Below are 45,138 nucleotides of genomic sequence, written 5' to 3'. Positions count from 1 at the left end.
CGGTTCTTCGGCGCGGCGACCGGCGCGCTCGACCGCGCGGGCGTGCCGTGGCGCGTCGCGTTCACGACGCCGAGTCTCGCCGGGCTATGGGCGGCGGCGGCGGCCGGTCTCGGGCTGACGGTGCGCTCGCACTACGGGCTGCCCGCGTCAGTGCGCGTGCTCGATGCGGCTTCGTGCGGGCTGCCGGCACTGCCGAGCCTGCCGCTGATCCTGCTGCGGCGCACGTCGTCGGCGACGCCGACCGTCGATCGGCTCGTGCGGATCGTGAAGCAGGCGGTGCGGGATGCGACGGAGGGGGCAGGGGCGGCGCTGGCGGCTTGATATCGATCGACACGCATGCGGTCGGCTGGACATTCGGCCTATTGGAGAAACGGAGCGAATGTCGTGACAATGGTCGGCCACTCAATGGAGCCCTTCATGCAAGTTGTCACCGTCCCCGAAGCCACACTCGATCTTCAGCGGCTGCTCGATGCCGCGATCGGCGGTGAACGCGTCGTGATCATGCAGGACGGCAAGCAGTCGGTCCGGCTCGTGCCGCTTGAACCCATCCATCGGTTCGGCGCCCTCAAGGGGCAGATATGGATTGCAGACGACTTCGATGCACCCCTTTCCGCCGAAGATCTGGCCGAGTTCGAAGGGAAGTAATGCGGTTGCTGGTCGATACGCACATCTTTCTCTGGATGTGGGGCGATGATCCGAAACTGAGCGTTCGCGCGCGTAGGCTGATCGCCAGCGCCGATGCCGTGTTCGTCAGCAGCGCGAGCATCTGGGAGATGGCGATCAAAGCCGGGAAGGGAAAGCTGGACGTCGACGTGGATCTGCTAGTCGATGAGATCAAGACGAGCAAGTACCGCGAGCTACCGGTCAGGGCTACGCACGGCGCTGCCGTGCGTCATCAGCCACCTCATCATGGTGACCCGTTCGACCGGTTGCTCGTTGCGCAAGCGTGGTGTGAACCGCTGTTGCTCGTCACGGCCGACAGCCACCTCGCGCAGTATGGCGCGTCCCGAATCCTGACAGTCTGAAACAGTTTCGGGTGCAAAATCCTATGCGGCTGCGGCAGCTTGCCCGGACGTTTCCAGTTCCGCACAGATGGCTGCCAGCCGCTCCCGCAACCCTTCACTCGCCGGCACGAACGGCAGCCTCAACCCGTCCTCGCACCACCCTTGCGCGGCCAGCACGGCCTTCACCGGCGCCGGGTTCGGCTCCGCGAACAGCGCCGCGACGAGCGGCTGCAGCGCGACCGACAGACGCCGCGCATCGGCGAGCCGCCCGTCGCGCAGCAGCGCATGGATGCGCACATGCCATTCGGGCAGCACGTGCGCGCTGCTTGCGATCGCGCCGTGCGCACCGGCGCACATGGCCGCGAAGTTCTGGTTGTCGTCGCCGGACAGGATCGCGAGCGGCGTGTCGTGCACGAGCCGGCTCATCCGGTCGAGCGTGCCGCCGCATTCCTTGATGCCCGCGACGCGCGGGTCGCGCGCGAGCGCCTGCAGCGTCTCCAGTTCGACGTTCACGCCGGTGCGGTACGGGATGTTGTAGACGAGCACAGGCAGGTCGGCCGCGTCGACGATCGCCTCCACGTGGCGGCGGATGCCGTCCTGCGTCGGCCGCACGTAGACGGGTGGCGTGACGAGCAGCCCGTCGGGCCGCAACGCCGCGAGTTCGCGCGCGCGGGCGGCCGCGAAATGCGTCGCGCTCGCGGTCAGCCCGACGACGATCGGCAGCCCGGGCGCCGCGTCGCGCAGCGTCGCGAACACCGCGTCCTGTTCGCGCGCGTCGAGCAGCACGCCTTCACCGGTCGTCGCACCCGCGACGAAGCCCGCGATGCCTGCGGCTGCATAGTGGCGCGCGAGTCGCGCGAGCGCGGCATGGTCGACTTCGCCGTGGTGGAACGGCGTGATGATCGGCAGCCAGATACCTTCGAAACGTGTGTTCATGCAAAGCCTCATGGTGGAAACGGAGTGGGAAGGAACCGTTCCGCCGGCGGAGTGCCGGAGCGAGGCGTGCGAGCAAGGAGAAAGAAACGACCTGCGGGCATCCCGTCCGGCATTCGCCTGACGGGACGCGACGTCCCCGTCAGTCGAGGAGTCGTTTTTTCAGTTTCAGCCCGGCCGCGCGCGCACCTGCCGCGACGGCGGCGAGGATCGGAAGCGAGCGCAGGGCAGCGGACATGGAGGAACCGTGAAATGGGCTGAGCGGCGATCTTAACACCGGATCGACGGCGCGCGCGAGCGTCCGCCGCCTTTTAGCAGGATTCGAGATTTGCTTTCCACGACTGATTGGAAAGCACGCCGCGCCCGGCCGCTAGAATGCCCGCTTACGTTTCGATGACAGCGCGTACGCGTGCCGTCACGCACATTCACCACCACTGGAAACGGGGCATATCACGATGGCAAGCATGAAGGGGATCGGCCGCTGGCTGCACACGGGCGCGGCGGCGGCGCTGGTCGTGGCGGCGACGGCCGCGCACGCGGATACGTCGATCCTGAACGTGTCGTACGACGTGACGCGCGAGCTGTACAAGGACATCGACACGGGCTTTGCCGCCGCCTACAAGCAGAAGACCGGCGAGACGGTCTCGATCAAGCAGTCGCACGGCGCGTCGAGCGCGCAGGCGCTGTCGGTGCTGCAGGGGCTGCAGGCCGACGTCGTGACGATGAACCAGCCGAACGACATCGACCTGCTCGCCGAGCGCGGCCAACTGCTGCCGAAGGACTGGCGCGCGCGCTTCCCGGACAACAGCTCGCCTTACTCGACCACGATGGTGTTCCTGGTGCGCAAGGGCAACCCGAAGGCGATCAAGGACTGGGGCGATCTCGCGAAGCCGGGTGTCCAGGTGGTCATCGCGAACCCGAAGACGTCGGGCAACGGCCGCTACGCGTATCTCGCCGCGTGGGGCTTCCAGAAACAGAAGGGCGCGACCGACCAGCAGGCGATCGACTTCGAGAAGGCGATCTTCCGCAACGTGCCGGTGCTCGACTCCGGCGGCCGGGGCGCGACGACGACGTTCACGCAGCGCGGCATCGGCGACGTGCTGGTCACGTTCGAGAACGAAGTCGCGCTGATGGACACCGGTGCATCGGGCGCGCAGTTCGACGCCGTGTATCCGTCGGCGAGCATCCTCGCGGAGCCGCCCGTCGCCGTCGTCGACAAGGTCGTCGACAAGAAGGGCACGCGCAAGGTCGCGCAGGCGTATCTCGACTACCTGTACACGCCGGACGCGCAGGAGATCATCGCGCAGCACCATCTGCGCCCGCGCGACGCGAACGTGCTGAAGAAGCATGCGGCCGAATTCAAGCCGCTGAAGACGTTCAGCGTCGAGCAGGTCTTCGGCAGCTGGGCGAACGCGCAGAAGACGCACTTCGCGGACGGCGGCACGTTCGACCAGGTGATCGTCGACCGGAAGTGAGTGCGGCACGCACTGCGTGCTCGCCCGCACGCTGACGACGCAGCCGGCCGCTTCCGCGGCCGTTTTTTGGCGCCGCGCGGCCGGCGGCGCGGCGGATTTCCCTTCCGAACCGGCACCCATACCCGGCCGCCGCCGCGCGTGCTACGCTCATCGCCTTCCCGCTTCCGGCACTGCGCGATGAACGTCGATTCGTCCTCCCCAGCTTCCCGCGGCCGTGGCCGCAAGATCTGGTCGGGCACGCGCCCGGTCATCGCATACGGGATGCCGCCGCTCGGCTGGCGCGACCTCTATCACCGCGCGCTGACGGTGAGCTGGCCCGTATTCTTCCTGTCGCTCGCGGTGCTGTTCCTGCTGCTCAACGGCGGCTTTGCGGCGCTCTACCTGCTTGGCCACGCGCCGATCGCGAACCAGTCGCCGCCCGGGTTCGGCGGCGCGTTCTTCTTCAGCGTCGAGACGCTCGCGACCGTCGGCTACGGCGACATGCATCCGCAGACCGTCTATGCGCACGTGGTCTCGACGTTCGAGATCTTCATCGGGATGTCGGGCATCGCGCTGGCTACAGGGCTCGTGTTCGCGCGATTTTCCCGTCCGCAGGCGAAGATCCTGTTCGCGCGCTACGCGGTCGTCCGGCCGCTGAACGGCAGGATGACGCTGATGGTGCGTGCCGCGAATGCGCGCCAGAACGTGATTGCCGAGGCGCAGGCGAAATTGCGGCTGATGCGCGTCGAAGGCACGCACGAGGGCTATACGCTGCGCAAGATCCACGACCTGCCGCTCGTGCGCAGCGAGCATCCGATCTTCCTGCTCGGCTGGAACCTGATGCACGTGATCGACGAATCGAGCGCGCTGTTCGGCGAGACGCCCGAATCGCTCGCCGCACGCGACGCGTCGTTGCTGATCACGATCGAGGGCTCGGACGAGACGACCGCGCAGGTCATGCAGGCGCGTCACTCGTGGGCGCATGGCGAGATCCGCTGGCGTCACCGCTATGTCGATCTGATGCACGACGAAGGCGGCATCACGCACATCGACTACACGCATTTTCATGAGGTGGTGCCGGTCGACGTCGACACGGACGAGCGCGGCACGCCGGGCGCGGTGATCGATGCCGGCGCCGCGGCGTCGGGCCCGGCCGCGTAGGTGCGCTCGCGGGCGGCTGGCGGCGGCGCCCACGCGCGACACGGTCTACGCGTCTACACGTCTACACGTCACGCGTGCAGCAGGCGCGCCGCTTCGCGCTGTTCGATCGAGACCGCGCGGTGGAATGCGTCGCGGTCCTCGGCGCGCGCAACGTAGTCGCCGAGCACGCCTTCGTGCGGCAGCAGATGCGCGTCGAATGCGATCTTCAGCGTGCTGGCGAGCAGCAGGTCGGCCGCGGTGAAGCGGTCGCCGACGAGCCACGGACTATGGGCGAGCGCTTGCGCGAGTGCGCGCTGCACGCGCGTGATGTTGCCCCAGCCGAATGCGACCGGATTGCCCGACGCGCCGGTGAATTTTTCGGCCATCGCCGGTTCGAGGCAGGTCGGCGTGAAGAACATCCATTGGAGGAAACGGCCGCGCAGCGGATCGTCGGGTGCGATGCCGAGCCCGGCACCCGGGCAGCGGTCGGCAAGATAGAGCAGCACGGCGCCCGATTCGGCGAACGGCACGCTGCCGTCGTCGAGCGCAGGCAGCTTGGCCATCGGATTGACCTGCACGAACGCGTCGCTGCCCTGTTCGTGCGAGCGCAGGTCGATCGGCACGAGTTCGTACACCACGCCGAGCTCCTCGAGCATCCACAATGCCCGGAATGCCCGGGTCTTCGGCCAGTAGTAGAGCTTCATCGTGCCTCCGCGTTTGGGTGCCGCTGTCGGTCCGGTGGATGCTCAAGCGTACCTGAGCGCGGGAGGTTCGGACAGGGGCGCCCTGCCAGGGGCGCCCGGCTAGGGGCGCGCGACCGGGCCGCCCATCTGCGAGTGAAGGCCGGATGCATTATGTGTTGAGCGTGAAGCGGGCACAAAACCGGGCAAAGCCTGATGCAATAAGAGTGTTGGTGAATAACTAGTCATATTAAGACTAGTTATAAATTAGGTGAGAAACGTCGGCGTAAGCCAGCCTGACGCGCACGGCATCGCGGAGCCCGCAGCGCCCGCGCGCACCGCGACACTGGTATCCGGCCGCGATCGCCGATGCATCGCGAAACAGGGAAATCATGGGAGACAACTCACGCATGGCACACGACGATCGCACCACGATCATTCCGGGAAGAACGCCGGAATCGGCGGCGATGGTGGCCGAGGTCAGGCGGGCGATGGCGATCGCCGCACGGATCAACCGCCTGACATTCGACGATGCGGCCGAGGTTCGCGCATTGTTCGGAGAACTGATCGGTGTGCCGATGGACGACGGCTTCGTGCTGATCCCGCCGTTCCATGCGACGGGCGGCACCGGCATGAAGCTCGGGCGCAACGTGTTCGTCAACCAGAACTGCACGTTCTACGATCTTGGCGGGCTCGAGATCGGCGACGACGTGATGATCGGGCCGAACGTCAGCCTCATCACGTCGGGCCATCCCGTCGAACCTTCGCGGCGGCGCGGCTTCGTCGTCGCGAAGCCGATCGTGATCGAGCGGAACGTATGGATCGGCGCCGGCGCGACGATCATCGGTGGCGTGACGGTGGGCGAGAACTCGGTGGTCGCGGCCGGGGCCGTCGTCACGCGGGATGTTCCGCCGAATGTGCTGGTCGGCGGCAATCCGGCAAAGGTCATTCGGTCGATTGCCGAATAACGCTGCACGAGGGCGCGCCCGTTCGATACAGCCTGGCCGGACGGATGTGGATAACCCACCCTCGGCGCGACTCGAAACGCTGTGCATTTGAACGGTGAGGGTGCCGCCGAGGGCGTCTGGGCGGGGCTTTCCGGTGACGACCCGGTAGCCGCCGCCGGATGCGTGGGCCGTTCCTGTCGATGTTCCGACGAAGGTCGCGCCGCGCGATCGGTTGTGGATATCCTCACGCCGAAACCACTCGGCACCCTGTGCATTTCACAGGTGAGGGTCACCCGATGATGTGGAATGCATGAAGCGGGTTGTGGACAACTCCCCCGCGGAACGAGGCGAAATGCTGTGGAATTCAACGGTGAGGGTCGGCGCCCGATGAGGCGGCGTGCCTGTCCTGGCGCGGTTTCCCGATCTTTGCCGTAGTTCGGGGCGCCGCGCATTCTAGCCGACCGCGCGTATGCGTGGCGGAACCGTGTGTGCGTCGCGACGTGGATATCCGGTTCCGGAAGCCACCCGAAGGGCCGTGCATTTTAACGGTGAGCGCGGGCGCGTGGTCCGCAACGCGCAGATTTCGCTGCGAATCGCCGCGTTCGCGAGCGGCTCGAAGCGCCAGGCAATGCAAAGGTGCGCATGTACACGCGATCGGCGGTCAGCATCGCCAAGATGCGATCATTCGGCGACCGGCGCCGTCGGAAGCGGCGTGCATGTCCGGCTCGGACGCGAGCATGCAAGCGAGGACAACACGGACTCCCGTGTGGATATCCCGCCGCCGAAACGACTCGGGGCACTGTGCATTTTGATGGTGAGTGTCAGTGCCCGATTGGCCGATGAGCCGCTTCCAGCATGGATTGCCGGCCGACTGCTCCTTTCGGGACACGCATCCGCGATCGCTCGACGGATGCTCGTCCATGTGGATATCCTGCGCCCCGAATCACTCGAAGGGCTGTGGTTTTCAACGGTGAGGGTGCCCGCGTGGCCGGACGGCAATGCCGGATCAGGCGTGGATAACGGCCGTTGCAGCGACTCGAAGCCCTGTGTACTTCGACGGTGAGTGCCAGCCCGCGATTGTGCAGCATGCGCGTTCTGGCGTCCCTATCCGACCGACAAACCCAATTGCGATCCTGTGTATTTGAACGGTGAAGGTGAGCCGAGGATCGACGCAATACGCCGTCATCGATGTGGATATCCGCGGTTTAAACCCACTCGTCGTGCTGTGAATTTCAACGGTGAGCGTCGGCACGCGAGCGAACCGCATGCCGATAACGGTGTGGACACCCAGGCCTCCACGCCACTCGAAACGCTGTGCAATCGAACGGTGAGTGCGCGAGCCCGATCGGCCGAGAGGCGCGGCATTGTGGACATCCCGCGGCCCCGACCAATCGGAACGCTGTGCATTTCAATGGTGAGGGTGACCGCCTCCAGCCGCTGAAACCCTTTCCACACGGGGCGCGAGCGTCAGCCGCCGCATGCTGCGGGCCGTAGTCGGGCAATCGCGCGCTTTCCGGGCAAACGGCCGACCCGCCCCGCACGTCGCCCATCCCGCCCGGCGGTGGTGCGCGAAAACTCTCTCAAATCCCGGCAAAAAGCTGCGCAGTTTTTCTCGCTGCGGCCCCGTCCGAGCAAGATGAGAAAAAACATTCTCGGCTGCGCGCGAAAAAATAGAGCCATTCGCTGCCGGCTCCCACGCGTCGCCCGACGTCCTGCCGTGCAGCCCAGAACAGCACCGCACCGCAAAATCAGGAGACTTCCCCCATGACCGCCCGCCTGCCCGTCGACGGCCCGCCCGCCCTGTCCGACTACCGCCTGACCGACAACCTGACCGCGACGCGCGGCCGGATCTTCCTGACCGGCACGCAGGCGCTGGTCCGCCTGCTGCTGATGCAGCACACGGTCGACACCGAACAGGGGCTCAACACGGCCGGCTTCGTCAGCGGCTATCGCGGGTCGCCGCTCGGCATGGTCGACCAGCAGCTGTGGAAGGCGAAGAAACTGCTCGACGCCGGCGGCGTGCACTTCCTGCCCGCGATCAACGAGGAACTCGGCGGCACGGCCGTGCTCGGCACGCAGCGCGTCGAGGCCGATCCCGAGCGCACGGTCGAGGGCGTATATGCGATGTGGTACGGCAAGGGCCCGGGCGTCGATCGCGCGGGCGACGCGCTGAAGCACGGTAACGCGTACGGTTCGTCGCCGCATGGCGGCGTGCTGGTCGTCGCGGGCGACGACCACGGCTGCGTGTCGTCGTCGATGCCGCACCAGAGCGACTTCGCGATGATTGCGTGGCACATGCCGGTCGTGAACCCGGCGAACATTGCCGACATGCTCGAATTCGGCCTGTACGGCTGGGCGCTGTCGCGCTACTCGGGCGCGTGGGTCGGTTTCAAGGCGATCTCGGAAACGGTCGAATCGGGTTCGACCGTCGACCTCGACGCATTGCAGACGCAGTGGCCGGCACCGGAAGGCTTCACGCCGCCGGCGGGCGGCCTGCACAACCGCTGGCCGGACCTGCCGAGCCTCACGATCGAGGCGCGCCTCGCCGCGAAGCTCGACGCGGTGCGCCATTTCGCGCGCACCAACAGCATCGACAAGTGGATCGCGCCGAGCGCGCAGGCGAACGTCGGCATCGTGACCTGCGGCAAGGCGCACCTCGACCTGATGGAAGCGCTGCGCCGCCTCGACCTGACGGTGGCCGACCTCGACGCGGCCGGCGTGCGGATCTACAAGGTCGGCCTGTCGTATCCGCTCGAAATGACGCGGCTCGAAACCTTCGTCGACGGGCTCGCCGAAGTGCTCGTGATCGAGGAGAAGGGCCCGGTCATCGAGCAGCAGATCAAGGACTACCTGTACAACCGCGCCGAAGGCGCGCGCCCGCGCGTGCTCGGCAAGCACGACGCCGCCGGCGCCTGCCTGCTGTCCGAGCTCGGCGAGCTGCGCCCGTCGCGCATCCTGCCGGTGTTCGCCGACTGGCTCGCGCGCCACAAGCCGGCGCTCGACCGCCGCGAACGCGTCGTCGATCTCGTCGCGCCACAGATCCTGTCGAACGAGGCGGACGCGGTGAAGCGCACGCCGTACTTCTGCTCGGGCTGCCCGCACAACACGTCGACGAAGGTGCCGGAAGGCTCGATCGCGCAGGCCGGCATCGGCTGCCACTTCATGGCGTCGTGGATGGAGCGCGACACGACCGGGCTGATCCAGATGGGCGGCGAGGGCGTCGACTGGGCCGCGCACGCGATGTTCACCAACACGAAGCACGTGTTCCAGAACCTCGGCGACGGCACCTACTTCCACTCGGGCATCCTCGCAATCCGTCAGGCGGTCGCCGCGAAAGCGAACATCACGTACAAGATCCTCTACAACGACGCGGTCGCGATGACGGGCGGCCAGCCGGTCGACGGCAGCATCTCGGTGCCGCAGATCGCGCGGCAGGTGGAGGCGGAAGGCGTGTCGCGCTTCGTCGTCGTGTCCGACGAACCGGAGAAGTACGACGGCCATCACGGCCAGTTCCCGCCGGGCACGACGTTCCATCATCGCAGCGAGCTCGACACCGTGCAGCGCGAGCTGCGCGAGACGCCGGGCGTCACCGTGCTGATCTACGACCAGACCTGTGCGGCCGAGAAGCGCCGCCGCCGCAAGAAGGGCGAATTTCCCGACCCGGACAAGCGCCTGTTCATCAACGACGCGGTGTGCGAAGGCTGCGGCGATTGCGGCGTGCAGTCGAACTGCCTGTCGGTCGAGCCGCTCGAAACGCCGCTCGGCCGCAAGCGCCGCATCGACCAGTCGTCGTGCAACAAGGACTATTCGTGCGTGAACGGCTTCTGCCCGAGCTTCGTGACGGTCGAGGGCGCAGCGCTGAAGAAGGCCGCCGGTGCCGCCTTCGACGAAGCCGCGCTCGCCGTGCGCGTCGATGCGCTGCCGGTGCCGGCCACGCATCTCGACGCAGCGCCGTTCGACATGCTCGTGACGGGCGTCGGCGGCACCGGCGTCGTGACGGTCGGCGCGCTGATCAGCATGGCCGCGCACCTCGAAGGCAAGAGCGCATCGGTGCTCGATTTCATGGGCTTCGCGCAGAAGGGCGGCTCGGTGCTGTCGTTCGTGCGGATCGCATCGAGCGACCGGTGGCTGAACCAGGTGCGCATCGACACGCAGCAGGCCGACGTGCTGCTCGCGTGCGACATGGTCGTCGGCGCGAGCGCCGAGGCGCTGCAGACGGTGCGCCACGAGCGTTCGCGGATCGTCGTCAACACGCACCGGATCCCGAACGCATCGTTCGTGCAGAACCCCGACGCGAACCTGCATGCAGACGCGCTGCTCGAGAAGATGCACCACGCAGCCGGCGACGGCTACCTGTCGAGCTGCGACGCGCAGGCGCTCGCCGCGAAATTCCTCGGCGACTCGATCGGCGCGAACATCCTGATGCTCGGCTACGCGTGGCAGCTCGGCCTCGTGCCGGTGTCGCTCGCCGCGATGATGCGCGCGATCGAGCTGAACAACGTCGCGGTGCCGATGAACAAGCTCGCGTTCTCGATCGGCCGGATGGCCGCCGGCGACGCGGCGGGCCTCGATGCGTTGTGGAACGCGCGTCACACGGTGGCCGTGCATGCCGCGCCGGAGACGCTCGCCGAGCTGATCGCCGATCGCGAAGCGCGTCTCGATGCGTACGGCGGCGCACGCTATGTCGAGCGCTACCGTGCGCTCGTGAACGCGGCGCGAGCGAAGGGCGACGATGCGCTGACGCGCGCGGTCGCGACGACGTTCTACCGGCTGCTCGCGGTGAAGGACGAATACGAGGTTGCGCGGCTGTACACGGACGACGCGTTCCGCACGGCGCTCGAAGCGCAGTTCGAAGGCGTGCCGGGGCAGGCCTATCGCGTGAAGTTCAACCTTGCGCCGCCGACGGTCGCGAAGGCCGGCAGCGACGGCAGCGCGCCGAAGAAGCGCGTGTTCGGCCAGTGGATGTGGCCGGTGTTCGGCATGCTGGCGCGCGTGCGCAGCCTGCGCGGCACGTGGCTCGATCCGTTCGGCCGCACCGTCGAGCGCAAGATGGAGCGCGCGCTCGCCGACGACTACGAGACGACGCTCGCGCGTGCGTTCGCCGCGATGACGGCCGGCAATGCGGCGCAGATCACGCAACTGGCCGACCTGCACGCACGCGTGCGCGGTTTCGGCCACGTGAAGGTGCGCAACCTGGCCGGCGTGAAGCACGCGGAGCGCGAGCTCGCCCTGCAGCTCGGCATCGAAGCGGTGACGAGCGCGGCCGTGCAGCACGCGCTCGACGAGATGAAGGGCGCGGGGATGCTGAAGGGGATTCCGGTCGTCGTTGCGAAGTAACGCGAACGCGGGCGGATGTGAAAACGGCGACGCTGGTGCGTCGCCGTTTTTTGTTGGGCGGCTGCTGCGCAGAGGCAGGAGCCGGCCCGTCAGAGAATGCCTTTCTTGCGTGTCGACAGCGCCGTCTCCGACAGGTCGATCTCGCGGAGCAGCTTCGTCAGCGTCTCGTCGGAAATCTTGCTGTCGCTGCGCAGCCGGTACAGCGCGGAGCGTTCCGCGCGCACCGCCGCGATCCGCATCTGCAGCTCCATCGTTTCGGCCTGCTTCGCTTCCGCGCGCGGCGTGGGGCCGTCCTCGGCGAGCGTCGCGAGGCGACGGCGGTACTGGTCCATCACGCGCGCGGAGATGTCTGCGCAGCGTGCGGCGCCCGATTCGTCGAGATCGGTCGAGATCGCGTCGTGCGACGAATCGATCGCGCGGATCGCCGCCTGTGCGGCGGCCGTGCGCGCGGCGCGTTCCTCGCCGCTGAGCGGGCCGCGCGACGAACGCACGCCGCGCAGCAGCAGCGGCAGGCCGATCACCGCAACGATGAGCGAGCCGAGGATCACGGCCGACGCGACGAAGATCGCCGTGTCGCGGCCCGGCAGCGGCACGCCGTCGGACAGCGCGACCGGAATCGACAGCACGCCGGCGAGCGTGACCGCACCGCGCACGCCACCGACCGTCATCACCGCGATCGTGCGTACGCCGGTCATCATGCCCCCGAGGCCCTGGCGTGCGGCGCGGCGGCTCGCGAACCAGCGCAGCAGCCAGACCCACAGGAAGCGGATCGCATACAGCGCGAGCATCATCGCGCAGACGTTGAAGATCATCCGGCCGACGAGCGCGTCGCTCGTGTGGTGCGCGTCGACGAGCGTGCGGCCGATGATGTGCGGCAGCTGCAGCCCGAGCATGATGAACACCATGCCGTTGAACACGAACTCGATCATCGCCCACGTGCTTTCGGCGCGCACGCGCGACGCGACGGTGCTTTTGCGCGAGAAACTCGTGTAGTTCATCATCATCCCGGCCGACACGGCCGCGAGCACGCCCGACAGATCGAGGTGCTCGGCGAACAGGTAGGCCGCGAACGGCACGAGCAGCGTCATCACGATGCCGGGGGCCGGATCGCCTTCCTGCTCGGCGTTCAGGAAGCGCGTCGACAGCGCGCTGAATGCCCACGACACGAGCGCGCCCGTCGCGAGCCCGCCGGCGGCGACGATCACGAACGTGACCGATGCGTCGCGCAGCGAGAACATGCCCGTCAGCGCGGCCGCGATCGCGAATTTCAGCGCGACGAGGCCCGACGCGTCGTTCATCAGCGCCTCGCCTTCGAGGATGTGCATCAGCTGCGGCGGAATCCGGCCCTTGCCGGCGATGCCCGACAGCGCGACCGCGTCGGTCGGCGACAGCACGGCCGCGAGCGCGAACGCGATCGGCAGCGGCAACTCGGGTATCAGCCAGTGCGCGAAGTAGCCCACTGCGAGTACCGTCATGAACACGAGCCCGAAGGCGAGCATCAGGATCGCGCGGCGCTGCAGGTACAGCTCGCGCTTCGGAATCCGCCAGCCGTCCGCGAACAGCAGCGGCGGAATGAACAGCAGCATGAAGATCTCGGGATCGAACGTGACGTGCAGGTTCAGCTTCGGCCATGCGAGCATCGCGCCGAACGCGATCTGCATCAGCGGCAACGGGAGTTGGAACGGCAGGATGCGCGTGACGGCGCCGGACAGCGCGACGGTCAGCAGCAGGATCAGGACAGTGAAGACGATTTCCATCGATACGGCGAATACGGGGAATGAAACGATCGTACGGAGTGTAGCGTGACAGCGTAACGGATGCGTTCGAGCGGTCGGTGCGTGCGCACGGAAATGGTGCGCATGACGTGCGCCGCGATGGTGCGGCGGCACGGTGCACCCGCGCGGCGCAAGGGTTGCCGGCACCTCGCACGGAGCTTGCTTGATGTGGGGCTGCCGCCCGGCGTCGACCGGGCAACCGAGGGTCCAACCATGACATTGCACGCGCTGCTCGCTTCGTCGGGCGCCGCGTTCGAAGGCACTACCAGGAGGAAGGCATGACGATCGTGCAACAGGAGCGTCCGGTCGCCGCGTCGCCGTACCGGTTCGAGCGGGAGGTGAGTTCCGGCCTCGAACGTCTGGCGACGCAGCACCGCGACCTGACGCTCACGACCGTGTTCCAGCCGATATTCAGCCTGTCGCACCAGCGTGCGGTGGGCTACGAGGCGCTGCTGCGCGCGCACGATGCGCTCGACCGCGCGGTGTCGCCGCTCGACGTGTTCGGCGAAGCCGCGCGCCAGGGCGAACTGCTGCAGCTCGACCGGCTCGCGCAGGCGCTGCATCTCGAGAACTTCGCGCTGCTCGGCGCCGAGCGCGAGTGGCTGTTCCTCAACGTCCATCCGGGCGTGCTCACCGACCCGTTCCAGGCGGCCGCGCTGCTCGCGAACCTGAAGCGGCTCGGCATGCCGCCGCGCCGCATCGTGCTCGAAGTGCTCGAGCAGCGCGCGGAAGACGTCGAGCGGCTTGCCGAGGCCGTGCGCGAATTCCGCACGCACGGCTTCCTGATCGCGCTCGACGATTTCGGCGCGGGCCACTCGAACCTCGAGCGGATCTGGCAACTGAACCCGGACATCGTGAAGCTCGACCGGATCATGCTGTCGCACGCGGCGCACCGCACGGGGCTCACCGCGATCCTGCACGGGCTCGTGACGCTGCTGCACGAGGCCGGCAAGCTGGTGCTCGTCGAGGGCATCGAGACCGAGCACGAGGCGCAGATCGCGCTGTCGTGCGAGGCCGATTTCGTGCAGGGCTACTACTTCGGCCGGCCGGCGCCCGGGCTGCCCGACAGCGCGGCCGCGACGGGCTGCATCGGCGAGCTGACCGAGCGCTTTCGGCAGCAGACCGAAGTGCGCGAGCGGCGCGATGCGCAGCGGCTTGCGCCGTACCTGCGCGCGTTCGAACGCGCGGCCGAGCGTCTCGCGGCCGGGGAGTCGCTCGACGAGGTGTGCTGGAACTTCCTCGCGCTCGATGCGGCCGCGTGCTGCTTCCTGCTCGACGCGCACGGCCGCCAGTCGGGCCGCAACGTCGTGCTGCGCGCCGACCGCGCGCTCGCCGAGGCGCGCTTCTCGCCGCTGGCGGACGCGCAGGGCGCGAACTGGCTGCGCCGGCCGTATTTCCGCTCGGCGATCGCCGAGCCGGGGCGCGTGCAGGTCACGCGGCCGTACCTGTCGATCAACGAGGCGCAGCCGTGCGTGACGCTGTCGGTGGCCGTGCGCGTCGGCGATACGCAGCGCGTGCTGTGCGGCGATATCGACTGGGCCGACGACGAAGCGGACGCCGGTTAGCTAGCACCGCGGGCGGCGAGGCGAGCGGAGCGGGCCGGCGCGGGGCGGCCGTTGCGTTCGCCGCGTGCTTCCCCGACAATGGCCCGACCGCGGCCGTCGTGACCGCGAGCGCGCCGTCCCGGGGGCCACCATGGCGGCGAATAACAAGGAAAACACAATGAAAAGACCGATTTCGCTGACCATTCTCGCGTGGATCATCATCGTGACCAACGCGATCACGTGCATCTATACGCCATTCACGATCGGCATGCCGACCACCCAGGCGCTGCTGTCGCACTACCTGCTGCCCGTTTGGGCGACGCTCGGCATCAGCGTGATCCTCGAAGCCGTGAACGTCGTGATCGGCATCGCGATCCTCAAGGGCCGCGAATGGTCGCGCAAGGCCTACATCGCGACGGCCGTGTTCGGCTTCGCGTTCTCGTTCGTCAACATGCCGGCGTCGATGTTTGCGGTGCTGATTCCGGGCTTCCTGCTGTTCGCACTGTTCGTCTACCTGCTGTTCCGGCGCCCCGCGACCGCGTATTTCCAGGCGAGCGCATGAGTGTCGTGCGCAACGCGCTCGCGATCGTGCTGTTCACGATCGCGGGCATGTGCGTGATCACCGCGCAGATGATGGCGTTCATGAAGCTCGGCCATACGGGGCCGGTGCTCGTGTTCGTCGCCGTGCTGTTCGGGGTGTCGGCCGTGCTCCTGGCCGTGGGCGCATTCGCCGGCGCGTTCCGGCCACGCGCACGCGGCGCGGGCATCGCGCTGCTGATCGCGAGCGCGACCACCGCGTTCGGGATGATCGGCTGGGTGACGCTCCTGCTGGCGCCGGGGATCGTCGAGGTGATGCAGCAGCAGGGCGTGGACGTGAGCGCGCGGATGTTCCGGTTCGCGCCCGGCGCCGTGGCGACCGGCCTGTCCGCGCTCGCCGGCGTGTGGCTCGCGCGGCGCGGCTGACGGTGTAATTGACGGCGTGACTCACGGCGCGGCGGCCGGCACGCTGGCGTCCGCCACGCGGCTCGGCTAGGATGCGCGAATTGTCCTGACGATTCGCGGGCCGCCCATGAACCGAAACGCCGCCTCTTCCGTCCTTCTCGAAGTGATCGCCACGACCGTCGGCGATGCGAAGGCCGCCGCCCGCGCGGGCGCCGACCGCCTCGAACTCGTGACCGCGATCACCGAAGGCGGGCTGACGCCGAGCGTCGGCCTGATCGAAGCCGTCGTGGCCGCCGTGCCGATTCCCGTCAACGTGATCGTGCGGCCGCACAGCCGGTCGTTCGTCTACGACGCCGACGACCTGCGCGTGATCGAGCGCGACGTGCGCGCGGCCGTCGCGGCGGGCGCGAACGGCGTCGTGTTCGGCGCGCTCGACGCGCGCGGCGACGTCGATCTCGGCGCCTTGGCCCGCATCGCCGCCGCGGCGGACGGCCGCGCGCTGACGTTCCACCGCGCGTTCGACGTGTCGCGCGACCTCAATGCCGCGTTCGACGCGTTGCTGCGCGTGCCGGCCGTCACGTCGGTGCTGACGTCGGGCGGCCATCCGTCGGTGCTCGACGCGGTCGCGACGATCACGCGGCTGGTGCGGCAGGCGGCAGGCTCGACCTGCACGGTGCTGGCCGGCTCGGGGCTCACGATCGACGCGGTCGGCGATTTCGTCCGCGCCACCGGCGTGCGTGCGGTGCATTTCGGCTCGGGCGTGCGGCCGCGCGGCGAGGTGCTGGCACCCGTCGACGAAGCGCGCGTCGAGCGCGTGCGAGCAGCGCTCGACGGCGCGGCGGCGCACGTGTGACGCGCACGTCGCACGCACCGTTATGACACTCCGGGACGCCCGCCGGAAGGGAGAGCCACATGACGGACGCCTCTCGCGCCGCACCGGACGGCGCAGCCGACGACTGCGCGCCGGGCCGGGACGCGATCGAGGCGCGCTCGCGCGCGTCCATCCGGTGGGCGCTGGCGCGCACGCTGCAGCCGCGCGCCGGCGAGTATGCGGTCGACGGACTCGACGGCCTACGCTGGCGGGGCGAGAAGACCGTGATCCGCGATGCGCAGGGCAACCCGGTGCAGACGATCGGGTGAAAAAAAGCCGGGGTATGCCCCGGCTTTTTCGTTGGTACGTGGTGCTGCCGCTTACGCGCTCGCCTGCATTGCGTCCGCGTCGCTCGCACGGATGCCGAGGCGCGCGAACAGCGCGCGATCCTTCTGCGACTGCGGGTTGCTCGTCGTCAGCAGCTGGTCGCCGTAGAACATCGAGTTCGCGCCGGCGAGGAAGCACATCGCCTGCAGCCCGTCGTCGAGCTGTTCGCGGCCGGCCGACAGGCGCACGACGGCCTTCGGCATCGTGATCCGCGCAACCGCGATCGTGCGCACGAATTCGAACGGGTCGAGCGGCGCGGTGCCTTCGAGCGGCGTGCCTTCGATCGCGACGAGGTTGTTGATCGGCACCGAATCCGGATACGGGTTCAGGTTCGCGAGCTGCGAGATCAGGCCCGCGCGTTCGCGGCGCGATTCGCCCATCCCGATGATGCCGCCGCAGCACACGTTGATGCCCGCGTCGCGCACGCGGTCGAGCGTGTCGAGGCGATCCTGGTAGGTGCGGGTCGAGATCACCTGGCCGTAGAACTCCGGCGACGTGTCGAGGTTGTGGTTGTAGTAGTCGAGGCCCGCGTTCGCGAGTTCCTGCGCCTGCTCGTCTTCCAGCATGCCGAGCGTCATGCAGGTCTCGAGGCCGAGCTCCTTCACGCCGCGCACCATCTCGGTCAGCGCCGGCATGTGGCGCTCCTTCGGGTTGCGCCACGCGGCGCCCATGCAGAAGCGGCTCGCGCCGTTCGCCTTCGCGGCGCGCGCGGCATCGAGCACCGCGTCGACGTCCATCAGCTTCTCGGCCTTCAGGCCCGTGTCGTGGTGCGACGACTGCGAGCAGTAGCCGCAGTCTTCCTCGCAGCCGCCCGTCTTGATTGACAGCAGCGTCGACAGCTGCACCGCGTTCGCGTCGAAGTGTTCGCGGTGCACCTGCTGCGCGCGGAAGATCAGGTCGTTGAACGGCAGCTCGAACAGCGCGACGACGTCGGCGACGCGCCAGCGCTGCGAGGCCGGAGCGGCCACGGGAATCGCGTCGGGTTGCACGGTGGCGGTCTGGGCTTGGGTCATATCGTTTTCCTGTCCTGGTCGGGGATGAGGGATCGGGGGATCGGGGGGATCTGTTTCTGTTGGGTCAATGCTGCGCGGCGCGCAGCGTCTCGACGAGCGCGGCGATGTCGAGCATTGCCGCGGCGGATTCGGGGGCGGCCGGGCGCATGTGCGGAATGCGGCCGAGCAGCGGCGCGCCGTGCTCGCGGGCGAGCCAGTCGCGCATCGTCGCGACGTTCTCGTCGGGGAACGACATGGCCGGGTCGACGTGGTTCGCGACCCAGCCGGCGAGCTTGAGGCCGCGCGCGGCGATCGCGTCGGCGGTGAGCAGCGCATGGCTGATGCAGCCGAGCCGCACGCCGACCACGAGCACGACGGGCACGCCGAGCGCGACCGCGAGATCGGCCATGTCCTGCGTGTCGTTCAGCGGCACGCGGAAGCCGCCGGCGCCTTCGACGACGACGATCTCCGCGCGCGTCAGCGCTTCGCGATGGCACGCGACGATCGTGTCGATGTCGAGCGTCACGCCTTCCTGCGCGGCGACGATATGCGGCGCGGCCGGTGCTTTCAGCAGGAACGGCGTGCGCAGCTCGGGCGGCAGCACGACGTTCGCGGCCGCGTCGAGCTGGTCGGCGTCCTCGTTGCGCCACACGCCGTCGCGTTCATACGCGCCGGCCGCGACGGGCTTCAGCGCGGCGGCGCGCAGGCCGTGCCGCGCGAAGCCGTGCAGCATCGCGGCCGACACGAAGGTCTTGCCGATTTCGGTGTCGGTGCCGGTGACGAACAGCGAGAGCGGGGCGGTCATGCTGCAGTCTCCCGCCGGGCCGCCCCAAGGGAGGCTGCAGCCTCCTCGGGGGGAGCCGTGCATGGGACCGAAGCAAGCGCTGAAGCGCCAACTCCGGTCGACAGCGAACGAAGTGAGCGTGGGGGCTGTTCCGTCTCCTGCACGGCCTGCGTCTCGCTGGCTTCGATCAGCGCGGCTTCGAGCCGCGCGAGATCGTCGAACGAATGCGCGGCCGACAGCGACACGCGCAGCCGCGACGTGCCGACGGGCACCGTCGGCGGCCGGATCGCGGGCACCCACAGGCCGTGCGCGTCGAGCGCGCGCATCGCCGCGAGCGTCGCGTCGTTGCTGCCGATCACGAGCGGCTGCACGGCCGTGTGCGAATCGACCGGCTGCCAGCGCGTGTTGCGCAGCAGCGCGCGCGTGCGTTCGATCAGTGCGGCGAGATGCGCGCGTCGCGCGTCGCCTTCGTCGCCCGCGATCACCTTCAGGCTGGCCGATACCGCGTGCGCGACGGCCGGCGGCGCGGCCGTCGTGAAGATGTAGCTGCGCGCACGCTGGATCATCCATTCGATCACGGTCTCGTGCGCGATCACGAACGCGCCCGCGACGCCCGCGGCTTTGCCGAGCGTGCCGACGTACACGAGATGCGGCGAACGCAGCGCGGCGGCTGCGAGCGCGCCGCGGCCCTGCGGGCCGAGCACGCCGAAGCCGTGCGCATCGTCGACGACGAGCCACGCGCCGTGGCATTCGGCCAGCGCGACGAGTTCGGCCAGCGGCGCGATGTCGCCGTCCATGCTGAACACGGTGTCGCTGACGATCAGCTTCGTCTCGGCATCCGATGCGTCGAGCAGCGCGGCGAGCGCGGCGGTGTCCGCATGCGGATAGACCTGTACGTTCGCGCGCGACAGCCGCATGCCGTCGATCAGCGACGCGTGGTTCAGCGCGTCGGAGAAGATCGTGGCGCCCTTGCCGGTGAGCGCCGTCATCGCGGCGAGGTTCGCCATGTAGCCGGTGCTGAAATACAGCGCGCGCGGCGCGTCGGAGAAGCCGCCCGAGAACGCTGCGAGTTCTTCTTCGAGCGCCGCGTGCGCACGCGAATGGCCGCCGAGCAGGTGCGAGCCGCCGCTGCCGGAGCCGTAGCGCTGCGCGCCTTCGGCGAATGCGGCGACGAGCGCCGGATGCGCGGCGAGGCCGAGATAGTCGTTGCTCGCGAAGCCGACGATCTCGCGGCCGTCGACGGTCATGTGCGCATCGCACGCGGTATCGGCGGTGCGGCGCATGCGTCGCAGCCCTTGCGCGTCGAGATCGGCGAGGCCGCGTTGCAGCGAGTCGAGCAGCGGGTTCGTCGCTGCCTCCCGCCGGGCCGCCCCCTCGGGGGGAGCCGTGCATGGGACCGAAGTAAGCGCTGAAGCGCCAACTCCGGTCGACAGCGAACCCAGTGAGCGTGGGGGCTGTTGTGTCATTGAGAGACCTCCGCGAGCGTCGCATCGAGCGTGTCGCGCGTGCGTTGCGCGAGCCATGCGATGTCGTCGTCGTTCATCACGTACGGCGGCATCAGGTACACGGTCGTGCCGATCGGGCGCAGCAGCAGCTCGCGTTCCAGTGCGCGTTCGAAGAAGCGCCGCGAGAAGCCGCGCGCCGCGTCGCCGTCGAGCGCGACGTCGAACGCGAACAGCGTGCCGCGCTCGCGCAGGTGGCGCACCTGTGGGTGCGCGTCGAGCGGCGCGAGCGCCGCGCGCATCGTCGCCGCCTTGCGGGCATTTGCCGCGAGCACGTCGTCGCGTGCGAACAGGTCGAGCGTCGCGACCGCCGCGCGGCACGCGAGCGGATTGCCGGTGTACGAATGCGAGTGCAGGAAGCCGCGCGTCGTGTCGTCGTCGTAGAACGCGGCGAACACGTCGTCGCGCGTGAGCACGAGCGACAGCGGCAGGTAGCCGCCGCTGATGCCTTTCGACAAGCACAGGAAATCGGGCCAGACGCCGGCCTGCTCGCACGCGAAGAAGGTGCCGGTGCGGCCGCAGCCGACTGCGATCTCGTCGGCGATCAGGTGCACGCCGAATTCGTCGCACAGCGCGCGCAGCCCGCGCACGTACGACGGATCGTGCATCGCCATGCCGGCCGCGCACTGCACGAGCGGCTCGACGATCAGCGCGGCGATCCGGTCGCCGCGTTCGACGAACAGGCGCCGCACGTCCGCGAGCGCGCGGCCGGCGACGTCGGCGGCCGTTTCGCCCGGCAGCGCGCCGCGCGCGTCGGGTGACGCGACGACATGCGCATGGCGGATCAGCGGGTCGTACGCGTCCTTGAACAGCGCGACGTCGGTCACGCCGAGCGCGCCGATCGTCTCGCCGTGATAGCTGTTCGCGACGCAGACGAATTCCTGCTTGTTCGCGCGGCCGCGGTTGCGCCACGCATGGAAGCTCATCTTCAGCGCGATCTCGACGGCCGACGCGCCGTCCGACGCGAAGAACGCATGGCCGAGCGTGCGCGCGGTGAGCGCGTGCAGCCGCTCCGCGAGCTCGATCGCCGGCTCGTGCGTGCAGCCGGCGAGCATCGCGTGCTCGAGCGTGTCGAGCTGGTCCTTCAGCGCCGCGTTGATGTCCGGGTTCGCATGACCGAACAGGTTGACCCACCACGAGCTGATCGCGTCGAAGTAGCGGCGGCCGTCACGGTCGTAAAGCCACAGGCCTGCGCCACGCGCGACGGGGATGAGCGGCAGGCGCTCGTGATGCTTCATCTGGGTGCAGGGATGCCAGACCGCGCGCAGGCTGCGCGCGACCCAGTCGTCGGTGGCTGGCGTACTCAAGGCGGCTCCGGGGGATAAAACGGCGGCGCGGCATCGACGGGATGCCGCGCGGCGAGATACGAAACGCGCTGAGATTAGCGTGTTCCGCGACCCGTTGCACTACCGGTTACAAACGCCGCCAAGCCTTGCTGGACGGGAGTTCGGCGCAGATTGGGGCGGCTCGGGACGGTACGGTCCAGATGTCCCGAAATGACCGCAGATGACGACGTTCGAGTGAGCCCCCCCAACCGAAAAAAATCGTGGGGCGGGCGGGGCGGTCGGGTGAAAAATCGGGGCGCGAAGGGGGAGGGCCGTGCGGGATGATGCGGCCTCCATGCGATCGGAACGAGAATGACTGCGAGCGGTGACGAGGGGAGCCCGGGCGTGGCGCGGCGAGACCGCGCGTTCACGCCGGCATGGGGTCGCGATGCGCGCCTGGTGCGCGACATCCGGCGCGAACGCCGCACGCAGTGCGTCCACGAAGCGACAAAAAGGGGGGAACGAAAAAAGGGCGGCGGGCCGCCGCCCGTCAGCGCGAAGCCAGCGCAGGCGTACCGGTGTCGCGTGCGTTGCTGTCGTCGTTGTCGGCCGTCTGCGTCGTGTTCCACACGACCCGGTCGTTGACCGCATACAGCCGGCACGCGCCCGCGTCTTGCTTCGCGCAGTTGTCGAGCGCGAGCGCCATCGGGTCGTCGCCGCCTTCGGCCCACGACCACGCGCCTTCCGACGACACCGCGAACGCGCGGCTCGGATGCTGGTTCAGGAAGCGGCGATAGCCTTCGCGGCCGGCTTCGTCGACGTACGGCACCGCGTTGACCGCGTCGATCGACGCGAAGCCGCTCGCCTTCGGCTCGTGCGGGTTCGCGACGGCGTAGCGCACCGAGGTCGGCAGGTTCAGCTTCGCGAGGAACGCGTTGACGGCCGGCCACCACACGGGCACGCCGTCGCGATCGACGATCAGCCGGTGCGCGTCGTCCTTGTAGCGGCCGAAATCGATGAACTGGGCCTGCGTGCCGTGCGATACGTACGCGTCGTGCATCTGCGCGACGAGCCCGGGCGTCCACACCGAGTCGTTGTCGCCGTACAGCCACAGCGACCGCACGGCCGTGTGCGCGCCGTACTGGTCGAACGCGTCGACGAGGTTGCGCTGCCAGCCGTCGCAGAGGTCCTGGCGCAGCCCGCCGGAGAAGTTGATGATGCCGCGCACGCCCGGTGCGGCTTCGGTGCCGTACGCGACCGACACGAGGCCGCCGTGCGACGTGCCCGCGACGACGATGCGCGACGCATCGACATACGACTGGCGCGACATGTAGCGCACCGTCGCGTCGACGTCGGCGGCCTGCACGAGGCCGTTCTTGCCGACGTTGCAGCCTTCCTGCTGGTACGTGCCGCCGGAGCCTGCGAAGCCCTGGCGGTTCGGCGCGATCACCGCGTAGCCGCGGCGCACGAATTCGCGCGCGAACGCGAGCGGCCGGCTGCGCGGCTGCAGGTGGAGATCGCCGGTGTTCTTGCCGTGGTTGAAGACGACGAGCGGGAACGGGCCGGGGCCGTTCGGCTTGAAGAGCGTGGCCTCGAGCGTGACGGCGCCCGATGCGTCGGCCGGAATGCGGAGGATCTGTTCGTTCAGGTCGGCGGCGACCTGCGGCAGGTTCGAATCGCTGTAGTCGAAGCGCTCGGCGTGGGCGAGCGACCCGCTGGCGCCGGCACCCGACCCCGTATTGGCGTTCGGCAGCGTACCGGCCTGAGCGGCCGACAGCGCACACGCCGCCATCCATCCCACCAATACCTTGCTGAACGCCATTCGTAAGCCCTGCCATGCAACATGACCAATTTGAGGTCATCGTAGCCCGACAAATTCGGGTTGTGCAATGCGGGAATTACCCGGCGTCTGACACAGCAACTATTTGTCAGCGTTCACTTACTTCGCCGTCGACGTAGCGCCAGAAACCGTGCTCGTCGCGCTCGAAACGGCTCGTCTCGTGGAGCCGGTATGCGCGTCCGCCGACCTTGTAGCGGGCCACGAATTCAACCTCCGCGTGCCGTTCGTCGAGCGGCGCGTGGCGTTTGACCGCGAGGCCGAGCCAGCGCGGCGCGTCGGGCGCGTCGGGATCGGTGTCGAGATCGGGCGGGCAGGTGCGCGCGGCCCACGTCGCGCGCAGGTAGTCGGTCGCGCCGAGCACGTACGCGCTGTACCGCGAGCGCATCAACTCGAGCGCGGTCGGCGCGGCTTCGCCGCCGTCGATGAAGCGGCCGCAGCAGGCCGCGTAGCGGGGCGCCGGTGCTTTGCCGGCGGGAGCGGGGGACGCGCCGCCGCACGGGCACGCGTCAGGTCGGTTCAAAATCATGCGAAACGGGAATTAACGACGCAAAGTTGTCGGCTGCCTACCAGCTGAGCTCGATACCGTCGTACTGGAAGAAACGGCCGTTTGCCTGCGACACGTCCGCGCCGGATTCGGCGATCACGCGGCGCATGCCGGTTACGCTCGTTTCCGGATCGATCGCGGCCTGCGCGCCGCCCATGTCGGTGCGCACCCAGCCGGGGTGGAGCGAGATGCACGCGGCGTGGCGTGTCTGCAGCGACGCGATGCGCAGCGCGTCGTTCAGCGCGGCCTTGCTTGCGCGGTACAGCCAGCCGGTCGTGCCGGTCGCCTCGGCGATGCTGCCCATCCGGCTCGACACGACGGCCAGCACGCCGCGCGCGTCCTCGACGAGCGGCAGCACGATCGGCAGCAACTGCATCGGCCCGCGCACGTTCGTATGCATCACCGCGTCGAAATCCTCGGCGGTGATGGTCTCGACGCCCTCGGTGCGCGGCCCGTACACGCCCGACACCAGCACGGCCGCATCGAGCCGCTCGCCGTCGAGCTTCCAGCCGAGCGCCGCGATCTGCTCGGGCTGCGTGATGTCGAGCGCATGTGCCTGCGCGCCGAGCGTGCGCAGCGCGTCGAGCGATGCGTCGTCGCGCGCGGTGGCGATCACGTTCCAGCCGTCGCGCCGGTATTGCCGGACGAATTCGCGGCCGAGGCCGCGCGATGCACCGACGATCAATGCGGTTTTCATGCCCGTCGCTCCTTTGCGTGGCGCCGCCGTGGCGGCGGCGCCGGGGTCAGATCCGTTCGAAGGCCGGCGCGGCTGCACGCCGGCGCGGTTGCCGCTGCCGAGGCCGCCGCGTTACTTCGCGTCGTCGCACGGCTTCAGCGTGGCGGCGACCGCCTGCGCGACGCCTTCGAGCCGAGCGGCGTCTGCCGCGATCATGTCGTTGTCCGGCGCATGCTCGCCGCCGGCGGTGAGCGCCGACACGCAGCGCTTGTAGGTCGGGTCGAGCGCGGCGAAGTTCGACACGGCCATCCCGAGGTTGCGCATCCGGCCGTCGTGCACGCCGTACACGAGCCCGTGCACGGTGAGCGACTGGCCGCGGGCCCATGCGTCGTTGACGATCGTCGTGCGGCACACGTTGACGACCTGCTCGATCGCGTTCAGCTCGATCAGGCGGCGATAGCGCGCTTCGCCCACCGGCCATTCGTCGAGCAGCGCCGCGTGGCGCTCGCGCACGTCCTGCACGTGGTGCAGCCAGTTGTCGGCGAGGCCGACGCGGCGGTTGTGCAGGGCCGCGTTCACGCCCGAGCAGCCGTAGTGGCCGACGACCATGATGTGCTTCACGCGCAGGATGTCGACCGCGAACTGGATCACCGACAGGCAGTTCAGGTCGCTGTGCACGACGACGTTCGCGATGTTGCGGTGCACGAATACTTCGCCCGGCGGCAGGCCGATGATCTGGTTCGCGGGCACGCGCGAGTCCGAGCAGCCGATCCATAGATATTCCGGCGCCTGCTGGTCAGCGAGACGCGCGAAGAATTGCGGATCGTCGCCGAGCTTGCGCTTGACCCAGGCTTCGTTGTTGTCGAACAGATGTGAAAGCGGATTGTCTTGGGTGCTCATCGGTGTGGATTCCGTTGGCGGAAATCGGGTCGATATCGGTTTGGGTGTTACCGGCGTCAGGCGGCGCGCTGCGCGTCGCCTGCACCGTCGTTCTCGTCCGTCGCGCCGAAGCGCGCGGGGTAGCGCATGCAAAAGCGCACTGCGGTGTCGTACGGATAAAAGTCGGGCAATTCGCCCTGGATCAGCTTGTCCTTGCTGGCCTGCCACAGCGCGGGATCGAAAAAGTCCGCGTGATGCTTCATGAAGACGTCGCGCACGCGCGGGTCGCCGAGCAGGAACGGCCCGTAGGTCTCCGGAAAGATGTCGTGCGGGCCGACGGTATACCACGGTTCGCCGGACAGCTCGTCTTCCTCGTGGCGCGGCGGCGGCACGCGGCGCACGTTGCAGTCGGTCAGGTACTCGATCTCGTCGTAGTCGTAGAACACGACGCGGCCGTGGCGCGTGACGCCGAAATTCTTATACAGCATGTCGCCGGGGAAGATGTTCGCCTTCATCAGCTCCTTCACCGCGTTGCCGTATTCCTTCACGCCGTGCTCGATGTCGCTGTTGGAGCCGTTCTGCAGGTACAGGTTGAGCGGCGTCATCCGGCGCTCGATGTACAGGTGCTTGATCACGAGATTGCCGTCCTCGTATTCGAGCAGCGACGGCACTTCCTTTTCCAGCTCGCGCACGAGCGCGTGGTCGAGCCGTGCGAGCGGCAGCGCGACGCTCGAATACTCGAGCGTGTCGGCCATCCGCCCGAGGCGGTCGTGGCGCTTCACGAGCTGGTACTTCTCCATGATCTGCGCGCGCGTCGTCTCCTTCGGCGGCGGGAAGTGATCCTTGATGATCTTGAACACGTACGGGAACGACGGCAGCGTGAACACGAGCATCACGAGGCCCTTGATCCCGGGCGCGATAATGAAGCGGTCGCTCGAATGCGACAGATGGTGCAGCAGGTCGCGATAGAACAGGTTCTTGCCCTGCTTCTGCAGGCCGACCGACGTGTAGATCTCCGCCTTCGGCTTGCCGGGCATGATCGTGCACAGGAAGTCGACGTACGCGGACGGCACGCCCATGTCGACGAGGAAATACGAGTGCGAGAAGCCGAAGATGATCATCAGCTGGTCGCGGCGCAGCAGCACGGTGTCGAGCGAGAGCACGCCCGGGCGCACGTGGCGGATCGGCACCGCGAACGGCAGCACGCGGTCGGCGTTGATGATGCGGCCGACGATGTATGCGCTCTTGTTGCGGAAGAACAGCGACGACAGCACGTGGATCTGGAAATTCGGCGCTTCGTCGAAGTGGCCGAATTCGTCGTGGATCGCCTGCATCACGCACGCGATGTCGCGCGGGAGATCGTCGAACGCCGGCTCGAGCTGGAAATTCGTGACGATCCGCTCGAGCGTGGCCGAGAGCCCGTCGGTGCCCGGATAGTACGCGCGATAGGTCGGCTTCGCGGCCGGCTCGTCGTTCTCGAGATACTCGGTCGAGATCGCCGGGCGCACGAAGATGAAATCGTTGCTGAAGTACGAGCGGTGCAGGATCTTGCAGCACACCGAATTGAAGAAGGTCTCCGCGCACTCGGGCTGGCGGTGCGACGTGAGCAGGCCGATGTAGTGCAGCTTGATCTGTTGCCACACTTCGTCGTCGATATTTTCCGCGTCGTATTCGTCTTCCAGCACCTCGACGCATTCCTGCACGCGATCGTCGTACGACGTGATCCGCTCGCGCGCGAGCCGCTGCAGCCCGTGCCAGTCGCCCTGCTCGTACAGCGTCTTCGCTTCGACGGCCGCCTCGCGGAAGATCCGGTAGTGACGGTCGAAGTTTTCGAGCATCGTCTGCGCGACGTCGAAACCGATCTGCGAAGACAGCAGTTTGGGGAAGTGATTCATCGCGTGCAGGCTCGTTCGGGAGGGGCTGTAAGCACTCGTCATTTTAGCGCCCAAGCGGGCGGTTCAAGGACTTTGCGGCGATGCGCGGCCGGCCGGCAGGCGGCGGGTTGTCCGTCGTTGGATGCCGTTCGGTGCATCTTCGCGTAAAGATACGGGTACGGAACGGATTCTGGCACGAACTTTTTTTGACGGGCAGGCTGCCGCCGGGCACGCGTTGCGCGGGACGGCGATAGAATCGACGCACCGCCCGCCACGGCCCGCCGCCGGCGCGCATTCGCACCGATAACGACGAGACGCCCCACCGATGAACGCACTGGAACACCAACTCGACTACCCCTTCGCCGACACGCTGCCCGCCGCGGGCGACACGTTCGAGGTCGCGCCCGGCGTGCGCTGGCTGCGCATGCCGCTGCCATTCTCGCTCGATCACATCAACCTCTGGCTGCTGCGCGACGAGATCGACGGGCAGGCCGGCTGGACGATCGTCGATTGCGGGATCTCGTCGGATGCGATCCGCACGCACTGGGAGCAGATCTTCGACACGCAGCTCGACGGCCTGCCCGTGCTGCGCGTGCTCGTCACGCACTGCCACCCCGATCACTTCGGCCTCGCGAACTGGCTGTGCGAGGGCGGCGACAAGGGCCGCTGGAAAGTGCGGCTGTGGATGACGCTCGGCGAGTACCTGTTCGGCTGCCTGATGGCGGCCGGCAACGGCTCGAACGCGGGCGGCGCGGCGGCCGCCGATCACTTCGCGCGCCACGGGCTGACGGATCCGGCCTCGCTCGACAAGCTGCGCAACCGCCGCAGCTACTACTCGGATCTCGTGCCGGCCGTGCCGCCGCGCTACCGGCGCCTGCGTGAAGGCGACGCGGTGACGATCGGCGCGCGCACGTGGCGCGTCGTGACCGGTTTCGGCCATTCGCCTGAACATTGCGCGCTCTACAGCGAAGCGGACGGCGTGCTGATCTCCGGCGACATGGTGCTGCCGCGCATCTCGACGAACGTGTCCGTGTTCGACCTCGAGCCGGAGGCCAACCCGCTCGCGCTGTACCTGCAGTCGCTCGGCCGCTACGAGACGATGGCGCCCGATACGCTGGTGCTGCCGTCGCACGGCAAGCCGTTCCGCGGCGTGCGCACGCGCATCGCGCAACTGCGCGAACACCACGACGCGCGCCTGGCCGAAGTGCGCGTCGCGTGCGCGGAAAAGCCGATGAGCGCGGCCGACATCGTGCCGATCATGTTCCGCCGCCGCGAGCTCGACATCCACCAGATCACGTTCGCGCTCGGCGAGGCGCTTGCACACCTGAACCTGCTGTGGCTCGCGGGCGAGCTCGTGCGCGAGCAGGGCGGCGACGGCGTGATTCGCTACGCGCGGCCGTGAGCATGCGCGTTGGCGCACGCATGCGTCGCGCTTTGGTACGATTTCCAGATTCCGATCCGAATACCCGCAGCGAGCCATGTTTCGCAACACCTCTCTCGCCGACGTCATCACGCTCGCGGAAATCCGCGCACTGGCCGACCCGAAATCCTTCGAGCGCGGCAACGCGTATTACCACGACGGCGCCGTCTCGCGGCTGACCGAGCGCGACGGCGAGCTGTCGGCGACCGTGCGCGGCACGTATCGCTATCGCGTTGAATTCTCGGCGGGCGAAGACGGCGCACTGCATTACGCGTGCAGTTGTCCGGTAGGCGACGAAGGCAGGTTCTGCAAGCACGCGGTGGCCGTCGCGTTGTCGTGGCTCGAAAACAGCGGCGAGGAAGTTTTTCACGAAGCGGAGCGCGAGCCGTCGAAGCCGCGGCGCAAGCGCAAGACTCATGGGGAGCTGATTCGCGACTATCTTGAGACGCTCGATGAGCGCGCGTTGCGGAGCTGGCTGCTCGATGCGGCCGAGCACGACCGGGCGTTGCGAGACAGGCTGCTGTTCGACGCACGCAGCGCGAACGTCGACGATGTGGCGAGTCTGCGTGCCGCCGTCCGGCAACTGGCGCGCGTGTCGCGGCCGCTCGGTTGGGACGAGGCTCACGTCTATGGCGAAGGCCTGTTCGAGCTTGCGGACATGCTACGGCGGCAACTGGCGGGTCCCCATGCTGCGAACGTGGTCGAACTGGCGGAACTGGCGATTGCCGAAGTCGAAGCGAGTCTCGAGCAGATCGACGACTCGGGCGGCAGTGTGGCGCCCGGGATCGGCGAACTCGCCGCGCTGCATCTCGACGCGTGCATCCGGACGCGGCCGGATCCGATGAAACTGGCCGAACGCCTGTTTCGCCTGCAGGCCGGCGGGCAGTGGGATACGTTCCGCGACGTGGTGCCGGCCTATGCGGAGCCGCTGGGTGAAGCGGGGTTGAGCTGCTACAGGAAACTGGTCGAGAGTCATTGGGCCGCGCTCCCGCCGCTGCTGCCGGGGCGGGACGACCGGCGCTCGTACGAATCGGCGCGCCTGAATCTCGAGCATGCGATGGAGTCGCTGGCGAGGCACGACGGCGATGTCGACGCGCTGATCGGCATCTGGTCGAAGGATCTGTCCGCTTCGTACCGGTTCGCGCAGATCGCGGAATTGTGCGCGGCGCACGGCCGTTTCGACGAAGGCCTGGCATGGGCCGAACGCGGCATGCGCGAGATGAAGGATCGGCACGACGATCGTTTGCTGGGCTTCTGCATCGATGAGCATGTGCGTCGACGCGCGTTCGATCGGGCGGACGAACTCGCGTGGCAGCGCTTCGCATACCATCCGACGGCAGATGCATTCCGTGCGTTGATGAAGGTCGCGAAGGCGACGAAGCGATGCGCCGCCGTCAGAGAGCGGGCGATTTCACATCTGCTGTCGCTCGCGCGGCAGCGGGAAACGCCGGGGCGGGCGGGCACGGCCGCACGGCGTTGGGAACCGTCGCCGCGCACCGAACTCGTGAAGCTGCTGCTCGCGGAGCGGGACGCTCTCGCCGCGTGGGACGTCTTTGTCGGCGGGCCGGTTGAAGTCGGCGTCTGGCCGACGATGGCGGTGGCGCGCGCGAAGACGCATCCGGAGGACGCGATCGCGCTGTATCACCGGTATCTGCCGTTCGCGCTCGACCATGGCGCGGGCAGTGCGCGGTACGACGAGGCGTTCGGCGTCGTGCGTGATATTCGCGCGCTGCGGATTGCGCATCGCCGGCAGGCGGTATTCGACGCCGAGCTCGAAGAAATTCGCAAGACCTACCGTGCGAAGCGCAACTTCATCAAGCTGCTGGCGAAGCTGGACGCGTGATACAACTGACGGGAGAGCGAAGCATGGAGAAGCAAATCGATCTGCGGGCTGTAGACGACACCGTGCTCGCACTCTTGTACCTGACGTTGCACGACGGCAATCGCGCATGGAAAAGCTTCGATTGGGATGTACTGAATCGATTGCATGAACGCGGCCTGATTGCCGATCCGGTCAACCGGGCGAAATCCGTGGTCCTGACCGACGACGGCCTGCGTGAATCGAAGCGGCTTTTCATGCGCCAGTTCGTCGAGTCCGATCCGGACGTCACGCACCCCGGCGAGCGATCGTGATCGCCAATCACGCGACGGGTTCGTAGCGCCACCCGTCGCGATGCCATTGCATCGTGTGCGTCGGGTCGAGCGCCGCGAGAAACGCGGCGTCGTGCGACGCGACCACGATCGCACCGGGGAAGCCGGCCAGTGCGGCTTCGATCGCACGCACCGATTCGAGATCGAGGCGGTTGGTCGGCTCGTCGAGCAGCAGCAGTTGCGCGGGCGTGCCGCGCCACAACGCACACGCGAGCGCGGCCTTCAGCCGTTCGCCGCCGCTCAGCTGCCGCGCCGGCTGCGTCGCGCGCGCCGCGTCGAGCTGCAGCAGCGCGAGACGGCTGCGCAGGTCGCCTTCTGCGAGCGGCGTATCGAGCAGCCCCAGTTGCTCGACGATCGAACGATCGGGATCGAGCAGCGCGAGCCGCTGGTCGAGATACGCGGCGCTCACGTGCGTCGTGCATTCCCCTGAGCGCGGCGCGAGTTCGCCCGCGAGCATCCTCAGCAACGTCGATTTGCCGCACCCGTTCGGGCCCGTCAGCGCGATGCGCACGGGGCCGCTTGCCGACCACGTGATTGCATCGGCTGCGTCGGCAACGCGCCACGGCAGTTGCGCGCGTTCGAGCGTGAACAGCTGGCGGCGCGCGCTGACCTCGGTGCCCGGCAGCGACACGAGCACGGGCGCATCGGCTTCGATGCGCGCGGCCGCCTCATGCACGCGTTCGTCGAGCGCCGTCTTGAAGTCGTCCTGATGGCGCCGGACGTGCCCCATGATGCTGCGCGCCGCGCCCTTGCGGCTCTGTTTTGCCATCGACGATAGGTTGGCCGTCTTCGCATCGCGCAGCGACGCGGCGGCGTGGCGCTGGATCGTGTCGTGTTCCTGTTCGAGCCTGCGCCGCACGCGCCCGCGCTCGGTGCGCGCATGATCGAGCGCCGCTTGCGCGGCATCCTGTTCCGCGTCGCGCTGCGCGCGATAGAGCGCGTAGTTGCCGCCGTACGAGCGCGCGCCATGCGGCGTCAGTTCGACGATGCGCTGCACGTCGGCGAGCAGCGCGCGGTCGTGGCTCACGATGACGAGGCCGCCGCGCCAGCCGTCGAGCGCCGCGCGCAGCCACGCGCGGCCCGGCGCGTCGAGATGGTTGGTCGGTTCGTCGAGCACGAGCAGGCCGGCGCCGGACAGCAGGGCGCCGATCAGCGCGACGCGCGCGAGTTGCCCGCCACTCAGTGCCTGCGCGGGCATGTCGGGTTGCACGTCGTGCAGGCCGGCCTCGTCGAGCGCGCTGCGCAGCCGCTCCGCGAGATCCCAGCGATCGCCGATCAGGTCGAAGTCGTGCGGCTCCGCGCGACCGTCGGCGAGACGCGCGAGCGCGCCGAGCGGAGCATCGAGTGCGGCGATCCGCGCGACGGTTCGCGGGCCGGCCGTTACGTTGCCGTCGTCGTGCTGCTGCGCGACGTAGACGACTGGCGTATGCCGGTCGATCGTCCCCGAACTCGGCGCGCAGCGGCCCGCGATCAGTTGCGCGAGCTGGCTCTTGCCGATGCCGTTGCGGCCGACGATGCCGGTTGGCGTGCGGTCGATCGAGAGGTCGAGCGAATCGAACAGCGTGACGCCGTCGTCGAAGCGGAAGGAAACGTGATGAAGCGCGACGAGCGCGCCGGTGGGCGTGGCTGCAGCCATAAGCACCTCCGAAAATGCGTGAAGACCTTCGCGCGCGGCGTGCGTGGCACGGCGGCGAAAACATTTTGGGAAGGCTTAGTTGTTCACTTTGGCTGGCGTCCGGTATGAGGAATGAGCGCGCAGTGTAGCAAGCGCGGCGCGCGGGCCGCAAGCGACGGCCCGACGCACCGTCGCTTGCGCGCCACGCGCGAGGGTCGCGTTACTGCACGGCGACGGTCGTGAAGTTCTGCCGTCCGAACGGGCTCACGTGATAGCCGCCCACGTTCGTGCGCGTGAGCGCGGCCGCGGTCGGGTAGCCGAGCGGAATCCACAGCGCCTGGTCGTGGATGATCTTCTGCGCGGCTTCGTACAGCTTCGCGCGCTTGGCCTGGTCGGCGGTCGACTTGCCGTCGGCGATCAGCTTGTCGAGCTGCGTGTCGCAGAAGCGCGCGAAGTTGATGCCCGATTTCACCGCGTTGCAGCTGAACAGCGGCGACAGGTAGTTGTCCGGATCGCCGTTGTCGCCGGCCCAGCCCATGAACAGCATGTCATGCTGGCCGAGCTTCGCCTGCTTGATCAGCTCGCCCCATTCGATCACCTTGACCTCGGCCTTCACGCCGATCTTCGCGAGGTCGGCCTGCAGCAGCTCCGCGCCGACCTTCGGATTCGGGTTCAGCACGCTGCCGGTCGGGCGCGTCCAGATCGTCGTCGAGAAGCCGTTCGGGAAGCCGGCCTGCGCGAGCAGCTGCTTCGCCTTCGCGGGATCGTACGCATACGGCGCGACATCCTTCGCGTAGCTCCACGTGTTCGGCGGATACGGGTTGTTCGCGGCCGTCGCGGTGTTGTCGAACACGACCTTCAGGTAGGTCGCGCGGTCGAACGCGAGGTTCAGCGCCTCGCGCACCTTGTCGTTGTCGAGCGGCTTCTTCTGCGTGTTCAGCGCGACGAACGCGGTCATGAACGCGGGCGTCTGCACGACCTTCAGCGCGCTGTCGCCCTTCGCGGCGAGCACGTCCTGCGGCTTCGGCGACAGCGCGATCTGGCATTCGCCGGCCTTCACCTTCTGCAGGCGCACGGATGCGTCGGGCGTGATCGCATAGATCAGCCGGTCGACCTTCGGCTTCGTGCCCCAGTACGTCGGGTTCGCGTCGTAGCGGATCAGCGCGTCCTTCGTGTAGCTCTTCAGCACGAACGGGCCGGTGCCGACCGGCTTCGCGTTCAGGTCGGCCTGCTTGCCGGCCTTCAGCAGCTGGTCTGCGTATTCGGCCGAGTAGATCGACGCGAAGCCCATCGTCAGGATCGGCACGAACGTCGCGTTCGGCTCGTTCAGCACGAACTTCACCGTGCTGTCGTCGACCTTCGTGACCGACTTCACGAGCTTCACGAGGCCCATCGACTGCGCGTGCGGGAAACCGCTCGCGCCGGCCACCTTGTGCCACGGGTTCGAATCGTCGAGCATCCGCGAGAACGTGAACACGACGTCGTCCGCGTCGAGCGCGCGGCCCGGCTTGAAATAGTCGGTGGTCTGGAACGCGACGTTCGGGCGCAGGTGGAACGTGTACGTGAGGCCGTCGGCGCTCGCGTCCCATTTGTCGGCGAGCGCGGGCACGACCTTCTTCGCGGCTTCGTCGTACGACACGAGCGTGTTGAAGATCACGTCGGCCGATGCGTTGGTCGTGACGAGCGAGTTGTACTGCACGACGTCGAAGCCGTCCGGGCTCGATTCCGTGCAGACGGTGAGCGGCTTGGCGGCGGCGAGGCCGGGGGCGGCGAGGGCAGCGGCGAGCGTGGCCGCGGCGAACAGCTTGACCTGCATAGGATCTCCCACGTGGCTTGTGTTTTTTGCTGGGTGACGGGATGCGGGCGCGGCCCGGAAGCGGGCAGGGCCGGCGCGGCTGGCGAATAGCATACCGTCAAAGCGCGCGACGCGTGAAAAAAGGCGCCTGAACGCGGTGAATTGACCGAAATACGGCTGCGTTCACGACGGAACGGGTGTTGGGGCGGCGGGCGGGGTGGAGGGGTTGCGGGCAGAAGGAGGGTTGGCGCTGGGGAAGTCGGGCAGCGGCGCGGCAGGGACGGCACGGAAGCGGTGCGGGCGTGCCGCGAATCGAAGCGGAGAAGCGGTGATGCGTCGATGCGTTCGTGCGGTGATGCAGTAGTGATGCGTGAGGCGGAGAGGCGGAGAGGCGGAGAGGCGGAGAGGCGGAGAGGCGGAGAGGCGGAGAGGCGGAGAGGCGGCCCGCGAAGCTTCGCGCGGGCCGGCCCGTGGTCCGATCAGTGTGCGCCGGCCTTCGGCTTGCGCGGCGCCTTTTCGAACAGGCGGTCGTACAGCCAGCGCGGCAGCACGTGCAGCACCTTTGCGACGACGCCCATCTGCCACGGAATCACGCGGAACGCGCGCTGCCGCGCGATCGCCCGGGCCGCACGGGCGGCGAAGCGGTCGGCGTCCATCAGGAACGGCATCCGGTACGGGTTGTGCGCGGTCATCGGCGTGCGGATGTAGCCGGGCGCGATCGTCACGACGCCGACGCCGGCCGGCCGCAGCTCGACGCGCAGCGATTCGAGATACTTGATCGCGGCCGATTTCGACGCGCTGTACGCGCCCGAGCCGGGCAGGCCGCGCACGCCGGCGACGCTCGCGACACCGACCAGCGTGCCGTGACGTGCGGCCGTCATCGGGCCGACGAACGGCTCGAACGTCGCGACCATCCCGTAGTAGTTGATGTCCATCACGTTGCGGAACGTCGCGAGATCGCCCTGGCCCGTGACGGCGCCCTGGCTGATGCCCGCGTTCGCGATCACGACGTCGGGGCAGCCGTGCGTCGCGATGAACGACGCGGCGGCCGTCGCGAGCGCGTCGGCGTCGCGCACGTCGGCGGAATAGACGGAGATGGACAGCTTCGGGAAGCGCCGCGCGAACGCATCGAGGGCATCGGTGCGTCGCGCGACGAGTGCGAGCGTGGCGCCCTGGCGGGCGTATTCCTCGGCCATCGCGAGGCCGAGGCCGCTCGATGCGCCGGTGATGAAGACCTTCAGCGGAGTAGTCATGCCGGCGCGCGGGCGGGGATCAGAGCTTCTTGTCCTGAACCTGCTTCACGAGGAAGTCGAGCACCTGGGCCGTGCCCGGGATGCTGTTCGCGTAAGCGGGGCCCGTCTTGTACTTGCCCTGGACGACGACCGTCGGCACGCCGTCGATCGCGTAGTCCTTCAGCAGCTTGGCCGACTGGTTCACTTCGCCCTGCACGCTGAACGAGTTGTACGCGTCCATGAACTTCTTCTTGTCGACGCCCTGCGTGGCCAGGAAGTCGGCCTGCGCCTGCGGCGTCAGCAGGTAGTTCTTCTGCTTGTGGATGGCGTTGAAGATCGCCGGCGTGACCTTCTCGGAGATGCCGAGTGCGGACACCGCATAGAACAGCTTCGAGTGCGGGATGAAATCGTCACGGAATGCGACCGGGACGCGCTTGAAGTCGATGTTGTTGCCCTGCTTCTTCACCCAGGCCTCGATCGTCGGCTCGAATTCGTAGCAGTGCGGGCAGCCGTACCAGAAGAACTCGATCACCTCGATCTTGCCGGCCGGCGCGGACACCGGCTGCGGCGACTTCATCACTTCGAAGTCCTTGCTGGCGACCGGCGCGGCGGGCGAAGCCTGCGCGAGGCCGGCGGCCAGGCCCAGGGACAGAAGGAGCGTGCTAAGCAGTTTTTTCATGTTGTGAACGTCGAATCAGTTGCTCGGGTTACGGAACGTAACGGGTTCTGAGTGGGCTCGGCCGGTTGCTTACTGCTTCGTGAAACGGATCACCGCCGTGTCGACACCTGCATCGGACAGGCGCTGGCGGGCCGAGTTCATATCCTCGAACTTCGAGAACGGGCCGACGCGCACGCGGAAGTACGTCACGCCGCTGACATCGCGCTTCGACACCTTCGACTCGAAGCCCTGGAAGCCGAGGCGCGCGCGCTGCTGCTCGGCGTCGCCTTCCGTCTTGTACGCGCCCACCTGCAGGAAGTAGCCGGTATTCGCGTCGTTCGCGGTCGGCGGCTTCGCTGCCGCGGCGGCCGTGGCCGACGAGGTCGGCTTCGGCGTGTTCGCGGCCAGTTGCTGCTGTTGCTGCTTTTGCGCAGCGGCTTGCTGGGCCTGCTTCTGCGCGGCGAAGCGGGCGAGATCGTCCTCGCCGCCTTGCTGCTGTTGCTGCTGTGCTTGCTGCGTCTTCTTCGGCGGCGGCGTGGTGTCGGCCGGCTTCGGCGCGACGGCGACGCCGTTGCCCGACGACGTATTGTTCGACGCGGTCGTGCCGTTCGAATTGCCGGAGTTGGTCGAGCCGCTCGACCCGTTGGCCGACGGCGGCACTTCGACGATCTGCGGTTCGGGCAGCAGGCCGCCCTGGGTCTGGTTCGCGGCCTGGCCGGGCGCGGTGTTCGGCGGCGCGGGCTGCGCGGCCTGCGGCACCGGCTGGCCCGGCGTCTTGCCTTGCAGCGCGCGGTTCGGATCGAACTGCTGCGGCTGGCTCGCGCCGTTGTCGGCCGGCGGCGGCGCGACCTTCGACACGAACGGCGACGGGGAACGCGTGATGTAGAGCGCGACCACCACGGCGATCGCGAGGCCGACGATCAGGCCCAGCACGATTCCAAGAAATGTTCCTCCGGCTTGTTTCGATTGTTTCGAAGTTCGGCGTGGTTGTGCCATTGCTTGAGTCACCTGCAAAAAGAATCGTGAAAAGGCCGCGGCAAGCGCTCCTGCGACAGGCGCTGCTGCGGCCATTCGCTGCCCGATTCGGGCCGCTTGCTGCCTTACATCTTGGCGGGCGCGGACACGCCGAGCACCGCCAGACCGTTCTCGAGCACCTGCCGGGTCGCGGCGAGGAGCGCGGCGCGCGCATTGCGCGGCGCTTCGTCGTCGACCAGCACGCGCTCCGCATTGTAGAACGAGTGGAATTCGCCAGCGAGGTCACGCAGGTAGAACGCGACCGCGTGCGGCGCCAGCTCGTTTGCCGCGTGCGTGAGCATGTCCGGGTACTCGGCCAGCTTCTGCATCAGCGAAGCCGCTTGCGCGCTCGTCAGCTGCGACAGGTCGGCGCCCGGCAACTGCGCGGCGTCGACGTTGTAGCGCGACTTCAGTTCGTTGAGCACCGAGCAGATCCGCGCATGCGCGTACTGGACGTAATAGACCGGGTTTTCGTCGTTCTGTTTCAGCGCGAGGTCGATGTCGAACACGAACTCGGTATCGGCCTTGCGCGAGATCAGGAAGAACCGCACCGCGTCGCGGCCGCGCGTGATGGTCGCTTCGTCGATCAGGTCGGGCGCCGCTTCCTGGCCCGCTGCTGCGCCGCCCGACCATTCGATCAGGTCGCGCACCGTCACGTAGCTGCCCGCGCGTTTCGAGATCTTCACTTCCTGGCCGTCGCGCATCACGGTGACCATCTTGTGCAGCACGTAGTCGGGGTAGCCCTTCGGGATCCCGATGTGCAGGCCCTGCAGGCCCGCGCGCACGCGCGCGATCGTGCCGTGGTGGTCCGAACCCTGGATGTTGATCACCTTCGTGAAGCCGCGCTCCCACTTCGTCACGTGGTACGCGACGTCCGGCACGAAGTACGTGTACGTGCCGTCCGACTTGCGCATCACGCGATCCTTGTCGTCGCCTTCGTCGGTCGTGCGCAACCACAGCGCGCCGTCCTGCTCGTAGGTCATGCCGGCCTTGATCAGCGCGTCGACCGTCTTCTCGACGCGGCCTTCGCTGTACAGCGACGATTCGAGGTAGTACTGGTCGAACTTCACGCCGAACGCCTGCAGGTCCATGTCCTGCTCGCGACGCAGGTACGTGACCGCGAACTTGCGGATCGCGTCGAGATCCTCGACGTCGCCCGTGCCCTTGACCGGCTCGCCGTCCGACGCGGCGACCGTTTCGCCGTTCAGGAAGTCGCGGGCGATGTCGGCGATGTATTCGCCGTTGTACGCGGCTTCCGGCCAGCCCGCGTCGCCCGGCTTCAGGCCGCGTGCGCGCGCCTGCGTCGAGATCGCGAGGTTGCCGATCTGCACGCCCGCGTCGTTGTAGTAGAACTCGCGGTGCACCGCGTAGCCCTGGCTCGCGATCACGTTCGCGAGCACGTCGCCGAGCGCGGCCTGGCGGCCGTGGCCGACGTGCAGCGGGCCGGTCGGGTTCGCCGACACGAATTCGAGCAGCACCTGCTTGCCTTTCTCGCGATCCGACGTGCCGAATGCGCGGCCCTGGTCGAACACGGCGGCGATCACCGCCTGTTTCGCAGCGGCCGACAGGCGCAGGTTGATAAAGCCGGGGCCGGCGATCTCGGCGGCTTCGACGAGGCCTTGCGCGCCCGGCTGGGCGGTGAGGGCGGCGACGATCTGCTCGGCGAGCTGGCGCGGGTTCGTGCCGAGCGGCTTCGCGAGCTGCATCGCGACGTTGCACGCGACGTCGCCGTGCGCGGCGACCTTCGGGCGCTCCAGCGTGATGGCGGGGGCGACGAACGTTGCGTCGGCGCCTTTCAGCGCGTATGCGACCTGCTTGACGCTATCCGCGAGCAGGGCTTCGAGAGTCTGTTTGTGTGCTGGCAGCATGCTGGTAGAAGGCTTCGTTGGTGGCGGGCGGAAACGCCGGCCCGCCGGCGCGCTTTTTAAGCGCGCGTTTCAGGGATCGCAGAATTTTAACAGGTGCTAATATGCCGCTCAGGCGGTCCGCGTCCGCGAGGCCGGACGCCGGTCTGCCGGCGTTCCCCAACCGCGCCGCGCAGGCACAACAAGATGAAAAGGGAATTGTCATGATTACGTTCAAGAGCAAGGCGGCACAGGATCTCGACGTGCTGAAGGATTTCGCCGTGTATGTGCTGGGTCTCGTCGGCAAGCAGCTGGGCGAGCGCGGTGTGATTACGCACGACGAACTGGACCACGCGATCGCCAAGCTGGAAGGCGCGGTCGCGCAGGCGAAGCAGGAGCGCGCCGAGCATGCCGGCCATTTCCACGAGGACGAAACCGACCACGCGCACCACGAAGTGCCGCCGAGCCTGGCACAGCGCGTGGCCCCCTTCCTCACGATGCTGCGCGAAGCGAAAGCCGGCGAAGCCGACGTGCACTGGGGCTTCTGAGCCCGCTTGCCCGGCCGTCCGGAAGGATCGAAAGGCAGAAAAAGCCCGCTACCGAGCGGGCTTTTTCTTTTTGTCTGACAATAACGCGCGGCGGCGCGTCCGTCGAAGCGTCGATTACAGCTGCGGCGCGAGCGCGCGGCGCGCGTCGTCGAGCGACAGCGCCATGCGCTGTGCGTAATCCTCAAGCTGATCCTGCCCGATTTTGCCGACCGAGAAGTACGTGCTGTCCGGATGCGCGAGATAGAAGCCCGACACGCTCGCGGCCGGCAGCATCGCCAGCGAGTCGGTCACGCTCATGCCGATCTCGTCCGCGCGCAGCACGTCGAACATGTCGCGCTTCACGAGGTGGTCGGGGCAGGCCGGGTAGCCCGGCGCCGGGCGGATGCCCGCGTACTTTTCGGCAATCAGCGCGTCGTTGTCGAGCGTCTCGCCGCTCGCGTAGCCCCACAGCTCGCGCCGCACGCGTGCGTGCATCGCTTCCGCGAAGGCTTCCGCGAAGCGGTCGGCGAGCGCCTTCAGCATGATCGCGCTGTAGTCGTCGTGGTCGGCTTCGAACTGCTTTTCCTTCACGTCGACGCCGAGGCCGGCCGTCACCGCGAACATCCCGATGTAGTCGGCGACGCCCGATTCCTTCGGTGCGATGAAATCGGCGAGCGAGCGGTTCGGCCGCATCACGCCGTCGACCACCGGGCGCACGCTCTGCTGGCGCAGGTTGCGCCACGTGAGCAGCACTTCCGAGCGCGACTCGTCGCTGTAGATCTCGATGTCGTCGCCGTTGACGGTATTCGCCGGCAGCAGCGAGATCACGCCGCTCGCGGTCAGCCAGCGGCCCTGGATCAGGCGCGCGAGCATCGATTTCGCGTCGGAGAACACGCGCCGCGCCGATTCGCCGACGATCTCGTCGTTCAGGATCGCCGGGTACGGGCCCGCGAGATCCCAGGTCTGGAAGAACGGGCCCCAGTCGATGTACTGCGCGAGTTCGTTCAGGTCGTAGTTCTTGAACACGCGGCGGCCGATGAACTTCGGCTTCACCGGCTGGTAGCCCGCCCAATCGACCTTGGTCTTGTTCGCGCGCGCTTCGGCGAGCGTGACCATCGGCTGCGCCTTGCGGTTCGCGTGCTGGTCGCGGATGCGTTCGTAGTCGGACTTCAGCTCGTCGAGGTACTTCGCCGCGCCTTCGTCGGACAGCAGGCTGGAGGCGACCGACACCGAGCGCGATGCGTCCGGCACGTAGACCACCGGGCCTTCGTAGTGCGGCGCGATCTTCACGGCCGTGTGCACGCGCGAGGTGGTCGCGCCGCCGATCAGCAGCGGGATCTTCTTCACGCGGAAGTAGTCGTCGCGCTGCATTTCGGACGCGACGTAGGCCATTTCCTCGAGGCTCGGCGTGATGAGGCCCGACAGCCCGATGATGTCCGCGCCCTCGACCTTCGCCTTCGCGAGGATCTCGTTGCACGGGACCATCACGCCCATGTTGACGACTTCGAAGTTGTTGCACTGGAGCACGACCGACACGATGTTCTTGCCGATGTCGTGCACGTCGCCCTTCACGGTCGCGATGACGATCTTGCCCTTCGCGCGCACGTCGCCGCCCGCTTCCGCGAGCAGCCGCTTTTCTTCCTCGATGAACGGGATCAGGTGCGCGACCGCCTGCTTCATCACGCGCGCCGATTTCACGACCTGCGGCAAGAACATCTTGCCCTGGCCGAACAGGTCGCCGACGATGTTCATCCCGTCCATCAGCGGCCCTTCGATCACGTTGATCGGACGCCCGCCGGCCGCGGCGATCTTCGCGCGCACTTCTTCGGTATCCTCGACGATGAAGGTCGTGATGCCGTGCACGAGCGCATGCGAGAGCCGCTTCTCGACCGGCTGGTTGCGCCACTCGAGGTTCTCTTCCTTCTTCGCGCCCCCTGCCTTGAACTTGTCGGCGATCTCGAGGAGCCGGTCGGTCGAATCGTCGCGGCGGTTCAGGATCACGTCCTCGACGCGCTCGCGCAGTTCCGCGTCGAGCTCGGCGTACACGCCGAGCTGGCCCGCGTTGACGATGCCCATGTCCATCCCCGCCTGGATCGCGTGGTACAGGAACACGGTGTGGATCGCCTCGCGCACCGGGTCGTTGCCGCGGAACGAGAACGACACGTTCGACACGCCGCCGCTCACCTTCGCGTACGGCAGGTTCTGCTTGATCCAGCGGGTCGCCTCGATGAAGTCGACCGCGTAGTTGTTGTGCTCCTCGATGCCGGTCGCGACCGCGAAGATGTTCGGGTCGAAGATGATGTCTTCCGGCGGGAAGCCGCACTGGCTCACGAGCACGTCGTACGAGCGCTTGCAGATCGCGGTCTTGCGCGCGAAGGTGTCGGCCTGGCCCTGCTCGTCGAACGCCATCACGACGGCCGCCGCGCCATAGCGGCGGATCAGCTTCGCGTGATGGACGAACGCTTCCTCGCCTTCCTTCAGCGAGATCGAGTTGACGATCGCCTTGCCCTGCACGCACTTCAGGCCCGCCTCGATTACGTCCCACTTCGACGAGTCGATCATGATCGGCACGCGCGCGATGTCCGGCTCCGATGCGATCAGGTTCAGGAAGCGCACCATCGCCGCCTTCGAATCGAGCATCGCCTCGTCCATGTTGATGTCGATCACCTGCGCGCCGTTCTCGACCTGCTGGCGCGCGACGGCGAGCGCCTCGTCGAACTGGCCGTTGAGGATCATGCGTGCGAACGCCTTCGAGCCGGTGACGTTGGTGCGTTCACCGACGTTGATGAAGAGCGTCCCGGACGTGACGTTGAACGGCTCGAGGCCGGCGAGGCGCATCATGTGATCGGTCATGGCGGTGCGAATTCTGGTGATGAAGGGCGTGGTCGGTCGGGTCAGGCGTTGTCGCTGTACTGGTTCGGCCAGCGGCGCGGCTTCACGTCGGCGAGCGCCTTCGCAATCTCGGCGATGTGCTCGGGTGTCGTGCCGCAGCAGCCGCCCGCGAGGTTCACGAGCCCGGCCTGCGCGAATTCCTTCAGCAGGCCCGACGTGACGTCCGGCGTTTCGTCGAAGCCCGTCTCGGCCATCGGGTTCGGCAGGCCTGCGTTCGGGTAGCACGACACGTAGGTGTCGCACAGCTTCGCGAGCTCGGCGATGTACGGGCGCATCAGCGCCGCGCCGAGCGCGCAGTTCAGGCCGAACGTGAGCGGCTTCGCGTGGCGCAGCGAATTCCAGAACGCCTCGACCGTCTGGCCCGACAGGATCCGGCCCGACGCATCGGTGACGGTGCCCGAGATCATGATCGGCAGGCGCTCGCCGGTGTCCTCGAACAGCTCGTCGAGCGCGAACAGGGCGGCCTTCGCGTTCAGCGTGTCGAAGATCGTCTCGACGAGGAACAGGTCGACGCCGCCGTCGAGCAGCGCCTTCGCCTGCTGGTAGTACGACGCGTGCAGCTCGTCGAACGTGACGTTGCGTGCACCCGGGTCGTTGACGTCCGGCGAGATGCTGGCTGTCTTCGGCGTCGGCCCGATCGCGCCCGCGACGAAGCGCGGTTTTTCCGGCGTCGCGTATTTCGCAGCCGATTCGCGTGCGAGCTTCGCCGATTCGACGTTCATCTCGACGACGAGATCTTCCATCCCGTAGTCGGCCTGCGCGACGGTCGTCGCGCCGAACGTGTTGGTCTCGACGATGTCGGCGCCGGCCGCGAAGTACTGGTCGTGGATCTCGCGGATGATCTGCGGCTGCGTGATCGACAGCAGCTCGTTGTTGCCCTTGATGTCGCGCGGGAAATCCTTGAAGCGCTCGCCGCGATACGCGGCTTCGTCGAGCTTGTAGCGCTGGATCATCGTGCCCATCGCGCCGTCGAGGATCAGGATGCGCGATTTCAGCAGCGCGGGCAGAGCGGCGCCGCGCGTGTAGGGCGCGTCGAGCGGGACGGAAGCGGCGAGAGGAGTCGCAGACATGGGCGAAAGACCGGCGAAGACGGGAAAACCGTCATTGTAGCCGGTGCGCATGGGCGCCGCCCGGCCTTGCGCCGCGCCGGCCGGGCCGCCAAATGAAAACCCCCGCCAGGCGAACCGGGCGGGGGCATGATCGGAGTGCTCGCGGCGCCGCATCGATGCGCGGCGAATGGCCCGGCCGCGCAAGGCGCCGGGCCGCGGGTCGTCAGTGCAGCACGACCGGCATCATCATCAGGCTGTCGAATTGTCCGAGGAATTCGTCGACTTCGTCGAGCGACGGTTCATCCTCGATCAGCTGCTTCACGTGCGCGCGGAATCGTTCGGCAAGTTCGCCGTCGATGAAGATTTCGCGCTGCGCGTTCTTGTCGACGATTTCGTATCCGCCGGCATTCATCAGGTGGTGGCCGGCCTGCGGCGCGAATTCGACGACGCAGTAGTTGGGGCTGTTGTAGATCATTTGCATGGCGGCACTCCTCTTCGCAGTGGCATCTGGCCTTGTTGTCCCCTAGGTGGGGCAAGCCTTGCCGGTTTCAAGGGGCTTGCGCTGCACACCCCGTTCCCGTTTGCGTGGGGTGTATCGGTTAGAAGCCGATGTCTATGAAACGTTTCCCATTGTCTGCCGGTGGACTGAAATAGTTGTTAAAGAGTGTCATCGGCCATTTCACGGAAATCTGTAATCGGTCGAAATTGCCGAATCGCGCGTGTCTGCGCGTGAGTTCACTGTGTGACAGGCGATGTGACAGGCGGTGACGCGGGCGGTGCAGCCGGTACTGCAGCCGGTTGTGCCGGCGGTTGCACGGTAGCCGGTGGCGCGGGTTGTGCCGGTTCCGCGGCCGGTGCGCCCGCGGCATCGGGCGTCGGTGCACCGGCGGGCGCATGCGAGGCGCCGCTTGCCGGTTCAGCGTCGGACGGCGCGCCCGGCGCCGCGAGCCGGCCATGCCACAGTAGCTCGATCTGCGCGCCGTTCGGTTCGCTCTGCACGAGCCGGGCGGGCAGCCAGCCGAGCGACGGGGCGAGCCACATGTCGATGCGGCGCGTGTCGCCGTCGCGCCGCGGCAGGCGCATGAAGTGCCGCGCGTCGACGATGCCGGCCTGCGTCTGCACCTGCTCGTCGCCGATCACGGCGATCGGCCAGGTCTCTCCGCTGTTGTTGTCGATCACGAAGAACTGCTGCGTGACGCCCGGTTTGTACGCAGACGGATTGCCGCGCAAGAGCCCCGACAATTGCATCAGCATGCTGAAGCGGTCCTGCACGCCGTCGGGCAGCGGCGCGTTGTTCGGCGTGCGCGTGAACACGACCTGCCGGATCTCGCGGTTGAAGATCGCGATGTCTTCCGGCCGCTTGCCGCGCTTCTCGACGTAACGGTCGGGGGCGACGCCGAACGCGTCGATGCGGCCTTCGCTGCGGTAGCTGAACGGGCCGACAAACGGCACGGGCATCGACACCGACAGGTCGTAGGTGCGCCCGTCGGTGCGCCAGTGGATCGTGCCGATCATGTTCTGCATGCCGTTGTAGAACGTGTCGTACTGCAGGTCGCCGGATGGCGGGGCGGCGAACTTCACGCCGTTCGTCGCGGGGCCCGGCGTCGCGGCGCCGGCGGCGCCCGCGGCCA

At 67.8% G+C, this 45,138-nt stretch carries 38 protein-coding genes; 16 read left to right on the top strand and 22 right to left on the bottom strand.

Annotation, left to right across the window (positions count from 1 at the left end; genetic code table 11):
• The 3 genes from G3N64_RS21345 to G3N64_RS21335 all read left to right on the top strand — a co-directional run.
• The coding region (locus tag G3N64_RS21345) for a LysR substrate-binding domain-containing protein (RefSeq protein WP_241021133.1) at positions 1 to 321 on the top strand (321 nt) is incomplete at its 5' end.
• Positions 322 to 417: 96 nt separating this feature from the next.
• Positions 418 to 645, top strand: a complete 228-nt coding sequence (locus G3N64_RS21340; protein ID WP_205785695.1) for a prevent-host-death protein — start codon at positions 418 to 420, stop codon at positions 643 to 645.
• Positions 645 to 1,025 carry a type II toxin-antitoxin system VapC family toxin gene (locus G3N64_RS21335; RefSeq protein WP_205785694.1) on the top strand — a complete coding sequence of 127 codons (381 nt, stop codon included), beginning with the start codon at positions 645 to 647 and terminating at the stop codon, positions 1,023 to 1,025. Before G3N64_RS21340 ends, G3N64_RS21335 begins: the two co-directional genes overlap by 1 nt.
• Positions 1,026 to 1,046: 21 nt before the next feature.
• On the opposite strand, the gene dapA is transcribed toward G3N64_RS21335, so the two are convergent.
• Positions 1,047 to 1,940: a 4-hydroxy-tetrahydrodipicolinate synthase gene (gene dapA, locus G3N64_RS21330; RefSeq protein ID WP_205785693.1), complete on the bottom strand. Its 894-nt coding sequence runs from the start codon at positions 1,938 to 1,940 to the stop codon at positions 1,047 to 1,049.
• A 452-nt stretch (positions 1,941 to 2,392) separates the two neighbouring features.
• Here dapA and G3N64_RS21325 point away from each other — a divergent pair, with 452 nt between their 5' ends.
• Positions 2,393 to 3,412, top strand: coding sequence for a sulfate ABC transporter substrate-binding protein (locus G3N64_RS21325; RefSeq protein WP_205785692.1), 1,020 nt, complete (start codon positions 2,393 to 2,395; stop codon positions 3,410 to 3,412).
• A 177-nt stretch (positions 3,413 to 3,589) separates the two neighbouring features.
• Complete coding sequence (locus G3N64_RS21320; protein WP_205785691.1) at positions 3,590 to 4,552, top strand: ion channel; 963 nt, start codon at positions 3,590 to 3,592, stop codon at positions 4,550 to 4,552.
• Positions 4,553 to 4,620: 68 nt separating this feature from the next.
• Here G3N64_RS21320 and G3N64_RS21315 read toward each other — a convergent pair whose 3' ends face one another.
• Positions 4,621 to 5,235 (bottom strand): glutathione S-transferase, encoded by a 615-nt coding sequence (locus tag G3N64_RS21315; RefSeq protein ID WP_205785690.1) that lies wholly within the window; start codon positions 5,233 to 5,235, stop codon positions 4,621 to 4,623.
• A 386-nt stretch (positions 5,236 to 5,621) separates the two neighbouring features.
• Between G3N64_RS21315 and G3N64_RS21310 the strand changes: the two genes are divergently transcribed.
• A complete protein-coding gene (locus tag G3N64_RS21310; RefSeq protein WP_205785689.1) occupies positions 5,622 to 6,179 on the top strand; it encodes a sugar O-acetyltransferase in 558 nt (185 codons plus the stop codon).
• 1,743 nt (positions 6,180 to 7,922) lie between these two features.
• Positions 7,923 to 11,495, top strand: a complete 3,573-nt coding sequence (locus G3N64_RS21305; protein ID WP_205785688.1) for an indolepyruvate ferredoxin oxidoreductase family protein — start codon at positions 7,923 to 7,925, stop codon at positions 11,493 to 11,495.
• 89 nt (positions 11,496 to 11,584) lie between these two features.
• On the opposite strand, the gene G3N64_RS21300 is transcribed toward G3N64_RS21305, so the two are convergent.
• On the bottom strand, positions 11,585 to 13,252 hold the full coding sequence (locus tag G3N64_RS21300) for a Na+/H+ antiporter (RefSeq protein ID WP_205785687.1): 1,668 nt from the start codon (positions 13,250 to 13,252) through the stop codon (positions 11,585 to 11,587).
• A 296-nt stretch (positions 13,253 to 13,548) separates the two neighbouring features.
• Here G3N64_RS21300 and G3N64_RS21295 point away from each other — a divergent pair, with 296 nt between their 5' ends.
• From G3N64_RS21295 to G3N64_RS39835, 5 genes are all read left to right on the top strand, one after another.
• Positions 13,549 to 14,835 (top strand): EAL domain-containing protein, encoded by a 1,287-nt coding sequence (locus tag G3N64_RS21295; RefSeq protein ID WP_205785686.1) that lies wholly within the window; start codon positions 13,549 to 13,551, stop codon positions 14,833 to 14,835.
• 157 nt (positions 14,836 to 14,992) lie between these two features.
• Positions 14,993 to 15,376, top strand: coding sequence for a hypothetical protein (locus G3N64_RS21290; RefSeq protein ID WP_205785685.1), 384 nt, complete (start codon positions 14,993 to 14,995; stop codon positions 15,374 to 15,376).
• Positions 15,373 to 15,777: a hypothetical protein gene (locus G3N64_RS21285; protein ID WP_205785684.1), complete on the top strand. Its 405-nt coding sequence runs from the start codon at positions 15,373 to 15,375 to the stop codon at positions 15,775 to 15,777. Before G3N64_RS21290 ends, G3N64_RS21285 begins: the two co-directional genes overlap by 4 nt.
• A gap of 106 nt (positions 15,778 to 15,883) precedes the next feature.
• Positions 15,884 to 16,609: a copper homeostasis protein CutC gene (locus G3N64_RS21280; RefSeq protein ID WP_085042717.1), complete on the top strand. Its 726-nt coding sequence runs from the start codon at positions 15,884 to 15,886 to the stop codon at positions 16,607 to 16,609.
• 59 nt (positions 16,610 to 16,668) lie between these two features.
• Complete coding sequence (locus G3N64_RS39835; RefSeq protein WP_241021132.1) at positions 16,669 to 16,896, top strand: hypothetical protein; 228 nt, start codon at positions 16,669 to 16,671, stop codon at positions 16,894 to 16,896.
• Between the two features lie 51 nt (positions 16,897 to 16,947).
• On the opposite strand, the gene bioB is transcribed toward G3N64_RS39835, so the two are convergent.
• From bioB to aceK, 9 genes are all read right to left on the bottom strand, one after another.
• Complete coding sequence (bioB, locus tag G3N64_RS21270) at positions 16,948 to 17,967, bottom strand: biotin synthase BioB (protein ID WP_205785683.1); 1,020 nt, start codon at positions 17,965 to 17,967, stop codon at positions 16,948 to 16,950.
• Between the two features lie 64 nt (positions 17,968 to 18,031).
• Positions 18,032 to 18,751, bottom strand: a complete 720-nt coding sequence (gene bioD, locus G3N64_RS21265) for a dethiobiotin synthase (RefSeq protein ID WP_205785682.1) — start codon at positions 18,749 to 18,751, stop codon at positions 18,032 to 18,034.
• The gene (bioF, locus tag G3N64_RS21260) at positions 18,748 to 20,196 is read right to left on the bottom strand and encodes an 8-amino-7-oxononanoate synthase (RefSeq protein ID WP_205785681.1); all 1,449 of its coding nucleotides are present in this window, start codon (positions 20,194 to 20,196) and stop codon (positions 18,748 to 18,750) included. Before bioF ends, bioD begins: the two co-directional genes overlap by 4 nt.
• Complete coding sequence (gene bioA, locus G3N64_RS21255) at positions 20,193 to 21,539, bottom strand: adenosylmethionine--8-amino-7-oxononanoate transaminase (RefSeq protein WP_205785680.1); 1,347 nt, start codon at positions 21,537 to 21,539, stop codon at positions 20,193 to 20,195. The genes bioF and bioA overlap by 4 nt, the downstream gene beginning before the upstream one ends.
• A 508-nt stretch (positions 21,540 to 22,047) precedes the next feature.
• Complete coding sequence (locus G3N64_RS21250; protein WP_205785679.1) at positions 22,048 to 23,319, bottom strand: CocE/NonD family hydrolase; 1,272 nt, start codon at positions 23,317 to 23,319, stop codon at positions 22,048 to 22,050.
• 106 nt (positions 23,320 to 23,425) lie between these two features.
• The gene (locus G3N64_RS21245; protein ID WP_126363589.1) at positions 23,426 to 23,863 is read right to left on the bottom strand and encodes a YchJ family protein; all 438 of its coding nucleotides are present in this window, start codon (positions 23,861 to 23,863) and stop codon (positions 23,426 to 23,428) included.
• 37 nt (positions 23,864 to 23,900) lie between these two features.
• Entirely contained in the window at positions 23,901 to 24,578 is a 678-nt protein-coding gene (locus tag G3N64_RS21240) for an SDR family oxidoreductase (protein ID WP_205785678.1), read from the bottom strand.
• 111 nt (positions 24,579 to 24,689) lie between these two features.
• Entirely contained in the window at positions 24,690 to 25,457 is a 768-nt protein-coding gene (gene can / locus G3N64_RS21235) for a carbonate dehydratase (RefSeq protein WP_205785677.1), read from the bottom strand.
• 56 nt (positions 25,458 to 25,513) lie between these two features.
• On the bottom strand, positions 25,514 to 27,331 hold the full coding sequence (gene aceK, locus G3N64_RS21230; RefSeq protein WP_205785676.1) for a bifunctional isocitrate dehydrogenase kinase/phosphatase: 1,818 nt from the start codon (positions 27,329 to 27,331) through the stop codon (positions 25,514 to 25,516).
• A 304-nt stretch (positions 27,332 to 27,635) separates the two neighbouring features.
• Here aceK and G3N64_RS21225 point away from each other — a divergent pair, with 304 nt between their 5' ends.
• The 3 genes from G3N64_RS21225 to G3N64_RS21215 all read left to right on the top strand — a co-directional run bounded on the left by G3N64_RS21225 (position 27,636) and on the right by G3N64_RS21215 (position 30,863).
• Positions 27,636 to 28,712 carry an MBL fold metallo-hydrolase gene (locus tag G3N64_RS21225; RefSeq protein ID WP_205785675.1) on the top strand — a complete coding sequence of 359 codons (1,077 nt, stop codon included), beginning with the start codon at positions 27,636 to 27,638 and terminating at the stop codon, positions 28,710 to 28,712.
• 76 nt (positions 28,713 to 28,788) lie between these two features.
• On the top strand, positions 28,789 to 30,573 hold the full coding sequence (locus tag G3N64_RS21220; RefSeq protein WP_205785674.1) for a DUF6880 family protein: 1,785 nt from the start codon (positions 28,789 to 28,791) through the stop codon (positions 30,571 to 30,573).
• A 23-nt stretch (positions 30,574 to 30,596) separates the two neighbouring features.
• On the top strand, positions 30,597 to 30,863 hold the full coding sequence (locus G3N64_RS21215) for a DUF6429 family protein (RefSeq protein WP_205785673.1): 267 nt from the start codon (positions 30,597 to 30,599) through the stop codon (positions 30,861 to 30,863).
• A gap of 7 nt (positions 30,864 to 30,870) precedes the next feature.
• On the opposite strand, the gene G3N64_RS21210 is transcribed toward G3N64_RS21215, so the two are convergent.
• The 6 genes from G3N64_RS21210 to argS form a co-directional block, all read right to left on the bottom strand.
• The gene (locus tag G3N64_RS21210) at positions 30,871 to 32,517 is read right to left on the bottom strand and encodes an ATP-binding cassette domain-containing protein (protein WP_205785672.1); all 1,647 of its coding nucleotides are present in this window, start codon (positions 32,515 to 32,517) and stop codon (positions 30,871 to 30,873) included.
• A 199-nt stretch (positions 32,518 to 32,716) separates the two neighbouring features.
• Positions 32,717 to 34,312: an ABC transporter substrate-binding protein gene (locus tag G3N64_RS21205; RefSeq protein WP_205785671.1), complete on the bottom strand. Its 1,596-nt coding sequence runs from the start codon at positions 34,310 to 34,312 to the stop codon at positions 32,717 to 32,719.
• Between the two features lie 458 nt (positions 34,313 to 34,770).
• Positions 34,771 to 35,544 (bottom strand): SDR family oxidoreductase, encoded by a 774-nt coding sequence (locus G3N64_RS21200; RefSeq protein ID WP_205785670.1) that lies wholly within the window; start codon positions 35,542 to 35,544, stop codon positions 34,771 to 34,773.
• 19 nt (positions 35,545 to 35,563) lie between these two features.
• Entirely contained in the window at positions 35,564 to 36,202 is a 639-nt protein-coding gene (locus tag G3N64_RS21195; RefSeq protein WP_205785669.1) for a thiol:disulfide interchange protein DsbA/DsbL, read from the bottom strand.
• A gap of 69 nt (positions 36,203 to 36,271) precedes the next feature.
• Positions 36,272 to 37,177, bottom strand: coding sequence for an SPOR domain-containing protein (locus G3N64_RS21190; protein WP_205785668.1), 906 nt, complete (start codon positions 37,175 to 37,177; stop codon positions 36,272 to 36,274).
• Between the two features lie 104 nt (positions 37,178 to 37,281).
• Positions 37,282 to 39,063: an arginine--tRNA ligase gene (gene argS, locus G3N64_RS21185; protein ID WP_205785667.1), complete on the bottom strand. Its 1,782-nt coding sequence runs from the start codon at positions 39,061 to 39,063 to the stop codon at positions 37,282 to 37,284.
• 200 nt (positions 39,064 to 39,263) lie between these two features.
• Between argS and G3N64_RS21180 the strand changes: the two genes are divergently transcribed.
• The gene (locus G3N64_RS21180; RefSeq protein ID WP_124496591.1) at positions 39,264 to 39,587 is read left to right on the top strand and encodes a DUF1840 domain-containing protein; all 324 of its coding nucleotides are present in this window, start codon (positions 39,264 to 39,266) and stop codon (positions 39,585 to 39,587) included.
• Positions 39,588 to 39,701: 114 nt separating this feature from the next.
• On the opposite strand, the gene metH is transcribed toward G3N64_RS21180, so the two are convergent.
• From metH to G3N64_RS21160, 4 genes are all read right to left on the bottom strand, one after another.
• Positions 39,702 to 42,419: a methionine synthase gene (gene metH / locus G3N64_RS21175; protein ID WP_205785666.1), complete on the bottom strand. Its 2,718-nt coding sequence runs from the start codon at positions 42,417 to 42,419 to the stop codon at positions 39,702 to 39,704.
• A gap of 41 nt (positions 42,420 to 42,460) precedes the next feature.
• Positions 42,461 to 43,528: a homocysteine S-methyltransferase family protein gene (locus tag G3N64_RS21170; RefSeq protein WP_205785665.1), complete on the bottom strand. Its 1,068-nt coding sequence runs from the start codon at positions 43,526 to 43,528 to the stop codon at positions 42,461 to 42,463.
• Between the two features lie 202 nt (positions 43,529 to 43,730).
• Positions 43,731 to 43,988, bottom strand: coding sequence for a DUF3567 domain-containing protein (locus tag G3N64_RS21165; RefSeq protein ID WP_006477667.1), 258 nt, complete (start codon positions 43,986 to 43,988; stop codon positions 43,731 to 43,733).
• A 254-nt stretch (positions 43,989 to 44,242) separates the two neighbouring features.
• On the bottom strand, positions 44,243 to 45,138 hold an 896-nt coding region (locus G3N64_RS21160), incomplete at its 5' end, for a DUF3108 domain-containing protein (RefSeq protein WP_205785664.1).

The organism is Burkholderia sp. Ac-20344, from assembly GCF_017104975.1.
In the GTDB taxonomy this organism is placed as follows: Bacteria; Pseudomonadota; Gammaproteobacteria; order Burkholderiales; family Burkholderiaceae; genus Burkholderia.
This window is presented reverse-complemented; position numbering and strand designations above follow the sequence as displayed.

Excerpts from the sequence above, each read along its gene's own strand:
- G3N64_RS21280 (WP_085042717.1), top strand. The coding sequence starts at position 15,884 with ATGAACCGAAACGCCGCCTCTTCCGTCCTTCTCGAAGTGATCGCCACG.
- G3N64_RS39835 (WP_241021132.1), top strand. The coding sequence starts at position 16,669 with ATGACGGACGCCTCTCGCGCCGCACCGGACGGCGCAGCCGACGACTGC.
- G3N64_RS21335 (WP_205785694.1), top strand. The coding sequence starts at position 645 with ATGCGGTTGCTGGTCGATACGCACATCTTTCTCTGGATGTGGGGCGAT.
- metH (WP_205785666.1), bottom strand. The coding sequence starts at position 42,419 with ATGACCGATCACATGATGCGCCTCGCCGGCCTCGAGCCGTTCAACGTC.
- G3N64_RS21285 (WP_205785684.1), top strand. The coding sequence starts at position 15,373 with ATGAGTGTCGTGCGCAACGCGCTCGCGATCGTGCTGTTCACGATCGCG.
- dapA (WP_205785693.1), bottom strand. The coding sequence starts at position 1,940 with ATGAACACACGTTTCGAAGGTATCTGGCTGCCGATCATCACGCCGTTC.
- G3N64_RS21225 (WP_205785675.1), top strand. The coding sequence starts at position 27,636 with ATGAACGCACTGGAACACCAACTCGACTACCCCTTCGCCGACACGCTG.
- bioD (WP_205785682.1), bottom strand. The coding sequence starts at position 18,751 with ATGACCGCCCCGCTCTCGCTGTTCGTCACCGGCACCGACACCGAAATC.
- G3N64_RS21320 (WP_205785691.1), top strand. The coding sequence starts at position 3,590 with ATGAACGTCGATTCGTCCTCCCCAGCTTCCCGCGGCCGTGGCCGCAAG.
- G3N64_RS21305 (WP_205785688.1), top strand. The coding sequence starts at position 7,923 with ATGACCGCCCGCCTGCCCGTCGACGGCCCGCCCGCCCTGTCCGACTAC.
- G3N64_RS21200 (WP_205785670.1), bottom strand. The coding sequence starts at position 35,544 with ATGACTACTCCGCTGAAGGTCTTCATCACCGGCGCATCGAGCGGCCTC.
- G3N64_RS21170 (WP_205785665.1), bottom strand. The coding sequence starts at position 43,528 with ATGTCTGCGACTCCTCTCGCCGCTTCCGTCCCGCTCGACGCGCCCTAC.
- G3N64_RS21165 (WP_006477667.1), bottom strand. The coding sequence starts at position 43,988 with ATGCAAATGATCTACAACAGCCCCAACTACTGCGTCGTCGAATTCGCG.
- bioF (WP_205785681.1), bottom strand. The coding sequence starts at position 20,196 with ATGACACAACAGCCCCCACGCTCACTGGGTTCGCTGTCGACCGGAGTT.
- G3N64_RS21215 (WP_205785673.1), top strand. The coding sequence starts at position 30,597 with ATGGAGAAGCAAATCGATCTGCGGGCTGTAGACGACACCGTGCTCGCA.
- G3N64_RS21245 (WP_126363589.1), bottom strand. The coding sequence starts at position 23,863 with ATGATTTTGAACCGACCTGACGCGTGCCCGTGCGGCGGCGCGTCCCCC.
- G3N64_RS21315 (WP_205785690.1), bottom strand. The coding sequence starts at position 5,235 with ATGAAGCTCTACTACTGGCCGAAGACCCGGGCATTCCGGGCATTGTGG.
- G3N64_RS21210 (WP_205785672.1), bottom strand. The coding sequence starts at position 32,517 with ATGGCTGCAGCCACGCCCACCGGCGCGCTCGTCGCGCTTCATCACGTT.
- G3N64_RS21240 (WP_205785678.1), bottom strand. The coding sequence starts at position 24,578 with ATGAAAACCGCATTGATCGTCGGTGCATCGCGCGGCCTCGGCCGCGAA.
- G3N64_RS21295 (WP_205785686.1), top strand. The coding sequence starts at position 13,549 with ATGACGATCGTGCAACAGGAGCGTCCGGTCGCCGCGTCGCCGTACCGG.
- G3N64_RS21340 (WP_205785695.1), top strand. The coding sequence starts at position 418 with ATGCAAGTTGTCACCGTCCCCGAAGCCACACTCGATCTTCAGCGGCTG.
- G3N64_RS21180 (WP_124496591.1), top strand. The coding sequence starts at position 39,264 with ATGATTACGTTCAAGAGCAAGGCGGCACAGGATCTCGACGTGCTGAAG.
- G3N64_RS21220 (WP_205785674.1), top strand. The coding sequence starts at position 28,789 with ATGTTTCGCAACACCTCTCTCGCCGACGTCATCACGCTCGCGGAAATC.
- argS (WP_205785667.1), bottom strand. The coding sequence starts at position 39,063 with ATGCTGCCAGCACACAAACAGACTCTCGAAGCCCTGCTCGCGGATAGC.
- G3N64_RS21310 (WP_205785689.1), top strand. The coding sequence starts at position 5,622 with ATGGCACACGACGATCGCACCACGATCATTCCGGGAAGAACGCCGGAA.
- G3N64_RS21325 (WP_205785692.1), top strand. The coding sequence starts at position 2,393 with ATGGCAAGCATGAAGGGGATCGGCCGCTGGCTGCACACGGGCGCGGCG.
- G3N64_RS21195 (WP_205785669.1), bottom strand. The coding sequence starts at position 36,202 with ATGAAAAAACTGCTTAGCACGCTCCTTCTGTCCCTGGGCCTGGCCGCC.
- can (WP_205785677.1), bottom strand. The coding sequence starts at position 25,457 with ATGAGCACCCAAGACAATCCGCTTTCACATCTGTTCGACAACAACGAA.
- G3N64_RS21250 (WP_205785679.1), bottom strand. The coding sequence starts at position 23,319 with ATGGCGTTCAGCAAGGTATTGGTGGGATGGATGGCGGCGTGTGCGCTG.
- G3N64_RS21290 (WP_205785685.1), top strand. The coding sequence starts at position 14,993 with ATGAAAAGACCGATTTCGCTGACCATTCTCGCGTGGATCATCATCGTG.
- aceK (WP_205785676.1), bottom strand. The coding sequence starts at position 27,331 with ATGAATCACTTCCCCAAACTGCTGTCTTCGCAGATCGGTTTCGACGTC.
- G3N64_RS21205 (WP_205785671.1), bottom strand. The coding sequence starts at position 34,312 with ATGCAGGTCAAGCTGTTCGCCGCGGCCACGCTCGCCGCTGCCCTCGCC.
- bioB (WP_205785683.1), bottom strand. The coding sequence starts at position 17,967 with ATGACCCAAGCCCAGACCGCCACCGTGCAACCCGACGCGATTCCCGTG.
- G3N64_RS21190 (WP_205785668.1), bottom strand. The coding sequence starts at position 37,177 with ATGGCACAACCACGCCGAACTTCGAAACAATCGAAACAAGCCGGAGGA.
- G3N64_RS21300 (WP_205785687.1), bottom strand. The coding sequence starts at position 13,252 with ATGGAAATCGTCTTCACTGTCCTGATCCTGCTGCTGACCGTCGCGCTG.